The following is a 57,486-nucleotide window of genomic DNA, read 5'->3' on the forward strand; positions in this document are numbered from 1 at the left end:
CGACAAGCAAACACACCAAAACGGAACCGTCGCGGTCAGACCTTCTCATCCTGATCGTCGCAACTTCTCATCCAGTTTGTCGCGCTACAGCTCGATCCTGCATCTGCCGTACCGAAGACCTATCATGTGAAGATCGACCGGATCGCCGACCCCGACTGGCTCGCCGCGTTTGCCGAGCCGGTGATCGACGAAGGGGAGCGGCTGATGGCGGCCGCCGTCCGCTTGCTGCGCGCCGGTCCGCGGTCGAGCTGGATCGAGGTGGTGTTGACCGAAGGGCGCAATCGGCAGGTGCGCCGGATGATGAAGGCACGCGGCGCCCATGTCCTGCGTCTGGTCCGGGTCGCGATCGGCAGCATGACGCTCGGCGATCTCGACAAGGGAGGGACCCGCCGACTCTCGGCGGGGGAAGCCGCCAGCGTCCACAAAATCCCACATGCCGACCGCGGCGAGGTGGAGGCGTTGACATAAACCGGGCCTGGGCTACCCTACCGTCCATGTCTTTCTTCTCATCGCTTGCGTGCGATACGCCGAGGCGTGCTCCAGGCCGATTCTGAGCGAACGTCACCTGCCTGACGTTCGCTTCGCTTCCTTTGTCCCAGTCATTGTCAAGGCGGCGCGTGCTCAACGCAGCCGCGAGGTTTTTTCGGTTTGTCGGCACAGATGCCATCGCCCCCCAACCCGTCCGGTCTGCGAGAACGCGTGCAATATGGCGCGTTGCCATTCCGCCGCGACATGTCGGGCGACCTCGAATATCTGCTGATTTCTTCCCGCGAGACGGGGCGTTGGGTCATTCCGAAGGGCTGGCCCAAGAAAGGCAGGCCCGGATGGCGCACGGCCGAGGAAGAGGCCTATGAAGAGGCCGGGATATTGGGTCGGATCAGCCAGGCGTCGATCGGCCGCTATCGGTACATCAAATGGATGCCGGACCGGCTCGTGCTATGTTCGGTCACGCTGTTCCCGCTGCGCGTCGACACCGAACTCGATAATTGGCCCGAGCAGGGCGAGCGCAACTGCATGTGGGCATCGCGCGGCGCCGCTGCGGTATTGGTCGACGAACCGGACCTGGCGGAGATCATGCGGCAAACGAACCTCTCGCGCGAGGGTTCGCCGCTTTGACTTTCTCCGCACGCTCACCGATGGAAATCCCGTCATGATGTCTTTTTCGATGCCCGTCGGCGTCTTTCAGACGGCCTTTCAGCTCTCACGCTAAATACCCTGGCTGGGGCGCCCTCCGCCTGACGCGGAGCGGTTCCGGCCAGGGATCTCCTATCCGGGATGTCGAGTTGTTCCGTCACCTCGTTTGCGAGCGCCCGCATCCCGATCATTGTTTGGCGCTCGGCCGGATGCTTGGTGGCGTTTCTCCACGAGGCGACCTGCGGCTGGCGCATGCAGAGAGTGAATGTGATGAGCAAGAAACTTCGCAGGGGAAATCGCGAGGCGCGAAAACCGAAGCAGGTCAAACCCGCTGTCTCCGCGACTCCCGATTTCGTGTCGCAGATGAACAAGAAGGGCAGCGACAAAAGGAAATAGCTTCGGATCAACGGGGTCGGCGACCAGCATTACAACGGCCTGCCGACCCCATCCCACGCGATCGCGCACGCGCCCAGTGCGCTCGTCTATCGGCGGACCCAGACGAAGTCCTCGTTCGGACCCTCGACTAAGCGAGCATCGACCGCTCGGATGAAAGCTTTCGGCGCGCTCGGCGACCGATCGGGGCTCAGTGTGTCGAGGAGCTGGTAATTTTCCCAATGATTCCAAGGGAAAATGGTGGACGCACTAGGGCTCGAACCTAGGACCCGCTGATTAAGAGGCCGTTATTTTAGTGCAATAATTCAGGTACTTAGCTGCATTCGTGTGCCGTTTGGATGACAATGAGTAGCAACGATTAACATTAGGAGACAACTAACAACGACACAAATTCCCCTACAGTCCATCCCGGTTCCATTGGCGGCTTTGCGCCCTAAACGGACGCTTCGAACTCTTGACCGAATGTAACGGACATCATCTCTTGGAGCGAACACGTCTGTGTAACTCGATAGATGTCCGCTCTGGATGCTGCTCCGCGAATAGCTGACGATCCGGGCCCGGCCACAATCCAGGACGCGACCGCAGGTTCCAACACATTTAATCCGACAGCAGCGCCTTCAATGGCGTTTCGGTATCGGCGAGCTTTTCGGCGGTCACGCGGAGCCCCGCGGTCACGATCATCCGGCCCTGGACATAGTCCTTCGTCGCGTTGACGCAGTCGATCGCGATCACCCGCGCGTCCTTCAGATAGACGATCGAGAAGCTGCGGCTCGCGATGTCGCCGCGCACGACCGTCTGATCGTGCCCGGTCGACAGGCCAGCGGTCTGGAGCTTCAGATCATACTGGTTCGACCAGAACCACGGGATCGCATGATAGGGCGCCTCGTCCCCGACAATGCCCTTGGCCACGGTATTCGCCTGGTCGTTGGCATTCTGCACCGATTCCAGTCGGATCACGATGCCGTCGGCGAAATGATTCTCGTGCGCCGCACAGTCGCCGATCGCATAGATGTCGGGCAGGCTCGTCTTGCAGAGCGCATCGACGAGTACGCCGTTCTCCCCCTCGGCCCCCGCGGCGATCAGTGGTTCGACCGCGGGAACAATACCGATTCCGACGATGACGAGATCGGCGGGAATCACTTCGCGGTCGGCGAGCCGGACGCCGGTGACATAGCTCTCCCCTTCGATCGCCTCGACCGACACCCCGAGCCGCAAGTCGACGCCATGCTCGCGATGCTCCCGTTCATAGAAGCGCGACAGTTCGGTGCCTGCAACGCGCGCGAGGACACGGTCGAGCGCTTCCAGGAGGACAACCTTCTTGCCCGCCTTGCGCAGCACCGCCGCGGCCTCGAGCCCGATATAGCCGCCGCCGATCACGACGATCTGATCCGCCGTTTCGGACGCCGCCTTCATCGCGTCGGCGTCGGCGCGGGTGCGCACACCCTGCACGCCGGGCAGGTCGCAGCCGGGGACCGGCAGCATGCGCGGAGCGCCGCCCGTCGCCCAGACGAGCTTGCCGTAACCGATCGTCTCGCCACCGTCGGTGGTCACGCTATGCGCCGCCGGATCGACCGCGACGACGCGCTTGCCGAGCAGCATGGTGACTTCACGCTCGTTCCAATATTTGGCGGGACGCAGCTGGATACGTTCGAATTCCTTCTCGCCCGCGAAATATTCCTTCGACAGCGGCGGGCGTTCATAGGGCAGTTCGGGCTCGTCGCCGATGATCGCGATGCTGCCTTCAAACTTCTGCGTCCGCAGCATGATCGCCACCTGCGCCCCGCCATGGCCAGCGCCCACAATCACCACGTCGAACTGCATCGCTTCCAACCTCTCGATTATATGTCCGCATACAGAATGCTGCTCGCTTCGGTCGCTCGCGCAAAACCTTGCTGCCCAATCATGCCCCGGTGAAGTTCGCGTTCCGTTTGGCGAGAAGCGCCGCCGCGCCCTCCCGGAAGTCGGCAGTCTGATGCGCGATGACCTGGGCATTCGCAGCGGCCTCCAGTGCTGCGGAATAGTCGCTGTCGCGTCCCTGCCGCAGGAGCGCCTTGGTGAGACGCAAGGCGTGCGGACCCTGTGCCGATATACGCATCGCGAGAGCTAGCGCCTTCTCCATCAGCTTTTCGGCGGGGGCAACCTCGCTCACCAACCCCCATTTTTCGGCGGTGGGTGCATCGATGACGTCGCCCGTGAAGAAGAGTTCGGCGGCACGGCTCATGCCGATCGCACGCGGCAGGACCCAGGCGCCGCCATCGCCAGGGACCAGACCGAGCTTCAGGAAGGTCACCCCGAATCTGGCGCTCGGAGAGGCCAGCCGAATGTCGGCGAGGCACGCCACATCGCAGCCGAGGCCGATGGCAGGCCCGTTGACCGCGGCGATCAACGGCACGTCAAGGCCGTACAGCGCCCGGAGCATGCGATGGATATTGTCGCGATACTGGCTGCGCGCGCCCATCACCGACCCATTATAGACCGCCTCGGGGTCGGCCATCGCCTTAACATTACCGCCAGCCGAAAAGGCCTTGCCGGCGCCGGTCAGGATCGCGCAGCGGATATCGGGATCGCCGTTGATCGCGGCGCAGGCCGCACTTACGGCGTCTCCGTCACCGGGCTCGCCCAGCGCATTCATCATCTCGGGGCGATCGAGGGTCAGGATCGCGACCGGCCCTTCCTTCCGCAGGCTTATGATGGTCATCGATACTTCTCCTCTTCTTCAGGCTGACGGGCCTTCCCGGCCTAGCGGAGCCCCAGGCCGCGGGCGATGATGCCGCGCAGTATCTCGCGGGTTCCGCCGCGCAGAGACCAGCTTGGCGCGTTCCACATCGTTCGCTGCAAGACGGCGGCGAAATCGCGTGTCGAACTGGCATCGGGAACCGCATCGACCAGCGTCCGGGCGATTTCGGGGATGGACTGTTCGAACAAGGCGCCCAGATCCTTGACGATGGCGGCCTGCAGGCCCGGGTTTTCGCCGGCCTCGAGCAAGGCGGCGACCCCGCGTGAAAGACGCCGGAGGACGATGAGATGCGACGTGAGCCGGCCGACGGCAAGCAGGCTCGCGTCATCGTCGGCATGTTGCAGCGCGCCGATGAGCTCGATCAACAGCTGCATCGACGAGAGGAAACGTTCAGGTCCCGAGCGTTCGAAGGCGAGTTCGCTCATCACCTGGCTCCAGCCCTGGCCCTCGGTTCCGATCAATGCGTTGGCGGGGATGGCGACATCCTCGAAATGGACCTCGTTGAAATGATGCTTGCCGTCGAGATCGATAATGGGTCGAATGGTGATACCGTGGGTCTTCCCGAGATCGACCAGCAGCTGGCTCATGCCTGCCTGTCGATCCGCCGGCGTTCCGCTCGTGCGGCAGAACAGGACCATATAGTCGGCGCGATGTGCGTTGGTCGTCCACAATTTCGTGCCGGTGACGCGCCACATGTCGCCATCGCGCACGGCGCGGGTGCGGGCAGCCGCAAGGTCGGAGCCCGATCCAGGCTCGCTCATGCCGATGCAGACCACGGCTTCGCCGCGCGCGATTCGTGGCAAGACCTCGCACTTTTGGGCTTCGGTGCCATATTTGAGCAGCATCGGCCCGCTCTGCCGGTCGGCAAACCAATGCGCCGCGACCGGAGCGCCCGCGGCGAGGGTTTCCTCGACCACGACATAGCGTTCGAACGCGCTGCGTTCGTGGCCGCCATAGCGTTTGGGCCAGGTCATGCCGAGCCAGCCGCGCTGACCCATGGCCCGGGTGAAGTCGCGGTCGAACCCGTTCCAGCTTTCGGCGCGCTGGAGCGGCGAGCGATCGGCAAGCTGGTCTGCAAGAAAGTTTCGGACTTCGGCGCGGAGTGATCTGGTGGCGTCGGTCTCGACCGGCGCGGGGAAGTCGAGAAGGCTCATGCTGCCGTCACCATCGGCCAAAAAGCGCCTGGTCCGGCCGCGATCGCCGCGGCGCCCACCTTGCGTGCCCAATAGGGGTGCCCGCCATATTCGTCGCGCCATCGCCACAGCGCGGTGGAGTAGCGATGCAGGGCATGTTCTTGAGTGAAGCCGATGGCGCCGTGCATTTGATGTGCGAGGCTTGCGGCGATGCCGACCGCTTCGCCGATCCGCACGCGCGCGGCACCGACCGCGACTTCTGCTTCCTCGGGAGCGCGCGTGAAGGCGGCGGCGGCATGGTCGGCGGCCGCGCCTGCGGCCGCGACTTCGCTGGCGAGCTGCGCGAGGCCATGCTGCACGGCCTGGAACCGCGCTAAGGGTCGGCCGAACTGCTCGCGCGTGTTGACATGGTCGATCGTCATATCGAGCACGCGCGCCAGCGCGCCGGCGCATTGCAGCGATCGCACGATAGCTCCGCCGAGCAGAGGCACATCACTCGCATTCGCGGGACCGTCTAGCAACGCGTCGCCCGCCGCCGCCCGCGCCGCATTGGCCACCATCGTTTCCCCTATCGGGAGGGGCACCAAAGCCTCGCCTGCCAACCGAACGATGGCCAACGCATCGACAGGATCGATACCGAATCCGCCACGGTCCTCACTGACGAGCGCCAGCGGCAAGCCCATGGCTTCGACTGCTGGCCAGTCGCAGTTCGCAGCAAAAAGCCGCATCGCGGCGTCGCGGAGCATTGTGGCTTCGTCCATCTCTCTCTCCTGCCGTTCTGGTCCCGGCGCGTGCCGGCTTTTTCGCCTGAAGCCCATTCTATACATTGTATACACGTGTCAAGTTAGCTACCGAGAAATTTCATGATGCAATGGGAATCGGGTAATGACGATCAGTCATATCAACTTTACACGAGTATATATTTCTGGGGCCTCCAGCTGGGAATCCCTTGCATGACGATCGGGATTCTTGCCTGTGGCGCCTATATTCCCCGCCGCCGTCTCCAGCGCGCGGCGATCCATGCCGCGAACGGCTGGTTTGCGGGCGGGCTCAAGGGGCTGGCCCGCGGCGAGCGCGCGATCGCGGGCTGGGACGAGGACAGCATCACGATGGCGGTCGAGGCCGCGCGGGCGTCGCTGCGCGATTTCGACCGCGCCGCGATCGGTTCGGTCGCGCTGGCATCGACGACTTTGCCTTTCGCGGATCGCAGCAATGCAGGTGTCGTGAAGGAGGCCTTGAACCTGGCCGATGCGACCGGCGCCTTCGATCTCGCGGGCAGCCGGCGCGCGGCGACGACTGGTTTGAACCAGGCGTTGGCGGCCGCCGCCGGCGGCGCGAGCGCGCAACTGCTTGTTGCCGCCGACATGCGCAAGTCGCGTCCCGGTTCGGAAGCGGAAATGACCTCCGGCGATGCCGCTGCCGCACTCATCGTGGGCGACGGCGAAGCGATCGCGACGCTGGTCGGCGCGCATAGCGTGACCATCGATTTTGTCGATCATGTGCGCGAGAGCGGCGCCGATTTCGATTATGGCTGGGAGGGGCGCTGGATCCGTGACGAGGGCTATGGCGCCATGGTCGCTACGGCTCTCGCGGACGGGTTGGCGAAGATCGGCGTCGACGCCGCGGCGATTGATCGCTTCATCGTGCCGATTACGGCGAAGGGTGTTGCGGAAGGGCTCGCCCGGCGGCTGGGCATTTCCGCCGAAGCGGTCGCCGACCGGCTTGCGGATAGCGTCGGCGATAGCGGCGCTGCGCACCCCATCCTGCTGCTGGCGTCCGCACTCGAGGCGGCCGGGCCGGGCGAGCGCATCCTGCTCGTCGGTTTCGGCCAAGGCGTCGATATCCTGATTTTCGAAACCACCGATGCGATTGCCGATGGCCAGCGTCGCCGCAGCGTCGCCGCGACGCTGGCCGACCGGGTCGAGGATATGAATTATCTGCGCTGGCTCTTTCATCGCGGCCTGTACGACCTTGAGCGCGGGATGCGCGCCGAGCTCGACCAGAAGCAGCCCGGTACGACCCTGTGGCGCAATCGGAAGGCCGTGCTTGGGCTCGTTGGCGGGCGCTGCACGCAGACCGGTACGGTCCAGTTCCCCAAGAGCGAGATCTCGGTCAATCCCAATAATCCTGCGGCACACACGCAGGAGGATTATCCGCTGGCCGACCGGCGCGCGCGCGTGGTCACCTATACGGCCGACGCCCTCGCTTATTCGCCCGATCCGCCCGGCTATTACGGCGTGATCGACTTTGACGGCGGAGGACGGATGACCGTCGAGTTCGCCGACGTGGTCGCCGACGATGTCGAAGTCGGGCGCGAAATGCGGATGGTGTTCCGTATCAAGGCGTTCGACGCGCAGCGTGGGTTCGTCAAATATTTCTGGAAAGCGGTCCCCGTGCGGACCGGGGAGGCGGGCTGATGGCGCGTGGTATCAAGGATAAGGTCGCCATATTGGGCATGGGATGCGCACGCTTTGGCGAACGCTGGGCCGACGATGCCGAGACGCTGATGGTCGAGGCTTATGAAGAGGCGATCGCCGATGCGGGAATCGAGACGAGCGAGATCGACGCGGCGTGGCTGTCGGTCGCGTTCGACGCGATCAATATCGGGCCGTCGGGAATTCCGCTGGCGACCGCGTTGCGGCTACGCAACATCGGAGTGACGAAGGTTGAAAACTATTGCGCGAGCGGAACCGAGGCCTTTCGCGGCGCAGTCTACGCCGTCGCGTCGGGCGCCGCCGATATCGCGCTGGCCCTCGGCGTCGAGAAGCTGAAAGACACAGGCTATGGCGGCTTGCCGGTACGCTCGCGCGGCACGACGTTCGACATGGTCGGCGTGACCGGTTCGGCACCGGGCAATTTTGCCCAGCTCGCCAGCGCCTATCGCGCGGCGCACGGGGTCGGGAAGGCCGATCTCAAGCGCGCCATGGCGCATGTGTCGGTCAAGAGCCACGCCAATGGCGCGAAGAACCCCAAGGCGCATCTGCGCAAGCCCATCGATATGGATACGGTGCTGAACGCGCCGATGATCGCCGAACCCTTGGGCCTGTACGACTGCTGCGGCGTGTCCGACGGGGCCGCCTGCGCGATTGTCACGACCCCGGAGATCGCGCGGGCTTTCGGGAAGCGCGATCCGGTGACCGTCAAGGCGCTGCAGATCTCGGCCTCGAACGGATGGGAGGCCCAGCAAGGCGGTGGCTGGAACGGGAGCTATTTCCATACGACCCGAATTGCCGCCGCGAAGGCCTATGAAGAAGCCGGGATCACGCGGCCGCGCGAGCAGATCAGCCTGATGGAAGTGCACGACTGCTTTTCGGTGACCGAACTGGTTACGATGGAAGATCTTCATATCTCGAGGGAAGGGCAAGGGTGGAAGGACGTGCTTGACGGCCTCTTCGACGCCGATGGGGCGATACCGTGCCAGATCGATGGCGGGCTTAAATGCTTCGGTCATCCCATCGGCGCGTCAGGCCTGCGCATGATCTACGAAAATTACCTGCAGCTGCTCGGGAGAGCGGGGCCTCGCCAGCGGACATCGCTGCCGAGCCTCGCGCTGAGTCATAATCTGGGAGGCATGCCGAGCCAGAATGTTTCGGCGGTTGCGATCATCGGGACGCACGATGCCTGAGGCGCCGCACGGAGCTGGCGACGGCGTGGACGCCAGCGCCCATCGTGCGACGCTGGCGACGCTACGCGAATTCGCAGGCCAGGCGCGGGCCGCGGCGCGGGCGCGTCTCGACGCTGGCGGTCATGACGACGAGCAGCGCATGCTGCACGGACTTGCCTGGATCGAAACGACCATCCAGGCGCTCGCGGCGCTGCTCGACTGGGCCGATCGACTCGAAAATCCGGGTGAGCCCGAACGCCTTCTCCTCGATATCGCCTTTGGCGAATATGCCGCCCAGATTGCGGGCGGCTTGCCGATGAGCGGAAACGAGTTTGTGCGGCCGAGCGATTTCGGTCTCCTTCCCGGGGTGGTGTTTCGCCGGCCGGAGATCGCCAGTGCCATGGCCGCCAACAGCGCCGCGGCGCGCCGCGATCTCGCGCTTCATATCGCATCGGGCGGTCAGATCGAGGAAAGTCTGGGCGATGCCGAGCTTGACGCGATCCGCCGCGAGTTTCGCCGCTTCACCGCAGAACGCGTAACCCCTCATGCCCATCGCTGGCATCTCGACAACGCGCTGGTCCCCGATGGCCTGATCGCCGAACTCGGGGCGATGGGCGCCTTCGGCATTTGTGTCGCGCCCGAATATGGCGGTATCGGCCTCGGCAAGCTGGCGATGTGCGTGGTGACCGAAGAGCTGTCGCGCGGATGGATCGGCATCGGCTCGCTCGGCACGCGCAGCGAAATCGCGGGCGAACTGATCGGGTTGGCCGGTACACCCGAGCAGCGGGCACGCTGGCTGCCCGCGATCGCCGATGGATCGGTGCTGCCGACTGCGGTGTTTACCGAGCCCGGCGCCGGCTCGGATCTCGCCGGACTCGCCACCCAGGCGAAGCAAAAGGGCCGGCATTGGTCGATTTCCGGCGCGAAAACCTGGATCACGCACGCGTCACGCAGCGACCTGATGACCTTGCTTGCGCGCACCGGTGGTCCCGGCAACGCGGGCCTCAGCATGTTCCTTGCCGAGAAGCCGCGCGGGACCGATGCGGAGCCGTTTCCCGCTGACGGCATGTCGGGCAGCGAGATTGCGGTCCTCGGCTATCGGGGGATGCGCGAGTATGAACTGGCATTCGACGATTTTTCCGTTTCATCCGACGCGTTGCTCGGCGACGTGGAAGGGCAGGGTTTTCGCCAGCTGATGAAAACTTTCGAGGGCGCGCGCATTCAGACCGCGGCGCGCGCTATCGGTGTCGCCTGGCGCGCGTATGAGCTCGGACTTGGATATGCGCTCGAACGACGCCAGTTCGGCAAGCGGCTTATCGACTTCGCCCGCATTTCCGACAAGCTGGTGATGATGCTGGTCGAGATCGTGGCGGCGCGTGAGCTCGCGCACCATGCCGCGCGCGAGAAGGACAAGGGGCTGCGCTGCGATGTCGAGGCCGGAATGGCCAAGCTGCTCGCCGCGCGTGTCGCGTGGACCGCAGCCGACAATTCGCTGCAGATCCATGGTGGCAACGGTTATGCGATCGAGAGCGAAATCAGCCGGATCCTGTGCGACGCCCGTATCCTGAATATCTTCGAAGGCGCTGCGGAAATACAGGCGATGATCATCGCCCGTCACCTTGTCGCCGCATAAGACTGACGCCTAGCGGCCCGTCTTGTCCGAGCCCGCCGCATCGTCCTTCGGCAATGTGTTCGGGCTGGTGAGCGCCGCCACCGCAACGGCACTCAATGTCTCGATATAATGATCGGTCGACCAGCCGCCGACCTGGGTCAGATCGTCCCAATTGCGTAGCGCGAACAGCGTGACGAGGAAGGTCGCCGCATCGCGCATGATCCAGCTCGGATGTAACAGGCCTTCGGTATGCAGCTGCCTGACGATCACCCGTTCGACCCAGGCGATATTCCACCAATGGCGGCGGAACCAAGCAGAACTTGCGGCCTGATTACGGAACCGGCCGCTTTCGACGGAACGCACCAGGGTCACGAGACCGACGCTGCGCTGGCAGCGAGTTACCGCGAGCATCCGGAGCATCGCAATGCCGCTGTCGAGCGCCTCGATCTGCTCCATCCAGTCGCCGATGCCGAGTTTCTCGTCGATATAATCCGACAGCGCAGACAGCAGTTGCGACCGGTCGGAGAAATGGAGATAGACGGCCTGCCGCGAAACGCCGGCGCCCTTGGCGACAGCTTTCATCGTCGCCGCTGCTTCGCCTTTCTCATCGACGATACTCCGTGCGACCGCCAGAATGCGATCGCGCGTGTTCAACTGAGCCAGATCCTCTGATTTTGCCGCTTCGGTCTTTCGCCCCGTCATGTATCCCAAACCTCTATCCTGCAGGACGCTCCTAACAGGCGGGCGGTCAGCCGCCAAGCGCGGAGAGCGAGGATCCCGCCCGCTCACCGGCCGGCGCACGGTACACCGGCGGCGGGCAGAGGTGTTTTGCCCGCATAGGCGGGCTCGAGGCTCAGCTCGAACGCCGATGCCATGTGGCTGACGCAGACATAGAAGGATATGGTGAGGGCAAGGTGGATCATCTGTGCCGGCGCGAAATGCGCCGACAACGCCGCATAAATATCGGGCGGCACCTCGCCGCCTTCGATGAGCGCATCGGCGAAGGCGAGGGCATGCCGTTCGGTTTCGTCGAAGAGATGGGATCCGCGCCACGCTGCCAGGGCATGAAGCTTTTGCTCGTCGACGCCGGCAGCGACGGCGAGCCCCCAATGATGCGCCCATTCATATTCGGCGCGCGTCAATATGGCGACGCGCATGATCAGCAGTTCGCGGAGCCCTCGTTCGGTGTGCTCTGCGCTCCGAAGCGGCCAAGCGAGGCGGGTCCAGGCCTCGAACAAGTCGGGTGCGTGGGCGAGCAGGCGGTACAGGTCCGGAATCTTGGCGCCGCGGCCTGTCATCTCATCGAAAATCGCGCGCGCGGCCGGTGCCGCCTCCTCGTCAGTCAGCAGGGCAATGCGGGTCATGGGCGGGTTTCCCTTCGTTCGGACTGGTGCAAGATCCAGGCCTCGAACTTGGCTGCAAAACCGGCGAGCACCTGGTCCGTGCCGGGCGATTCCAGCGCGGCGAGATTGTCGGGCGTGTAGTGGATATAAAGTTCGGGCTGGCCAAGGAGCCGGCATTCCAGCGAAACCAACATGCTGCGCAAATGCGCCTGCGCGATGGCGGCGCCGCGCAGACCGATCGAACCGCCGACGATCGCAGCGGGTTTTCCGGCCCAGCAGCTTTGCCCGCGTGGCCGCGATCCCCAGTCGATCGTGTTTTTGAGTGCCGCGGGGATCGAACGATTATGTTCGGGGGTCACGAACAGGATGGCGTCGGCGGCGCTGACGCACGCCTTCATCGCCGCGACGCTCTCTGGCGGGGCGTCGCGGAATTCGTCGTCGTCGTAGAGCGGCAACCGCAGGTCGGGCATGCGAAAGGTAAGCCGCGGGCCCGAAACCCGGGCGATCGCATCGGCAAGCCGCCGGCTGAACGAGTTTTGGCGCAGGCTGCCGATCAGGACGGCGACATCAGGCAACCGGTGCGCCTTCTTTCGCGGTGCGGCGGAGCGCCGCGACTTCCGGCCGGTTCGCAAAATCGGCGTACCAGTCGAGGACGCCGGGATCGGCCATCGCGTCGCGGCTCGCCACTTTGCTTGCGGGTTGGCCCATCAGCAGCTTGCGCACCGGAACCTCCATCTTCTTGCCGGTGAGGGTGAAGGGGATCGACGGCGCGGCGACGATTTCGTCGGGGACGTGCCGCGGGCTCGCCTGTTCGCGCAACTGGCGGTTGATCCGCTTGACCAGGTCGGCGTCGAGGCTGTGCCCAGGCGCGAGCTTGACGAACAGCGGCATGTAAAAGCCGCCGTCCGGCATTTCGCAACATACGATCAGGCTGTCGGAAACTTCCGCCACGCCTTCGAGCACGCGATAGATTTCGGCGGTGCCGATGCGGACGCCGAAGCGGTTGAGCGTCGAATCCGAGCGGCCATAGATATAGCAGCCGCCGTCGTCGGTGAATTTGATCAGGTCGCCGTGACGCCACACATCGGGGAAGGTCTCGAAATAGCTTGCGTGGTAGCGTTTCTGCCCTTCGTCGCCCCAGAAATAGATGGGCTGCGAGGGGAAGGGGCTGGTGACGACGAGTTCGCCGATCTCGCCGGTCAGCTCGTCGCCGTCGTCGCTCCAGCTATGGACGTCCATCCCCAGTTGCCGCCCCTGGATTTCGCCCGCGCGCACTGGCTTGCCCGGCACACCGCCGACCAGCGCGCTGCACAATTCGGTGCCGCCGGACGATGAGACGACCCACGCATCGTCGCGGACATTCTCGTAGAACCAGGCGAAGATATCGGGCGTTGCGGGCGCGCCGCCGACGAAGATCGTGTCAATCGACGACACGTCGAACCGCTCGGAGGGCTTGACCCCGGCGGCGCGCATGCTTTGCACCAGCGTCGGGCTGGCGCCGAAAACCGTCGCGCGCGCGTCGCACGCGATACGCCACAGAGCGTCGATCCCGCCGAACACCGGGCTGCCGTCGTAAAGAACAGCCGAACTGCCTGCGAGCATCGACGAGAGGACCGAATTCCACATCATCCAGCCGGTCGTCGTGTAGAAGAAATTCCGCTTGGCGGGGCTGAGGTTCATGTGAAGATTCTTGACCTTCAGATGCTCGGCGACGATCCCGACGTGGCTATGCGTGATCGCCTTGGGAAGGCCGGTGGTTCCCGACGAGAAAAGGATCCACAGGGGGTGATCATGCGGGACGCGTTCGTAGCGAAAATCTTCGCGCGGAATCGGCGGCCCCGCCAGCAGGTCGGCAAAGCTGTGCGACGCGATAGGGGAGGGCGGCGCCGCGTCGAAGCCTGCATAATCGAGCCAGACGATCGTCTCGAGGCTGGGCAGGGCGTCGGTAATCGCCGCGATTTCGCTGCGCCGGTCGAACGCCTTACCGCCAAAGCTGTAGCCATCGGCAAAGAAGGCCAGTTTGGGCTCGATCTGGCCGAAGCGTTCGATGACGGTAGGCGCGCCGAATTCGGGCGCCGCCGCCGACCAGACAGCGCCGATCGCGGTCGTCGCCAGCATCGCGATCGCGGTTTCGGGGATATTGGGCATGTAGCTGACGATGCGGTCGCCCGGGGCGATGCCCATGGCGCGCAGGCGCGTCGCCATGCGCCGCACCGCACCGCCGAGTTCGCCCCAGCTCATCTGCGCAAGCGGACGGATCTCGCTTGAATGGCAAAAGACGACGCTGTCGGGGTCGACGCTTTCGTGCCGCAGCGCATGTTCGGCAAAATTGACGCGGGATCCGACGAACCATTGGGTGTCGAGCATTCCGGTGCCGGTGCGAACCCGGTCGTAGGGTGTGTCCGAAAGAATGTCGAAATAGCGCCAGATGCCACCCCAGAACGTGTCGGGATGGGCCGTCGACCAGCGCCACAATTCCTCATAATCGCCGAACAACAGGCCCTGCTCGGCATGCAGCCACATGCGGTAGCGCTCGAGATTGGACTGGGCAAAGCGCTCGGGCGGTGGTGTCCAGAGCAAAGTCCCTTCCTTCATGGCTGTCTCCCAATTTCGCCGCCGGCCGCGCCGCCGTACGATCTTTACATGTGTAAAGTCTGGCTAGCGAATGCTGGCCACCCCTGTCAAGCGCGCGGCGCGAACACGGTGCCGTTCCATATCCGATCGCCGAAGGACGGCCCGGCTCCGCAACGCCTCCGCGGCATGCAATTGACACGTGACAAGTGTCGCTATAGATTGACCGGCAAAATTGGACAGGAGAGATGTTTATGCCCCGGCCGGCCCGCTTCGCCCATGTGGTGCTCCAGACCTTTGACCTGAAGCGTCTCGTCGACTGGTACACCTATGTCTTCGATCTCGAGGTCTATGCCGAGAGCCCGCGCGCGGTGATCGGTTCGTACGATGAGGAACACCACCGCTTCGCCTTCACCCAGTTTCCGGGCGAGAAGGTCGAATCCTTTTTCAACCCGCTCAAACATGTCGCCTATGCCTATGACACGCTCGGCGACCTGATGGCACAGTACAAGCATATGAAGGCACGCGGGTATCACCCCGTCGAAAGTGTCAACCACGGCCCGACGCTGTCGCTCTATTATGCCGATCCCGACGGCAATGGGGTCGAATTTTTCGTCGACCGCTTCGCGACGATGGAGGAATCGAAAGCCTTCATGGCGTCGCCGGCGTTCCAGAAGAACCTCTTCGGCTATTATTTCGATCCCGAAAAAGCGCTAGCGGATTTCGAGCAGGGCGTGCCCGCAGAAAAAGTGTGGGAATATGATCAGGAGGCGGCTGACCGGCATCTCGAAGCGCAAAAGGCCAAGGCGGCCGCTGCCGCACCCACTTCTTGACGGCCCTCGACATGGACATGATCCAGCCTGAAGCGCCGCCGGACGGCGCTGCGCCCTCGCATGCGTCTCGCCGCCGGCTCGGGGCGACCGACGTGCAGACCATACCGTTCGTGCTCGGCGGCAATGTGTTCGGATGGACCGCAGACAGGTCGGCGAGCTTTGCGATTTTGGACGCCTTTGCAGCCAATGGCGGTACCCTCATCGATACTGCTGATTCCTATTCGCGCTGGGCGCCGGGTCATCACGGAGGCGAGTCTGAAGAGATGCTCGGCGCATGGCTCGCCGCATCGGGCGCGCGCGCGAAGATTCAGATCGCAACCAAGGTCGGGGCGATGCCGGGTGAAGGAGGAAAGGGTCTTGCGCCATCGCGGATCGCCGCGGGATGCGACGCGTCGTTGCGCCGCTTGGGCATCGATTGCATTGACCTTTATTACGCGCATTGCGACGATCTCGACACACCGCAGGAAGCCGTACTTGAAGCTTTTGGAAAGCTCATCGACGCAGGCAAGGTCCGCGCGATTGGTGCGTCGAACTTTTCGGTAGCACGCCTGGAGTCAGCTCGCGCGCTGGCAGCGGACGGAGCGGGCCCGCGGTTCGATGTCGTGCAGCCTGGCTATAATCTGATCCGTCGTGACGAATATGAAGGCGCTCTCCAGGATTTCTGTGTCGCCAACCATATCGGCGTCGTTCCGCATTCGGGGCTCGCGTCGGGATTCCTGACCGGCAAATATCAGTCGCTGGCCGATACCGAAGCCCGGGCGCGGGGCGCCCGGCTGGGGTCGCTCTTCGACGCACGCGGGTTGGCTGTCCTCGCCGCGCTGAAGCGCATATCGAACGAGACGGGCGCTTCGCCCGCGCAGATTTCGCTTGCCTGGCTCACCGCGAAGCCGGCCGTCGTGGGCCCGATCGCCAGCGCGACAAGTGTTGCGCAGCTCGAGGAGCTCATGCAGTCGGTCGAGCTTGTGCTCGACGGCGAGCATATCGCGCTGCTCGACGCGGCGGGCCGCGATCCCGCCTGACGGTCAACGCGCCGGCGCGGCTGCTTCGACCAGCGGCGACGTGCCCGCCGGGTCGCTGTCCAATATCGCCTCGTCGGCCTGCGATGCGCCGAAGAGCGACTCGTTGGTGGCGACGAACGGCGCGAAGGCGCGCCACGAGCAGAAAAGAAAGAGCAGCCCCGACGGCATCGAAACGCAGAGAATAGCATAACGCAAAGCCGCATCGTCCCGAAAGACATAGTCGGTGATGAACGCCGTCGCGCTGGGCCCGAGCGTCCAGCCGATCAAGCCGCTGGCGAGCAGCGACAGGGTGACCACCCGGCCGCGCATGCGGTTCGGCGTCACCGCCTGGTACATTGAAGGCGTTGCAGCAAGCGTGACGCTGGTGCCGAGGAACAGCAGGCCGATCGCGGCGTAGCTTAGCGTGAGGCTAGGGATGAGCGGGAAGACGATCAGCGCCGGAATCTGGATTGCCGCAGCGACGAACATCGGCCGCAGTCGCGCGCCTTTGGCGCCCGTGTTTGCCCAATGGTCGCTGAGCCAGCCGCCGATGAGCAGCCCCACCGTGCCAGCGCCGATCATCAACGATCCGAGGACCAGCCCCGCACTATGCGGCTCGACGCCATGCGAACGTTCGAAAAAGCTCGGCATCCATGGGAAGATCGAATTGTTGATGAGGCCGAGCGCAACCTGGCCGGCGATAAGGAAGCCGAAGGTCGCGCGATTGGCAGAGAGGTAGCGGCGGAATTCCTCCGGGTCCGCAACCGCGGCTGAATGCCCCTGTTCCTGACGCGGTACCTCGCGGACGAAGAGGAGGAGCAGGGCGGCGATCGGACCGGGAAGCGCGACGGTGAGAAAAACGATGCGCCAAGGCTCCATCCCGCCGAACAGCGCCGACGCGCCGCTCAGCGCTTCGATCAGCGCCCCGCCCAGGATCAGCGATGCGCCGCCGCCGGCCATGATCGCGATGACATAGATGGCGAGAGCGCGGCCGCGCCTTCTGGGTTCGACATAGTCGGCGATCAGCGAATAGCAGGCAGGGGCAAGCACCGCCTCGCCGATGCCGACCCCGGCGCGGCAAATCAGGATCTGCCAATAGCTGGTGGTGAAGGCGGTCAGGCCGGTCATCAGCGACCAGCCGAGCACCCCGCCGATCAGGAGCATCGGCCGGTGCTTGCGGTCGACAAGCCCGCCGAACACCGGTCCGAGAAGGGCATAGAAGAGCGAAAAAGACGCGCCGCCGAACAGGCTGAACTGCGTGTCGGTGATATCGAACGCCTCGCGCATCGGCGCCACGAGCAGCGAGGGCAGGTTGCGGTCGAGCTGCCCGAGCATCGTGACCACCATCAGGATTGCGATGACCAGGACGGCGTAACGAAACGGCGGATAGGGCGACGCTATCGGCTGGAGGCTATCTTGCGCATCCTGCATGTCCAATCTCCCGGAATATCGCTGCGGTCCTATTGAACCTTGGTCGTCACGCTAGTTGGATATTGACATGTGTCAAGCGCGAGGGCAGGCCGCTTGATAATGAGAGGGAGAGGCTGATGACGCTGTTGGATATCGATCCCAGCACCACCGCACTGGTTGTTGTCGATCTGCAAAACGGCATCGTAGCGATGGACACGAAGCCGCATCCGTCGGGTGCGATCGTCGACAACAGCGTCCGGATCGCGCGAGCGCTGCGGCGGGCGGGCGGCACCGTGATCCTTGTCCGTGCGACGATCAGCGCCGACGGCGGCGATATGCTCGCGCCGCCGTGCGATCAACCTAGGCCGCCGATGCCGGCTTCGATCCCCGCGGACTATTTCGATCTTGTCCCGGCCCTGGCGCCGGAGGCCGGCGACCTTGTCGTCACAAAACGTCAATGGGGTGCCTTCTACGGCACCGATCTCGAACTGCAACTGCGCCGCCGCGGTCTCAAGACGCTGATCCTGACCGGCATCGCGACCAACTTCGGTGTGGAATCGACCGCGCGCTTCGCTTTCGAACTGGGGTTCGAGCAGATTTTTGTCAGCGACGCGATATCGGCCGCGAGCGAGGCGGCGCATGATGCCTCGCTGGCGGTCTTTGCGCGGATGGGCCACGTCCGGCCGGCCGATGTGGTCGTCCAATCGATCGAGACCGCACGCACATAGGTCTATCGCGGCCGGCGTTGCTATTGTTCCCACTTCCGCGCGATCGCTTCCGCACCCCATTGCTGCAGCACGGGATCCTCGGCCGCCTGTTCGGGGGTGATGGCGCCTGAATTGAGCGCCGCCATCAGTTTCGCAAGTGCGATCGTCGTCGGATTCTCGTCGCTGTTTTCCGGCGTCATCGCCGACTGCTTCGAGAAAATCTCGATCGAGAAGGACCCGCCCTTGCCGATGAGGAACGGACCATATTCCTCGCCGGGGAGCGAGGTGGAGACATCGCCTGGGCCGAGAATGGTGCCATCTTCGCGGATATGCGTTCCCTCAAGCACCATTTCCAGGCGATGGCAGGGATGGCTGTGGCGCGGTGCGACGAAGCCTTCCGGCATGCGCAGGACGAGCGCCAGCGGCGCGTCGAGATTGTCTTCCTCGCCGAGGACGAACAGCGCCGCCCGATGGTGCTGGGCTTTGGCGAGCGTCGTTGCGTAGCGCAACCGGCGTGGGGCTATGGCCCAGAAATCGGCGTCGTCCTGGAAATGATATGGCATGTCTATGTCCTCGATCTCGATCTCGATCGCATCATTCGGCGGGCAGCACGGCGCCGATGCGTTCGAGCTCGCCCTTCCAGTCGCGCGCCAGCTCTTCCTTCCCCCAGCGCGCGAGCTCAGGGCTGCTACGAAATTCGTCGGCGGTCATCGTGCCATCGTTGACCGCTTCGACCAGCTTGGCGACGGCCGCGGCGGCCTCGCTTTTTTCCGCATTGGTATGGACCATTGCGGCGCCGCGCGAAAACAGCTCGAGCGAATAGGAACCGCCTTTGCCGACAACGAACGGTCCATATTCCTCGCCGGGCTTGTTGGTCGAAATGTCCCCGGGCTTGAGCACCGTCCCATCGGCGCGCGTGTGCGTGCCCTCGATCATCAACTCCATGCGGTAACAGTCGTGGCTATGGCGCTGCGATACATAACCCTCGGGCATGCGCACGAAGAGCGCGAGCGGGGCGTCCAGATCGTCGGGCTCGCCGAGCACGAACATCGCCGCCTTCATGTCGCGGATCTCGGCCAGTCCGCGGGCGTGCTTCAGGCTGGGCGGCGCGACATGCCAGAACTCGGGATCGTCGTGAAAGAAATAAGGCATCGCTCTACTCCTCGTTGTTCGACGCGGGACGCCGGTCGACCCGCGGCCCGAACCGGTTTATCTTAACATATGACAAGCTCATAATTTGAAGTCGAGGGACACGCCGAAGGTGACCGGCCGCGCGTAGGATCCGTTGATTCCGCTCGCGCTCGGCGACGCGTGCATCAGATAGACCTCGTTGAGCAGATTTTCGCCCCACAGCGAGATGCTGTAGCGATCGTCGTCGGGGCGCCAGGTGATGCGGCCGTTGACGAGCGTATGCGCCGGCTGCCGGATCCGTTCGCCCGGGTCCCAGTAAAAGCCACCATTGTGCGAGACGAGCGGCGAAATCTCGATCGCGCCCCCTCCGACCGGGATCGTCAGTGTGCCGCCAAGGTTGAAGGTAAAGTCGGGCGACCGGATCAGATGGTTGCCGCTGGCGTCCTCGGCGACCTGCACATTGCCGCGCGGCTCGCCGTTGATGATGATGGGATTGAACACCGATGCGTCGGTGAAATCGACATAACGGGCGTGGTTGTAGGCGAGGCCGCCGAACAGCGTCAGATTGTCGTTGACCTGATATGACGTATCGAAGTCGAAGCCGTAGATTTCGGCCGATGCGGCGTTCTGCAGCACGGTGACGGCGACATTGCCGACCTGGTTCGCAATCTGCACCTGGATGTTTTTATAGTCGTAATAATAGGCGCCGATGTTGAAGGTGAAGCCGCCGCCGCTCCGCTTGAGGCCGACTTCATAGGCGGTCACTTCTTCGGGATCGACGGGGACCGGGGTCAGCGACGGCAGGTTGAAGTTGCCGGTCTTGAACCCGCGGCTGAACGACGCATAGATGTTGGTGCTATTCGACAGATCGTAGCGAAGCGAAACGCGCGGCGTGAACGCATCCCATTTTTCGGTCGTGTCGACCAGCGGCGGCCCGCCGGTTCCCCCCACTGCATGCTTGCGTTCGTCGCTGTAGCGCAGCCCGGCGATCAGATGGACGCGATCGGTGAAGTCGACATTGGCTTCGCCATAAACCGCGACCGCGCGCGTCTTGACATAACCCGAGACGACGACCGGGCCGCTCTTGAGGAACAGCTCCGATTTATCGTCATAGAAGAAAGCCCCCATCGTCCAGTTGAACGGGCCGTCGAGATCGCTCGTGTAGTTCAGATCCTCGGCAAAGGTCTTGTTGTTGATGTTGTAATCGCGTCCAGGCGGACCCGCGGGCGAGCCATCGGTGTCCGAATAGACGCTCGGCTGGGCCTTTTGGATGCTGGTGATCGAGCTGATCGTGCCGCCGCCCACATCCCAGCTGATGCGCAGATTGGCGTCTTTGACGGTGGCGCCCGACACAGGATCATCGTTGAGAACGACCTCATAGCGGCTGGCCGGCACCACGAAGTTCGGACCGATGAAGGCGTTGTTGCCGCCAAGCGGACGATAGCTGTAACCGGTGTTGTCGCGGGTGTAGGCATAGTTGGCGCCGAGCACGATCTCGAGATTGTCGGTCGGCTGCCATAGGATTTTCCCCCGGACAGCGCGGGTACTCACCGTGCTCAGCTTATGCCCGTTGAACAGGTTGGTCACGAAGCCGTCGTCGTGGCGATAGAGTCCCGAGACATTCACCGCGAGCGTGTCCGACAGCGGTAGGCTGGCATAGACGGTCGCCTTGACCGCGTTGAACCGGCCATAGCTCAGCCCGCCCTTCAGGCTGGCATCGACCAGATCGGGATCGGACGTGATGATACGGATCGCGCCGCCGGTCGAATTGCGGCCGAACAACGTGCCCTGCGGACCCTTAAGTACCTCGATGCGCTCGACATTGTTGAATTCGAGCGCGTTGCCCACCTGGTTGGGCTGGTAGACGCCGTCGATGTAAAGCGAGACGTTGGCGTCGGCGCCCGGCGTGGTCACCAGGGTGCCGATACCGCGGATCGTCGGCTGCGCGTAGATGCCCTGGACCGAATAGTTGAGGCCGGGCGTGACCAGCGACAGGTCGCGCGCCGAATCGATATTATTGGTTTCGAGCGCTTCGCTGGACAGGGCCGTGATCGAAATCGGAACGTCGCGCAGGCGTTCCTCGCGGCGCTGTGCCGTAACTACGATATCACCGCTATCGCTGGCCGTCTGCGGCGCGGGTGACGGCCTTCCCGGCGTTTCCTGCGCCGACGCCGATACGGGTGCCAGGGCGATGACCGCCGCACCCAATAATAGATAAGACTTGCCCATGTTTTTCCTCCCACCTGGTCAATCTAAGTCGACTTTGGATGGGAGCTTATATTGAAGTTGACACCTGTCAAGTTTTTTGTTGGAGATCTGGCCTTTCCTATCCGGCTGCGTCGGGGTGGTCCGCACCGCTGACGGGTGTGCCGACATCGAACCGGTACGCTCGACGCCGCGCTTGAAGCATGTCGGCGCCCGCCCCGCCCCAGCGCCACCCGGCTATCGCGTCGAGTCTTTGGGAGCCGATTGCAGAAGGCCGATCCACTCGTCCGCCGCCCAGGCCCGCAGGTCGACGATGGTAATGCCCAGCTCGCCGATCATATCCGAAAATGCCTTCTGGCGTGGACTTTTCCCATTTGCTAGAAATGCTTCGGGCGTATCCCAACGTTCGGTCAGATGAAGACGATGCGGGTCGGTGCAATCGACCGCTATGCTGCAATGCGCGCAACCGGGCTGTGCGGCGACGCTCGCCATATGCTCTGCGGCGACGGCCCCGGCGGCGTCGAGGTTGCAGTGACGAAGGTCGAGGATGCCGATGACAATGATCATGGGATTTTCAGATTGTCTGGAAGTTGACATATGTCAATGAAAACTCCAATATTTTGGCGTTGGAATAGGGAAAGGCGGAACGACAAGTGACGGAACTTTGGTTGATAACCGGCGTCAGCTCGGGCCTTGGCCGATCGATGGCGATCGCGGCGCTGGAAGCGGGATTTGCCGTCGTGGGAACCGTGCGCAACGAGGTGGACGCTCGGTCGTTCGAGAATCTGCCGGGGTGCGCGCACGCGCGCATATTGGATGTCGGCGATCATGGCGCGATCCCGGATGCGATCGAGGAAATCGAGCGCACACTTGGGCCGGTTTCGGTCCTCGTCAACAATGCCGGCTATGGGCGGGAAGGGCCGCTCGAGGCGATCGCCGTTTCCGATTTGCAGCGCCTGTACGACGTCAACCTGTTTGGCGCCTTGAGGCTGTGCCAGGCGGTCATCCCGTCGATGCGGGCGCGCGGAGCCGGCCGGATCATCAATATTTCGTCGGCCACCACCCTCGGCGCGGCACCCGCCATCGGCGCCTATTCGAGCAGCAAGGCGGCGCTCAACTGTCTCTCGGAAGTTCTCGCAAAAGAAGTGGGCGCGTTCGGCATCAAGGTGACCGCGGTGCTACCGGCATCGTTCCGGACCGATTGGGCAGGCCGCTCGCTGACCCGGACCGAGGAGGGCGACAGCCATTACGGCCATCTTGCGGAAACCCGCGCTGCGCGTGCGGCGCGGGACGGACGGCAGGCAGGGGATCCTGCCCGGTTCGCAGCCGCCATCCTGGCCCTTGCCGCCGATGAAAACCCGCCGCTCAACCTGCTCCTTGGCGCGAGTGCGCTACGCGGAGCGCGGGCCCGGATCGCGCAAATGGAAGCCGAGGTCATCACCAGTGAACCCGCCGCGCTCGCCACCGACTTCGATTCTCCGGTCGACTTGTCCGCCGCCTGAGCCGGCGCGCGGCGTCCTTCAGATCCGCCGCGGCGAGAGGTCCTCATCGGGCGGTAGCAACGCGCCGTCGTCCGCGGGCAGCGGTGCGCCGCGTTCAGCCAGGATTCTGAGATTATTCTCGTGCCGCTCACGTGTGATCGGGAAGAAGGAGACCACGACGATCGATCCGCCGATAAAGAGGGTGATCGAACCCATCCACATCAGAACGAGATGATTGAGGACGTCACCGTCGACTTGGCCAGGATGGGCGCGGACCGGAAAGGCGACGAAGGTCAGAATTAGCCCGGCGATGAAGACGCCGAAGCTTGAAACGAACTTGCGCGCCATATTGTCGGCGGAAAAGACAAGCCCTTCAGACCGGCGGCCGGTCCTCACCTCGCTCTCCTCGACGACATCGGCCACCATCGAGGGCACCGTCGCGACACCGATCACGAACATCACCTGCGAGATGACAGCTTCGGTCGCAAGATAGGCGAAGAGCGCTGATCCCTCTGGAAGCAGGCCTAGGAGTTGCAGCGTTGGTGAGGCCAGCGTCGTGGTCAGGGCGAGCGCGGGAAATAATATCGCGGTGAATTTCTTGCCGTAGCGGCGAACGAGCACAGGGGCGAGCGCGACGCCAAGCAGGCTGGCGGGTATCTGGATCGTGGCCAGGAGTGCAACCTGGCCTTGGCTGAGCCCCCAGAAATAGAGGTTGAGATATACTTGCAGCGACTGGGTGACCCCGACTCCGGTCGCATAGATCGCTCCCGCAGCCGCGATGATGATGAACGCCTTGTTGTCGAGCGTCTGCTTCATTTCGCGGAGGAAGTCCCGGAAAGCCAGTTTGCGCTGCGGCGGGCTGCTCAGAAACGGGATGAAGCGATGGGTCGAATAGGTCGATACAAGAATCGTGGAGAAGATCATCAGCCCGCCGACGAGCCCCAGCATATGGTAGCCCTCTGGGCTCGAAACGCCGCCGCCGCCGTTCGCGGTCTCGCGCATGAACCATTCATAGCCGGCGAGCACCATCAGATAGCCACCCCCCATTTCGAAGGCGCGGCGAACCGCGATGAGACCCGTACGGCCGGCATAATCCGACGTCAGCTCCGGGGCGAGCGAAACGGCGGGGAGCTCGAACAGCGTATCGCAGAATCTTAGGACGAGCAGGCAGCCGAGCAGATAGAGCGGCAGTGCGGACGGTGACAGGAAATCCGGCGGCGACCAGATCAGGAAATAGGCGAGCGCGGTCGGCAGCGCCGCGGCATACATCAGCGGATGGCGACGGCCCCAACGCGTTCGCAAATTGTCTGATACTTGTCCGACGAACGGATCGACGAGCGCATCGAAGATTGCAGCGATCATCATCACAGTGGCGACTGCGGCAGCGGGGACTCCTATGGCCTGGCTATAGAAGATCATCAGAAAAGCGTTCGATGTCCGCAAATTGATGCCGGTTCCCGTCGAGCCCAGCCCATAGAGAATCTTCGTTTTGGCCGTAAGCGCCGGCCTTGGCTTGTCATCCACCATCAGGTGAGGCCGTTCGCAAGCCGTACTGGCGCGGGAAGGCTTTTTTCGTTCCCGCGCATTCCTTCGGTGATTCTAGTGATTGTCGCTCTCCCTTTTCGCCACACAGTTTGCAGCTGCGTACTCATTGAAAATTCATTGACACATGTAAATTTAGAAAGACATATCGACTGGAGCATTTGCATGCAACAGCAGAAACACAGCGAAAATTATGTTCCGAGCATCCATAAAAATAAGTAGACAGATGTAAATTTCTGGATCGCGGAGCGAGAGGGGCGATGTGAACGAAAGCCAAAGTCACCGCACGTGGGCACCGCTACGCTTCGGCAGTTTCCGAGCCATCTGGCTCGCGAGCCTTGTTTCCAACTTCGGGTCGGTCATCCAGACCGTTGGCGCGTCATGGTTGATGACAACCCTCGATCCGAGGGCCACCATGGTCGCGCTCGTCCTGTCAGCGACAACGCTGCCGATCCTCATGCTCGCCGTTATGGCCGGCGCGATCGCCGACATCGGCGACCGGCGCATTATCATGCTGACGGCGCAATATGCCATGCTAGGGGCCGCGATTGCCTTGGCGACACTGACTCTGCTCGGCTTTATCACACCATGGTCGTTGCTGGTGCTGACCTTCGTCATCGGCTGCGGCACGGCAATATATGCTCCCTCTTGGCAGGCCTCCGTCGGCGACCATGTTCCCAGACCTTACATCGCCGGGGCGGTCGCGCTCAACAGCATGAATACGAACCTCGCGCGGACAGCCGCGCCAGCTATTGGTGGTATGATCGTTGCTCTGGTCGGCTCTCAAGGCGCGTTTGTTCTCAACGCATTCACCTATGTCGGTCTGATTATCGTGTTGACCCGATGGCGTTCTCCTCCCCGCGAAGCGCAATTCCCCCCCGAACCTCTCGGAACCGCGGTCGCTGCGGGGCTGCGCTATGTTCGCGAAACGCCTTCGCTGATGGCAGCGATGCTCCGCGGCCTCCTGCTCGGCGCCGGAGGCAGCGCGATCTGGGGTTTGATGCCCCTCATCGCGCGCGATTTGATCGGAGGTGATGCCACCGTCTACGGTTTCGTTCTGGGCGCCTTCGGTTCCGGCGCGGTCGTTGGAGCGTTGGCCGGCACGCGCATCCGCCGATCGCTGTCGCACGAGCATACAGTCGGCAGTGCGATGATGGTTTATGCTTTGGCATCGGCGATGATCGCATTTGGCTGGCCGTTGCTTCCGTCGCTGACGATACTGGCGTTCGCCGGTTTCGGCTGGGTGGTCGCGGTGTCGACGATGATGATAGGCGTGCAAATGGCATCCCCTCGCTGGGTCGTAGGCCGGACGATGTCGCTTTTTCAGATGGCATTGTTGGGCGGCGTGGCTGCGGGCGCGTGGGGATGGGGGCAGGTGGCACAAGCGATCGACTTGCAATCGGCTTTTCTCGCTTCCGCCGCAGTGATGATTCTCGCTGCATTCACGGGCTTCATACTGCCGCTGCCTCAGCCGCTGATGCCCGAACTCTCGCCGCTGCGTATATTCGATCTCGCATCGGAAGCAGGGGCGCCGCTGCCATTTCGCGGACCCGTGATCATCAGCGTCTCCTACCGGATCCCGTCTACAAGCGCGCACGCCTTTGCGGCTGCGATGGCCGAGCGCGGACGCATAAGGCGCCGCGATGGGGCTCAGCGATGGGCGTTGTTTCGCGATCCCGCCGATCCCGAATCCTGGGTTGAGCGGTTCGAATTTCGTACCTGGGGCGACTACATGCGGCAACGCCATCGATTGACCGTCGCCGATCGTGAAACGCTGGAGGCTGTACGCGGTTTTCACGATTTCGGGCAGGGCGATCCCCTTGTCCGACGTCTTGTGGCGTGGACTGCCGTGTCAGACAGCAAAGCGGAAGCGGTCGCCCCGACCGACCCCTATCTCGACGATGGCAATATAGTTTCTGATGGTCTGGATGGGCGATAAACCATCCGGTCATCCGTCCGCGGGCGCCGAGAGGAGGATGCGCATGCCGTCTGGGTCGGTGCAATAGACATATACCATGCCGTTGGCGGCAACTCGCGCCTCGTCCCGCACCTCGCCACCGCAGGCCTGAATCAGCGCTTCGACCCGGGGAAGCGAGTCCACACATAATCGGATGTGCGTGAGGCCCAGTTGAGCTGCGAAGCTTCCGCTGGGCGGGGCAGGCGAGGCCGACCCGGTTTCGACCAATTCGAGCGCGACGCCGTCGCGCTTTACATAGACCGCGCGTGCCATGCTGCCGTCGTGCATTCCCAATATCGGCCGATAGGCGGGCAAAATATCGAACGGCGTTCCGACCGCAAAACCGAGCGCGCGATAGAAGCCGATCGACCGGTCGAGGTCGGATACCGAGGTCGACAGGCCGCCAACGACGATGCCGTCGACGGCAAGTTCGCGGTTCGGGCCGATCCGGACCGGGGCAGGCTCGCTCATGCCGAGGTCGCGATCGCTGCGCGCTTGCGGGCCCGGCCGACGACGTGCCGCGCGCGCGCGATCGCCATGTTGAAGCGGGTGGCTTGCCGCGCTGCGGGGTCGCCTTCGCTCGCGGCCGGCGCGTGTCGCAGCAAATGCATGGATGCGTCGACGTAGATCGCGTCCCACACCGGAAAGCTGCGATCGAGAATATCGTGATCGCTGGATTCCAGGATCAGGTTGCCCTCGCCGACGGCCAGCAGGCCGACTGCGATCAGCGCGCAGCGATCATCCGGTGAGGGCATGACACCCTGCATGACATAGGCGACGCCGGCGGCGACGATCTTCTCCATCTCACGCAGCGCGGGGTCTGAAACCCCATATTTGCGCAGCAGCTTGCTGAATGTCGTTCCGTCGGCATCATGGCGTCCGATATCGCCGCCCGCGAGGCTGAAGGTGGTCGCCCCTTCCGGAAATTTGTCGGCTGGATCGATGAATTCGAAGCGGGCTTCGGGATCGATAAAGCGGCTGATCAGCCAGGCCGACGCGACACGATCGAAGTGAACCAACCGGCTCGTCACCCAGAACATATGCCTAATCTCCCGAATTCGCGGCCATCGGCTCGGCCGTTTTGGTCGCCGCGCGCGAGCCGCTCAATATTTGCTCGAAAGCATTGCGCAATGTGCCGGCGGGATCGTCGACGCGGCCCAGCGCGCGAAAGGCGACATGCGCATCGGGTCGCACCAGGATCGCGCCATCGTCCCCGATTTCACGCTCGGAGAGCCACTGACCTGACGGATCGGCGACATCTCCGCCCGGTCCAACGCTCCACGCATGAATCGTGATGCCCGATTCCGCCGCAATCTGGGCCGCGGCGTCGTGCCAGCGGCCTCCATTCGCGCCGCTGATCAGCGCAAAGCCACCCATGGGTATAAGGTCGTGCGTGGATAGCCGCCGGTCGCCCTGCGTGAGCCATGCGTGTGGCAATCGCGAACCGGGCCTCGTAGTGGGATAATAGATGTGGCCCATCGGATCGCGTTTGGCCGGCGGCGAGCCATCGTCGACCACCGCGCCGTCTGGGTACACGAAACCGAGTTCGCGGTCGTGCGCGGCATATTCGACGCGCTGGATATTGAGAATCTCGTTGAGCTGGGCGCGCCGTGTTTCGCCCTCGAAACTGTCCTCGACAAGCACCTTGAAGCGCTCGCAGGTTTTCTCCGGACTTTCGCCGGGAACAACGCCGATGCCCGACATGATGAGATAGGCGTTGGTCGACGCGTTGATCGACCAGCGCACATTGCTCGCGGTAACCGGGCGGCGCTCGAGCTCATAGGCGTCGATCAGGCTCGCGGGGGCTAGTCCCTTGGTCACGAGCGCCAGTTTCCACGCAATATTGTGCGCATCCTGAAACCCGGAATTGAGGCCGAGACCGGCGGCGGGCGGATGCTTGTGCGCCGCATCGCCGATGATCACGATCCGGCCGACCTGCATCTTGTCGGCGATCACCGTTTCTAGCGACCAGCGGCTCACTCGCCGTACCGTGAGGGGAACGTCGACTTTCAGAAAGCCGCGAACATCTTCGATCAGTTCTTCGTCGGTTACGGTCTCGCGTTCACCCGGTACGCTCGCAAAGCGTGGCCCGCGCGTGAAGTTCGAAGCCCATTCCTCGCTCCGCCCGTCCCAATGATCGGGACCAAAAGTCAGCAGCGAATTGACGCGATAGGGCTTTTCGGGGTGGAAGATGCGGCGCATGACCGCGTCGTCATCCTTGATATAGCCGCTGAGATCGGCGGCGAACCAGACAGTATAAAAGTCACCCAAATCCTTGTCGCCTATCATTTCGATCCCGAGTGCCGGATTGATCGTCTTGCCGCCGTCGGCTGCGATCATATAGGCGCAGCGGACCGTCATCCGTTCGCCCGACTGGCGATCGAGAACGATCGCGGTGACGCCATTCGCATCCTGCGCAAAGCTCTCGAGTTCGTGATTGAAGAGAATGCGTCCTGGATACCGCGCTTCGCATTGCTCGAGCAGGATTGGCTCGAGCCGAATCTGCGGAATATTGGTCGGATGCGTCGTGCCCTTCTGGTCGTACATTGCCGCATGGTCGCCGCCGCCGAGAATCGAAGGCGCGGCGAATTGCAATCCATCGAGCGGGCCGTCGCCGCCGAGCGATGTCATCCACCGGATGCGGCCGAGGTTTTCGCGTGGAGCCGAGCGTGCATAGATCGCGTCGGCGACACCGTGCTGGCGAAATATCTCCATCGACCTTTGGTTGATATAATGAGCCTTGGGCAGGTGAGATGTCCCCGGGTGACGCTCGATCGTCAGCGCATCGACGCCGAGATCACCGAGGAAGATCGATAGCGCGAGACCGGCTCCGCCGGCACCCACGACCAGAACCTGAGTGTTGAGCTCACGCATTTGCGGTCACCACGCGCGACGCGCCGCGCACCGTGTTGCGCAGCAATCCGATCCGCTCGATCTCACACTCGACGACATCGCCGTCGACCAGGAATCGCCCGTCTTCGAGCGCCACACCGGCGGGCGTCCCGGTGAAGACAAGGTCACCCGGTTCGAGCCGGGTACGCGCATTGATATAAGTCAGCACTTCGTCGACATTCCATTCCATCGTATTGGTGCGGTCGTGCTGGCGCACCTCGCCATTGACGCGCAATTCCATGAGCAGGTCGGGCTCCTTTCCGATCTCGTCGATCGTAACGACCCAAGGCCCGATACCGGTGCAGTCGTCCTGCGATTTCGCCGAATAGAGATCGGCGCCGCGGGGGCCCTTGGCCAGGTCGCGCGCCGATGCGTCGTTGCCGATCGTATAGCCGATGGCGGCATCCATCGGGCGCATGCCCTCGGTCAGCGGCCGGCCGATCATGATCACCAACTCGATTTCATAATCGAGCTTCTGTGTGAGCGGCGGGTAGCGCATCGGATCATCATGTCCGATGATCGCCGTGGGCGCCTTGATGAAGGCCACCGGAACGTCGGGCATCGGATTGCCAAAGGCTTCGACATGCTTCCGGTAGTTGAGGCCCATGCAGATCGTTTTCGAGCAACGATCGACAGGAGCGAGAAGCCGTGTCGATGAAAGGGGCTGTGCAGCCGCAGGATCGGTCAGCGAATTCAGATCGATACCGTCGAACCAGGCAGCCGTCCATTCGGCGAGAGAAATAGTAAAGGGCCGGATAGCGTCGTGCTCGACATCGACGATCCCCCAACAACTATCTTCTCCCATCTCAAAGCGCGCTAGTTTCACTTTTCCCTCTCCATGCCTGCGAATTATGTCAGGACTTGTCACGTGTCAATCAAACTTCTGTCCGCTGGCTATCCCTCGGCGCGTCCCAGAATGGCGCGGGCGGCCTGATAGGCTTCGCCCTTGGGGGCGACGGGCAAGCCGAGCTGCCGAGCCAGCATCCTTGCGCTGGGGCTCTCGGTCATCTGTTGGCTCGGCGTCCGGCCCATCCCTCCGGCGCGGCGGTCGCCCGCGCGGACGCTGACGACCATCATCCGGAATGCGGACAGGATCGAATAATAATCCATATCGACGGTTTTGCGGCCGCTGGCGGCCTCGTAGACCGCGATCGTTTCATCGCGATCGGGCAGGCCGGGCAGGCGATCGACCTCGATGGCCTCCGACATGAGCTCGTCGAAGAAGAGCCACCAGGCGAGATCGGCTTCGCCGGGACCAAGGCGAGCGGTCTCCCAGTCGAGCAGCGCGCTCACGGTCAGATCGTCGTTGAACAACAGGTTGTGCGGTGCTGCATCCCCCCACAAGACATCGATGCGCGGCGACTGCGGCCGGTTCGCCTTGAGATAGTCGAGGGCCGCATTGCCGAGCGGCAACGAACGTCCGGCCAGCGCCCAGTCGTACCAGCGCTCGAGCCAGTCGAGATATTGGCCGAGACCTGTCTCGCCCCGCGCCGGATCGTCGAGAAATTCGAAACCTTCGGACCAAGGCAGCCTGTGGACCTCGGCAATCGCCGCAATTCCGTTGCGCCATAATTTGCCCCGCTCGGCAGGCGCCAGCGCGTGGATCCAGCCGCCGAGATTATAATTGGGAACCTGAGGGGCAATTCGGCCGGCGCACCGTTTCATGACCAGGAACGGCGTGGTCAGCACCGAACGGTCCATCTCGAGACCGATGCATTCGGGAACCGGGATGTTAGAGCGTTCGCCGATCGCAACCATCATGCGGTAGGGCAGGGTGATGTCGGCATCGAGAAAAATATCGTCATCGAACGCGCGCCGGATAACCAACTGCTCCGAACAGCGCCGCCCGCCCTGGTCATAGCTGATGTCGATGAACGAGCTTTCGGCCGAGCGGCCGCCCGCGGTTGGAAAATGAACCGGCGCGACGATCAGATTCGCTGCCTGGGGCATCTGCCGGGAAAGCCACGAAGCGATCCCTTGCCTGATTGTTTCTGGGTCTAGCCGTTGCACTTTTTTTCCTCTCCGCCGCCTCCCCTAAGCGAAGTACTTGTCATGTGTAAAGTGAAACGTTAGGCAGGGGTATAGCAATAAAGGAGAGGAACGCGATGAACCCCAATATCCTGAGTGCCTATGCGCTTCCGGGCCGCGATGCCGATTCGCGGCAGGCGATCCGGCACGCCATCGAGGCGGAGCGCATCGGGCTGGGATCGATCTGGGCGTCGGAGCGCTGGGAAGGCAAGGAAACGGGCGCAATCTGCGGCGCCATATCCTATGCCACAGAACGCGTCGGGATCGTCGCGGGGTTGACTCATTTCACCGGGCGGCACCCGATGGTCACAGCCGGTTTGGGCGCTACGATACAGCGATTGAGCGGGAATCGCTTTACCATGGGAGTAGGTACCTCGTCGCCCGAACGCTTGGCGCGCCAGGGATTTCCTGTGTTCAAAATGGCGCACATGCGTGATTACGCGGACCTGCTGCGCCGACTATGGCGCGGCGAGAAAGTCTCCTACGACGGCATTCTCGGCCGCTTCGACGAGATGGAGTTGCTACAACCGCCCGAGGTGGCGCCGCCAGTCATTCTCGGCGCCACCGGGCCGAAGGCGCTGGCACTCGGCGGCGAAGCCTTCGACGGGGTCGTCCTTCATCCTTTCCTGACCGTCGAGGGCGCGCGGCGCTCGATTGCTATCGTCCGCGGCGCTGCCGAGAAAGCGGGGCGCGATCCCGCCTCGGTAAAGATCACCGCCTGCGTCGTAACCGCACCCGACACGATATCGGATGCCGAAAAGCGCCGCATCGTCGATGCACGCGCGATGACCTATTTTCGGGGACCTCGGCTGGCAACGGCGCTGGTCAATGCCAATGGCTGGGATCCTGCGCCGCTCGAAGCGCTATTGGGTGCGGGCTTGCACGGATCCGAACCGACGGGTGTCGATGCCGAAGCGGTCAAGCGTTTTGCCGAGGCCGCACAAATGATCCCGGCTGAATGGCTGACCGAAGGCGCCGCAGTCGGCAGTGCCGAATATATCGCCGAGCGCTATGCCGCCTACCTTGGGGCGGGCGCAGACGAACTCCTCATTCACGGCAGCACCCCTGACGGCCTCGAAGCCGTCGTCAAGGCCTATGCAGCGCATGGCTAAGCATTTAATCCAAAGGAGAATTCCATGACGGAAGCGGTGGCCGCCGAAAAGATCGATGCATCGACGCTCGATCAATCGAAAATCGTCGATATCGATCTCGGAAGCCCCGAGACGAAGAAAAAAATGCGCGAATTGTCAGCTGCATGGGCGACGGGCGACCCCTTTTATGTTCTGCGGGACGGCTTCGTCTTCGTGCTCTGCTGCCGCCATCGCGATGCGCTCGAAGTCTATCAGGATCCCGAGCGCTTCTCGACCGCGGTACCGCGGCGTCCTGGTTTTGAAATGTTCGACAAGTTCATGGGCGTCCGGGTGCTTACCCAGATGGAGGGCGAGGCGCACGCCCGCGTTCGCCGGTTGATGAACAATGCTCTGGCACCGCGCTCGGTCGCACGCATTGAGCAGGCGATGATCGCGCGGTTCGATGCCTTGATCGACCGCATCGAGGAGCGCGGGCCCGGTGGGCGCTTCGACGCCATGGGCGACTATGGCGAACATCTGGTCAGCGAGGCGTTGCTCACCGTCATGCTGCGCCTGTCGCCGACGCAGAAAGAGATATTCCTCGACATGCACCGCGTGATCCCGCTCATCACCTATACTGGTTCGGGGCATAGCTATCCACAGCAATGTATCGATGCTTTCGCGGCCGCGCGCGTCGCCATCAATGAACTGATCGAGGAACGGCGCGCCAATCCGGGCGACGATTTGATCAGCGACCTTATCGCGGCGCGCGACAACGACGACCGGCTCAATGACGAGGAATTGTTCGACCAGATTTTCACGCTTACCGCTGGAGCCTTGTCGGGCACGACGTTGGGTGCCGGCAATGTCATGTATGCACTTTACAGGCATCAAGATGCGATCGCGGAAATACAAGCGCAACCGGAGCTGTTGCCTGCGGCGATTTCGGAATGTCAGCGCTGGCACAGCGGCGGCTATATGACCTTTCCGCGCTTCGCGACGCGCGACACAGAAGTGGGCGGAACGAAGATTCTGAAAGGCATGGTCGTTCGCGTCTCGCCGCAGGCGGCGCATTATGACCCGGTCGCTTTCCCCGATCCGCTGCGCTTCGACATCCACCGTCGGCCGCGCGATATCGCCTTTGGTTACGGGCCGCACGCCTGTCTCGGGCATTTCCTGGCCAAGTCGATATTGCGCAACGCGGTGTCGCGCCTGTTGACCCGCTTGCCCGGCGCCCGGCTCGAAAATCCGGATATCGCGCTCGATTATGGCGGGTCGGTCGGCGAACTCAAGATCAAGTCGCTGCCTATGCTTGCGAGTTGACTCGTCGCCGGTCGTGGCTTACGTGACTTTACACATGTAAAGACGAATATGGGAGAAGACAGAGTGGTACTCACGAGCGAAGCGCCGCCGATTGACGTCGACGCGCTGGATCAATCGAAAGTCGTGCGCATCGATTTGGGCAGCCAGGAAACGAAACAGCGCATGCGTGAATTGTCGGCGGACTGGGCGAAGCGCGAGCCGATCTACATCCCGCGCGATGGTTTCGTATTCGTTCTGTGTACGCGCCAGGCAGATGCGCTTGAAGTCTATAAAGATGTCGAGCGATTCCCGACTGCGGTACCCAAGAAGCCTGGTTACGAGATGTTCGACAAGTTCATGGGCATCAAGATTCTGGCGCAGATGGACGGTGAGCCGCACAGCCGTGTTCGTCGGCTGATGAACAATGCGCTCGCGCCCAAGGCGGTCACACGGTTGGAAGACCGCATGCGGGCGGCCATCGACCGATTGCTCGACCGGATCGAGGAAAAGGGCGGAAAGTTCGACGCGATGGCCGATTATGGCAACCATCTGATCGTCGAAGGGCTGCTGACGGTGATGTTGAAGCTCAACCCCGAACAAAAGAAGATCTTTACCGAAATGCACCGGGTGATCCCGCTGGTGACCTATACCGAGGCGGGTCACAATTATCCCGACGAATGCGTCAAGGCGTTCGCCGACGCGCGCGAGGCGATCCAGAAACTGATCGACGAACGCCGGGCAGATCCCGGCGACGATCTGATCAGCGACCTGATCGCGGCGCGCGACAATGACGACAAGCTGTCGGACGAGGAGATGTTCGACCAGATTTTCACGCTGACCGCGGGCGCGCTTGGCGGAACCACCAATGCCATCGGCGGAGTCTTCTATTCGCTCTATCAGCATCCCGACGCCATCCGCGTGCTGCAGAAGGAGCCCGAGCTGATTACCGGCGCGGTCGCCGAAGCGCAGCGCTGGCATTCGGGCAGCTACATGACCTTTCCCCGGTTCGCGCAGCGCGACACTGAAGTCGGCGGCACCAAGATCCTGAAGGGCATGGTCGTGCGCATTTCGTCGCAAGCGGCGCACTATGACCCGACGGTCTATGACAATCCGCTGGAATTCGACGTGCGGCGCAACCCGCGCATCGTCGCTTTCGGATCGGGGCCACATGCCTGTCTCGGTTTCTTTCTCGCCCGCTCGCTGATGCGAATTGCGGTCGAGCAGCTGATCACCCGCTTTCCCGACGCGCGGCTCGAAAACCCCGACATGCCGGTGACCTACAGCGGATCGGTCGGCGAGCTCCGGGTCAAATCGCTGCCCATGCTGACGCAATAAAGCGCAGCCCAAGCGACCAACTTCAAGAGAAAGGTACCGGAGATCGTGGCTACCGAACAAGCGCCGACACTCGACGCCGATGTCATCATTTTAGGCGGCGGTCCCGTCGGCCTCGCCGTCGCCGTCGACCTCGCCTGGCGTGGACAGCGCCCGATATTGATCGAGCGGGGGGATGGCGAAGTCGTTCATCCGCGCGCCGGGGGCTTCACCGCGCGCACCATGGAACATTTGCGCCGCTGGGGCATCGCCGACGAGGTGCGCAAATATTTCAACCCTGACTTCCCGCTCAACCAGCGCTTTTGTCTCAGCGTGTCGGGGCATGAGCTGGCGACGGCCCGGCTTGGGACGCTGCGCGAGACTCCGACGCCGCCCGAAACGCCGGAGAAGCACCAGCGGTGCCGGCAGATGTATTATGACCCGATCATCCGCAAGCGCGCGATCGAGCTGGGCGCAGACCTTCGCATGCGGCATTCGGTCGAAGCGTTCGCCGACAAGGGTGATCACGTCGAATTGCAGGTGCGCAACCTTGAAACCGACGAGGTTCTGACCTTGCGCACGGCGTGGCTGGTCGCCTGCGACGGCGGTCGTAGCTGGGTGCGCGACGAACTCGGCATCGGCGTGCAGGGCAATCGCCTGAACCATTCGCTCAGCGTCCTGCTCGAAGGAGACATCGTCGGTCACGGCGGCGAAGAGGCGGCCGAGCGCTATATCATTCTCGGACCCAAGGGACCGTGGGCCAACATCACGACCATGGAGGGCGAAAACCGCCAGTGGCGCATGAACTTGCGGTTCGACGAAGAGCCCGATCTGGCGACTTTCGATCCGCAGGAGGCTATTCGCCGCGCGGTATCGCCCGATGCCGATCTGAAAGTGCTTTCGATCCTTCCCTGGCGCAGGTCGAATATCATCGCCGACCATTTTCAGTCTGGGCGGATCCTGCTTGCGGGCGACGCCGTCCATGTGATGACACCGACTGGCGGCTTCGGGGCCAACACCGGTATCGGCGATGCCGTCGATCTTGGGTGGAAGCTGCAGGCGGTTATCGAGGGCTGGGGCGGCGACGCGCTGATCGACAGCTATGAGGTCGAGCGGCGGCCGATCGCCTTTCGCAACGTCTTCGAAGCCGAGCGCAACCACAAGGCGTGGAGTCCCGCCGAGGATATCTCGCGCATCGCCGAGGAGTCGCCGGAGGGCGAACGCATCCGGCGGCGCATCGGCGAGGGACTGGTCGAGGCTAGCTATCCCGAGTGGAATTCGATCGGGGTGGCGCTCGGCTATGCCTATCTGAACTCGCCCTTGTGCGTTCCTGACGGAACACCGCCGCCTGCCGACGAGCCGTCGGTCTATCGACCGACCGCGCGTCCGGGACACCGCGCGCCGCACGCATGGCTGTCCGATGGCCGTTCGATGCTTGATCTGTTCGGCAACGGCTTTGTGCTTCTGAGCTTTGCGGACAAGGAAGCGGAGGGTGTCGATGCGCTTCTCGCCGCGGCAGCGGAGCGAAAGGTTCCAATCCGCGTCGAGTGCATCGCGGACGGCAATATTGCGGCGCTGTACGAACAACCGCTCGTGCTCGTCCGTCCCGACGGTCACGTCGCCTGGCGCGGTTCGCAGCTGCCCGATGCCGGCGGTCTCATCGACATCGTTCGGGGTAAGACCGTCACACCGCAAGTGCGGACGCAGGTCGAACGGCAGACCTATTATGCCCAGGCGCGCCGCGAACCTGCCAGCGAACTTGCTGCCTAAAGATATCGGATCGCGGCGCTCCGCGGCGCTCCGCGGCGTGCGCGCGATGCGCCGACTGGCGCCGTAGCGGTGCCTGGCTCGTTCCCTGGGGTGGCGATGCCTGCAAATGCGTCGCCCCCGGGGGCGTTTCCCCAACGGGTTGCGCCGCCAGGACCGGGACATGCAAGCGGCGGTAAAAAGCCGTACTTTTGGGATGAGGAGCCGACAGGATGAAATGGGCACGATTTCAGCATAATGGCCAGCCAACCTATGGGCTCGTCGAAGGCGACGCGGTAAAGATCGTCAGCGGCGATCCGTTCGGCGGCTATGCACTGAGCGGCGAAGAGTTGCGCTGGGACGATCTGGAATTGCTGGTTCCGGTCGTTCCGGGCACCTTCTATGCCGCCGGGGCGAATTACACCGATCATATCGTCGGCATGCGAAAGCAGACCGGCGCCGATCCAACGCCGCCCTCGCGGGCGCATATCGGCTATCGCGCGAACAGCGCGCTCATCCCGCACGGCGCCGCCATCGTCAAACCCGCCGACGCCGGCGAGCAGTTCCAGTATGAAGGGGAACTGGTCGCGGTGATCGGCAAGCGTGCGCGCCATGTCTCGAAGGCGGATGCGCTGGGCCATGTGCTCGGCTGGACGATCGGCAACGACATCAGCGAGCGGACATGGCAGCGTGCCGACAGCACATTGTGGCGCGCCAAGAACAGCGATACCTTCAAGCCCATGGGTCCCTATATCGACACCGATCCGGACTTTACCGACATGCAGACGATCGTCCGGATCGATGGGCAGGAGGTCGATCGCTTCGCGACGCTCAACATGCTCTTCGACGCCGCGACCTTCATTTCCGACATGTCGCAATATATCACGCTGCATCCCGGCGACGTCATCTGGCTCGGAACCGACGGCGTGCCGAGCAACATGCGTCCGGGCAATCGGGTCGAGGTCGAAATCACGGGACTGGGCGTGCTGAGCAATCCGGTTGTCGCCGAGGATCGCGCTTCGTCATGAAGCTCGTCCGCTATGGGGCCAAGGGCAAGGAGCGTCCCGGCGCACTGGATGCCGACGGGACCATACGCGATCTGAGCGGCATGATCGACGACATCGGTCCTGCAGCTCTGTCGCCCGAATCGCTTGCACGGCTGCGCGAAACCGATCTTCAGTCGCTGCCATCCGTGGCGCCCCAGCGGCTCGGCACACCGGTGGCGCGTTCGCGTAAGTTTCTTGCGATCGGGACGAACTACCGACGTCACGCCGACGAGGCCGGGATGCCGCATCCCGCCGAGCCCATCCTGTTCACCAAGGCGATTTCCTGCCTCTCGGGCCCCGATGACGATATCTTGCTCCCCCCGGGCGCAACCCAACTCGACTGGGAGGTGGAACTTGGCGTGATTATCGGATCGGTGGCGCGGCACGTCGCTCGGGCCGATGCGCTCGCCCATGTTGCTGGCTATTGCGTCGTGAACGACGTATCCGAACGCGCGTATCAGCTGGCGCGCGGCGGCAGCTGGGACAAGGGGAAGGGGTATGACAGCTTCGGCCCCGTCGGGCCGTGGCTCGTTACCGCCGACGAAATTCCCGATCCGCAGGCGCTGGAACTGTTCCTCGAAGTCAACGGAACGATGATGCAAGGCGGCAGCACGGCCGATATGATCTTCGGTGTCGCGGACATCATCTCCTATGTGAGCGGTTTCATCACATTGGAGCCAGGCGATATTATTGCGACCGGGACGCCCCATGGCGTCGGCATGGGCATGACACCGCCCCGCTTCCTCGCGGCAGGCGACAAGCTGCGGCTCGGGATCGGTGGACTTGGCGAACAAAATCAGACCGTCGTTCCCGACGCGCGATAATTGGACAGGAAATGATGGACATCGGCACGGCTAAAATCGCTATTCTCGGGGGCACCGGCAAGGAAGGCGGCGGCCTCGCGCTGCGCTGGGCCAGCAAGGGACATCGCGTCATCATTGGCAGCCGCTCGATCGAACGCGCCCAAGCGGCGGCAGCGGCGATCAATGAAAGGCTCGGCGTTTCGCTGGCGACCGGAAACGGTCTCGCCGCCGCCACTGCGGAAGCCGAGATCGTCACGCTCGCGGTTCCCTATGCCGCGCAGCAGGAAACGGCGAAGGAGGTCGCATCGGTCCTTGCCGGCAAGATATTGATCGATGTGACCGTTCCGCTTGTGCCGCCGCAGGTCAGCCGTGTCCAGCTTCCCGCGGGCCGCTCTGCCGTCGAAGCGCTGCAGGAACGACTCGGTCCTGAGGTCAGGGTGGTGTCGGCCTTCCAGAATATCTCGGCGCATCATCTCGATGATCTCGACGCGGAAGTCGAATGCGACGTACTGGTGTGCGCCGACGACAATTCTGCGGCAGAGGCCGTGATTGCGCTTTCGACGCAAATCGGGTTGCGCGCCTGGTATGCGGGGCCACTATGCAATTCCGTCGTCAGCGAAGGGTTGACGTCGGTTCTCATCGCCCTCAACCGGCGGTACAAGGTACCGGGCTCGGGGATTCGGATTACCGGGATCGACGGTTTGGAGATTGCGTGACACCTATTGCCCCTCGGCTGTCGATCATGGCTCTGCCGGGACTGCCCTCTATTGCAAGCGGCGATAATTTGGCGATCCTGATCGCGGCGGCCTGCGAACGGGCGGCATTGCCTCTCGCCGACGGCGATATCGTCGTCGTCGCGCAGAAAATCGTCTCCAAAGCCGAAGGCCGCGCGATACCCCTCGGCGAGGTGACGCCGTCGCAGGCGGCGCAGGACCTCGCGATCCGCGTCGAAAAGGACCCGCGTCTCGTCGAGCTCATTCTCTCGGAATCGACAGCGGTGATCCGCGCCGTTCCCGGGGTTCTCATCGTCGAGCACCGGCTGGGCTTCATCCTTGCCAACGCCGGAATCGACGCTTCCAATATCGACCATGGAAAGGATGAAATGGCGCTTCTCCTTCCCGTCGATCCCGATGCATCGGCGCGGCTGCTGCGCGCCGATCTGTCAGCGCAAGTCGGGGCGGCCGTCGCCGTGCTGATCATCGACAGTATCGGCCGCGCATGGCGTCTGGGGACGGTGGGAACCGCAATCGGCGCGAGCGGGCTGCCCACGCTGCTCGATCTGCGCGGCAAGCCCGACATGTTCGGTCGCCCGCTCCAGACATCCGAGCTCGGTTTTGCGGATGAAATTGCCGCTGCCGCTTCGCTGGCGATGGGGCAGGCCGACGAGGCAACGCCCGTGACCATCGTTCGCGGCCTGGCCTATGGCGGTGACGATCCAGCCGCGGCGCTGCTACGCGACCGCGACCGGGATTTGTTTCGGTGATCGTCGCATTGGCCGGCGGCGTCGGCGGCGCGAAACTGGCGGCGGGCCTGGCTGCCATCCTGCCTCCCGGCAATCTTACTGTTGTCGTCAACACAGGCGACGACTTTGTCCATCTGGGTCTGGCGATCTCGCCCGATATCGACACGGTCACCTATACGCTCGCAGGCCTCAACGATCGCACCCAAGGCTGGGGCTTGGCCGACGAAAGCTGGCATTTCATGAGCGCGCTCGAGCGGCTCGGCGGTGCGCAATGGTTCAGGCTGGGCGACAATGATCTCGCGACGCATGTCGAGCGCACCCGCCGCCTGCGGCGCGAAACCCTCTCTGCGATCACTGCCGATTTTGCGAAGCGGCTGGGCATCCGCCAGCATATCATCCCGATGTCCGACGACCGCGTCAGCACGATGGTCGACACCGATGAGGGCGAGCTTGCCTTTCAGGATTATTTCGTCCGCCGTCGCTGCGAACCGCGCTTTCGCGGGATTCGATTCGACGGGTTGGGAGACGCGCTTCCATCGACGGGCCTGATTGCCGCGCTGGAAGATCCGGCGCTGGAGGCAATCGTCATTTGCCCGTCGAATCCGCTCCTCAGTATTGAACCGATCCTGGCGCTCGCCGGGGTCGACAAGGCGCTGCGCCATCGTTCGGTACCCCTCATCGCCGTTTCGCCTTTCATCGGCGGTGAAGCGGTGAAGGGGCCGGCAGCAAAGATCATGCGCGAACTGGGTCTGGTTCCTACACCGGCGGCCGTCGCGGCACGCTATGACGGGTTGCTCGATGGTTTGGTCATCGACCATGCCGATGCCGCTGCATCGGCACCCGAAGGCCTCCGGCTGCTGGTCACCGACAGCCTGATGCGCGACGCGCCGGATCAGGCACGCCTGGCGCAAGAGGTGATCCAGTTCGCGCGCCGTTGCGGTTGAGCGATGGCGGCCGAGACGACCATCATTCTGCCCGTGCGGGGATTTGAGAGTGGCAAGAGCCGGCTTGCCAAGATCCTGTCGGTGCAGGAGCGAACGGCGCTCAATGCGCGAATGTTTGCGCATGTGTTCGCGGTGGCGCGCGAGGTGGTCGGCAGCGACGCCTGCCTGATTGTCAGTCCCTCGCAAGAAATATGCGATCTCGCGGAGAGCGTGGGCGCGCAAGGTCTGATCGAAGGGGGATATGGCTTGAACGCAGCGCTCGAAGAGGCGCGCCGCGCCGTAAGGGCGCGTGGAAGCGATGGAATTCTTGCGCTCAGCTGCGATCTCCCGCTGCTCGTTCCTGCCGATATCGAGGCGCTGCTTGGAGCGGCGCACGACGTCGTCCTTGCGCCCGATGTCGAAGGGGGTGGCACCAACGCTTTGCTGGCGCGCGGCTCGGCGCAAATTGCCTATCGGTTCGGACCCGGCAGCTACAGGGCCCATGTGCACGAAGCCGAATCGCTCGGAGCAGGGGTGGCTGTCGTGAACCGTCCGGGACTGGCAAATGATCTCGACCTGCCCGGGCAACTATCGCTACTCAACAACCTTGGGGGCGGCTGGCAGCCCGCGGCTTAGCTGGGATTTCATGACATTACATGTGTCAAGGCAAGGTGTAATTCTCACCGAAAAATCGTGTGAAAAGTCTACTTTACACTAGTCAAGTTATACCTTAGCTTCCTCTCCATCGCGGCACCCAGCGATACGCCGAGCCATCAGCAAAAAGCTGCGCGGCGGGAGGAGAGGGAGAAAATCATGACCAGATTACGTCGCCGCATGGCGCCCGTTTTTATAGCAGGCACGGCCATGGGGTTGGTGGCGGGAACCCCCGCATGGGCACAGACGCCGCCCGCGGCCGAGCCCGTTGCCGTTGATCCTGCGGCGCCCGCATCGGCTGCCGCCCCGACCGATGCGATCGATCCGAACGCCATTGTCGTGACCGCACGCCGCCGCGCCGAAAACCTGCTTTCGGTGCCGGTCGCGATCTCCGCGGTCAACGCCGATGGTCTGGAGCGTGCGAACATCCTGACGCCGCAGGATCTTGCGCGCGTCGTGCCAGGGCTCACCACCGGCTCGGGAAGTACGCGCGGTTTCAGCCAACTGATCTTTACCATCCGCGGTCAGCGGAACGGCGAACCGGCGATCGCCGCCGATCAGTCGATCGGCGTCTATTTTGCCGAAGTGCCGCAGAACGCGTCGCAGGGCCTCAATTCGGGCTTCTTCGATATCGAATCGGTGCAGGTGCTCAAGGGGCCGCAGGGAACGCTTTTCGGCCGCAACGCGACAGGCGGCGCGGTTCTGATCCAGCCGAACATGCCCACCGCCGACTTTGGTGGCTATGTGAAGGGCACCGCCGGAAGTTATGAGCTTCGCGACATCGAAGGCGCGATCAACCTGCCGATCACCGACACGCTGGGCCTGCGCGTAGCCGGCAAATACACGCATCGCGACGGGTATCTGACGAACATTCTGAACGGGCGAAAGTTCAACAATATCGAACGCGGCGGTGCCCGTGCCATCCTGCAATGGGAACCGAGCGACGGGTTCAGAACGACGACGATCGGCACCTATAGTCGCGGCCGGTCGCGCGGCGAGGGCTGGAAACTCAACAAGCTTGGGCCCCCCGCGGGCCAGGCCATTATCGATGCCTTCGAGGAAATTCAGTCGCTCGGCAAATATGAGATCATCAACAACGCGGAGACGCCTGGTTTTCCCGTTCAGGATCACAATGGCCTGACCCGGACCTGGAGTATCCAGAACACGACCGAGATCGGGCTTGGCGGGGATATGACGCTCAAGAACATTATCGGGTATCGCGGCGTTTTCGATCGGGCGATCTCGCTCGCCAGCGGCAGCCGGATTCCGCTCCAGGATTCGATCATCGAGGATGATCTCAACGAGTTCAGCGAAGAGCTGCAGATTCTCGGGGAGACTGGTCCGCTCAAATATGTCGCCGGCCTCTATTATTTCCAGACGCGCGGCTCGGAAGCGATCGGCGCCTACAACAACGGTCTCAACCGGCTTCGTCAAAGCGATTATGATGCGCGCAACACGAGCTATTCGGCCTTTGCGCATATCGACTATGAGCTGAATGGCATTGTCGAGGGACTCTCGCTGTCCCTCGGAGGTCGCATCACGCACGACAAGCGGATTCTGATCCGCCGTGGACGCGACCAGATCGCGGTGGGCAGCCCGACCTTTGTGTGCCAGTTGGAGCCGACCGTCACCGGGCCCAACGATCGCGACATGTGCAACCTGCGCTTCGATGTCAGCTTCACCCGGCCGACCTGGGAATCGAGCCTTAATTGGCAGATCGATGCTGATAATCTGATCTATGCCTCCTATCGCCGAGGCTATCGTACCGGCGGCTTCTCGTCGTCCGCTACCAACCTGACGATTGCATCCAGCCCCTATGGTCCGGAGTCGGTCGACGCGTTCGAGCTGGGTTCGAAACACGGGTTCCATAGCGACAATGTCGATGCGTCCCTGACACTTGCGGGCTTCATCAACAAATACCGCGATATCCAGCGCCGGACGAACGTTCTTTCGGGGAGCAACCAGACCTTCAACTACACCACCAACGCCGCTTCGGCGCAGATCTATGGTGGAGAGGCCGAATTGCATATTGGCCTGTTCGATGCCTTCTATATCGACGCATCCTACGCCTATCTGAAACCGAAATATGATCGCTGGATCGACCCCGTGAATGTCGGGGGCATCATCTATAATAATGACATTTCGGGCAGCCGATTCAACGACGTGTCGCGGCACCAGATCACGCTTGCCGCGCGCTACGAAGTACCGGTCGGCGAGAATTTGGGCAAGGTGGCGATCGGCGCCAACTATTCCTATCGGTCATCCTTCACCACCCAAAATGAAATCAACACCCCGAAATGTACGGTCGACGGGGCTCCGGCCAACGTCATCTATACGAACTGCTACAACGCGGCGGGGGTCGTCCCGGGATATGGCATCGTGAATGCGCGGGTCAGCTGGGAAAATGTCGCAAACCAGGGTTTCGATCTCTCGCTGTTCGTCAACAATGTCACCGACAAATATTATTCGCGCGCAGCGATTACCGCCCTGTCGACCCTGGGCATCTTCGCGACCGCCATCGGTGAGCCCCGGATGTGGGGGGTGGAACTGCGCGTACCGTTCGGCGGCGAACGTTGACAGCGTTCTCGCACCAATAACTCAAACGGGAAAGGGCATGAACACCGCAAGGCGCTCATGCCCTTTGCTATTCGGTCGAGAGTCGCTTGCCGTTCGCGGGGCACGCGGGCTGCTCTTCAGGAAATGGTAGGCGCGCGGCTTAACCGGTGGGATCGATTGCCCGAACATAGGAGTCGTGGTCGCCGATGCCCTTCGCAGGATCGGAACCTGGCCTGTCCGATGGTACGGGGAATTTCAGGGCCAGCACGACGGCACCGTCGCCGCCGGCGGTGATCGTCGCCTTGTCATCGCCTTCGTCGGGCAGGAGCACCGACAGTTCAGGCAGATGCGCTCCGTCATGCTGGAGACTGCCGCTACAGATCATCAAATGGAGGTCTCCTGCCGCCCCGACCGGAATGGCGGCAGTTGCATCGGGGGGCAATCGGAACAGCTCGATCGCGAGACCATCCGCCGCTGGACCCCAGAGATGTTCCTTGCAGATGCCGCCCTCTTGGGGAGGCGTCTGCCAGTCATTGACATTGACGAAAAACCGGCGCCCCATGGGCCTGGGGATCAGGCGTGCATTCCCGGGCATCTTCCAGCCGCCTGTGGCGGCCCGGCGGCGAAAGACGAAAAAGCCAAGCCCGTCTTGTGCGGCAACGATCGGTCCATATGGCGCAAAAGCGTCGGCATATTGGATCGTGATCGGCTGGACCGGCACGCGCCCGAAACGGCCGCTGCCGAGAACGATAACCTGAAACTGGTCGACGTCATGGAAATGGGCGTAGATCGTCGACCCTTCGTCGAGTTGCTGGCCAAGATAGACTTGCGGCCCCGCGTCGAGCTGGTGCCCGCGGCCGAAGAAGTCGTGCACGAGAGCGCGGCCGATGGCATCGCCATTGTCGCGCTCGACTGTCGGCGCCGCCTGAAGCGTGTTTGCGCGCATCATCCTCTCCTATGAACTTTACTCATGTAAAGCAAGATCCGCGTTCGGGTCGGGAGCAGCGGTCCGCAGCTTTCGTGGCGGAGTCTGGATGGGAGCGGTCAGCGGAATAGCAGTGCGTCCGCGAGCCTGTACATCGGATGCGACATCTCCATAGGTCGTCGATCGCTGGCGTGGAATGCGCCCGATATCGTGGATCAGCCTATCCATCGCCGCCGGCGACATCTCCTGGCCGTGCTGCGTTCCCGCAGCGCGCGAGATGCTCTCGTTCATCAGCGTGCCCCCCAGATCATTGACCCCCGCAGCGAGGCATGCGGCGACGCCGCCCGATCCCAGCTTGACCCAGCTCGCCTGGATCGAGGTCAGGTGGGGGTGAAGGGCGAGGCGGGCGATCGCATGCATCAGCAGAACCTCGCGAAACGTCGGCCCCAGCCGCGCGCGGCCGCGCATCGCGATCGGCGCCTCCATATGGACGAAGGGCAGAGGGACAAATTCGGTGAAGCCGCCCGAACGTTGCTGCTGGTCGCGAATGCGGAGCAGGTGACGGGCCCAGTGCCGCGGGTTGTCGACATGGCCGAACATGATCGTTGCGGTGCTTTGGAGGCCGATGCGGTGCGCTGCCGCCATCACCTCAAGCCATTGCGCGCTGTCGAGCTTGTCCGGACAGATGATCCGGCGCACCTCATCGTCGAGGATTTCGGCCGCAGTGCCGGGAAGCGTGTTCAGGCCCGCGTCGCGCAGCCGCGCAAGATAGTCGTCCAGCGATAGCCCGAGCGTATTCGCGCCGTGCATGATTTCGAGTGGCGAGAAAGCGTGGATGTGAATGTCCGGTACGGCTTCGCGCACGGTGTGAAGCAGCGCCAGGTAAGTCTCGCCGGTGTAGGAGGGATGGATTCCGCCCTGGAGACAAACCTCGGTCGCGCCGCGCTCCCACGCCTCGCGCGCGCGCCGCGCGACTTCGGACAGATCGAGATCATAGGGTCGATCGTTGGCGGCCGCTCGCGCCCCTTTGGAAAAGGCGCAGAAGCCGCATTTGTAAGTACAGATATTGGTATAGTTGATATTGCGGTTGACCACATAGGTCACCGTTTCGCCCTGGATCCGCGTCCGCAGCGCATCGGCTGCGGCGCAGACCCGGTCGATCTCGGCGCCGCGGGCGGCGAAGAGCCGGACGATCTCTTCTTCGTCGGGCGACGTACCGGCCAGCGCGCGCTCGACGATCATCGCTATGTCGTGCGAAATCGGCGCCCCCTGGGTGCGGATGGCGGGCGGTGCGATCATTGTCCCCGGTGCCCAGCGATCGTCGCGTGCATAGCCTTCGCCGTCCATCGCGCGAAGCGTCGCGGATATCATCGCCGGATCGAGCCAACGATCCATATTCTGAGCGAACGCGGGATAGATGGGCAGTCGGCGTACGAGTGTCAGGCCCGCGGCTTCGGTCGCGCGCGTCAGAACGGGCAGCTCCGGCCATGCACGTTCGGGATTGACGTGGTCGGGCGTTACCGGCGAAATTCCACCCCAATCATTGATCCCGGCATCGAGCAGCCGGCCGAAATCGTCCGACGAAAGATTCGGCGGTGCCTGGATATTCGCTTTCGGACCCAAAATCCGCCGGGCGGTCGCGATGGTCCACAGCAGATCGTCGAGATCGGGTTCGGGCGCTCCGGCCATCGGCGTGCGCGGTTTGGCGCGGAAGTTCTGGACGATGACTTCCTGGATGTGCCCATAGCGCGTGTGCAATTCGTTGATCGCGTCGAGCGTATCGATGCGTTCCTGCCGCGTCTCGCCGATGCCGATCAATATTCCCGTCGTGAACGGGATCGACAGTTCGCCCGCCCAGCGCAGCGTCTCGAGTCGCCGGGCTGGAAGCTTGTCGGGCGAGCGATAGTGCGGACCGCCCTTCGCGCACAGGCGCTCAGACACCGACTCCAGCATCAGCCCCATCGATGCGGCGACGGGGCGCAGCGTGGCGAGTTCATCGCTCGACATGACCCCGGCGTTGATGTGCGGCAGCAATCCCGTCTCGTCGCGCACCGCCGCGCACATGTCGCGGAGATAGGACAGGGTCGATGGATGTCCGAGCGCCTCGAGTTCGGCGCGCGCCGATGGAAAGCGATCCTCGGGCCTGTCGCCCAGCGTAAAGAGGGCTTCGGTGCAGCCCGCGTCGCGTCCGGCGATGGCGATGGCGATGACCTCGGCCCGGGTCAGATAGGCGGCCTGCCCTTTGCGCGGATGCTGGGCAAAAGTGCAATAATGGCAGCGATCGCGGCAAAGCTGCGTGAGCGGAATGAAGACCTTCGGCGACCAGGTCTGGATCGATCCGTGACCGCTGGTGCGGAGCTGCCTGGCATGCTGCAGCAGAGTTTCAACTGAATTCGTCATCATTCCCTATCCGTTTGGGTGCCGCAGACTATCACCGATTTGTTTACATGCGTAAAGTCATGATGCTGCACGGGTCGTCCATTATCGCAGATGGATCTATTTTTCAGCCAAAATCCATACCTTCAAGGAAGCGCGAGTCGGTATGTGATGTCAAAGCCACTCGCGATTGTGGCGGCCTTTTGCTTGACACATGACAATTGAATGGTCACATCGGCAAGCGGGACGAAACGGCATCTGGGAGAAGTTGTCAAAATGGGTGCCAGGGCAAAAGTTGCGATATTGGGTTCGGGCAATATCGGTACCGACCTGATGGTCAAGATCATGCGCTTGTCCGAGCGTCTGGAGATGGCCGCCATGGTCGGCGTCGATCCGGCTTCCGAGGGGCTGGCGCGCGCCGAACGGCTGGGGATTTTTACCACATCGAAGGGCCTGGACGGGCTTTTGGCGTCCGACCTGTTTTCAGCGATCGATATCGTGTTCGACGCGACGACCGCGTCGGCGCACGCGGCCCACGACCGCGTTTTGCAACAGCATGGGAAGCGGGTCATCGATCTGACGCCCGCCGCGCTTGGCCCCTTCAACGTCCCGTCGGTGAATGGCGCGGCCAGTCTCGATCGGCCCAACGTCAACATGGTCACATGCGGTGGGCAGGCGACCATTCCGATCGTGGTGGCCGTAAACCGCATATCTCCGGTTCTATATGGCGAAATCGTTGCGTCGATCGCGTCCCGATCGGCCGGCCCCGGAACACGTGCGAACATCGACGAGTTCACCGAAACGACTGCGCGTGGGATAATCGAAATCGGCGGAGCGAAGCACGCGAAGGCGATCATCATCCTGAATCCCGCCGAACCGCCGCTTGTCATGCGGGATACGGTCTATTGTCTTTGCGCAGAGGCCGACGAGCGGGCCATTGAAGCGTCGGTCCATGCAATGGTCGATGAGGTGCAGAGCTTCGTGCCAGGATACAGGCTCAAACAGGCGGTGCAGTTCGAGCGGATCGGGCACAACAGCCCGATCAGGATACCGGATCTGGACGCCGAGTTTTCCGGGCTGAAGGTTACCGTGTTCCTCGAGGTCGAGGGCGCGGCTCATTACCTTCCGGCCTATGCGGGCAATCTCGACATCATGACGTCGGCGGCATTGAGGACGGCGGAGCTGATCGCCAACCGGATGAAGGAAGCCGCGTCATGAATGCCGTAACCTCCAAGCTCTATATTCAGGACGTCACCCTCCGCGATGGCATGCACGCCATTCGGCACCGTTACAGCCTCGATCAAGTCCAGGCGATTGCGAAAGCGCTGGACACGGCGAAGGTCGACGCGATCGAGATTGCACATGGCGATGGGCTTGGAGGATCGTCGCTGAATTACGGCTTCGGTGCTCACACGGACTGGGACTGGATCGCGGCGGTCGCCGATGTCCTCGACCATAGTATTTTGACGACATTGCTCCTCCCGGGCATTGGTACGGTCGAGGACCTCAAACACGCCTTCGACCTTGGCGTAGGTTCGGTTCGCGTCGCCACGCATTGCACCGAAGCCGATGTCTCCAAACAGCATATCGAGGCTGCGCGCAAACTCGGGATGGATGTGTCGGGCTTTTTGATGATGAGCCACATGTCGCCGCCGGACAAGCTGGCCGAGCAAGCCAAGCTAATGGAAGCCTATGGTGCGCACTGCGTCTATGTGACCGACAGCGGTGGTGCGCTGACCACTGACATGGTGGCCGAACGCTTCGCCGCGTACGACCGGGCGCTGAAACCGGAAACCCAGCGCGGCATCCACGCCCATCACAACCTCAGCCTGGGCGTCGCCAATTCGGTGGTCGCGGTGCAGAATGGTGCGATCCGTGTGGATGCATCGCTTGCCGGCATGGGGGCGGGAGCGGGCAATGCGCCGCTCGAAGTCTTCATAGCCGTCGCAGACATATATGGATGGTCGCATGGCACCGATCTTTTTACATTGATGGATGCCGCCGACGAATTGGTCCGGCCGCTTCAGGATCGACCCGTACGCGTCGATCGCGAAACCTTGAGTCTCGGCTATGCGGGGGTTTATTCGAGCTTCCTGCGCCACGCCGAGACGGCTGCCGTGGCCCATGACCTCGACGTCAGGGAAATTCTGATTGAACTGGGACGCCGGCGCATGGTCGGCGGCCAGGAGGATATGATATTCGACGTGGCGCTCGACCTGGTCCAGCAACGCGAGCGATCGGCCTGACGAGTTCTTGGGGCTAGGGGACTGTAACCGAACCAACAAATCCGTTCGCATCAAGCGAAGTCGAGATGCCCATCGTCAGCGCGCGCCTTCGGAATGTCTCGGCTTCGCTCGACACGAACGGGTTGGATTGATCAATCCGCGAACAGCAAAACCGGCGTTTCGATCAGCTTCTTGAGCGCCTGCACATAGCTCGCCGCGTCCCAGCCATCGACCACACGGTGGTCGCAGCTGATCGACAGGTTCATGAACTTCGCGCGGCGGATCTCGTCGCCCCCCTGAGGATTTTTGGCGAAGACGGGGCGCTCGACGATCTTGTTCGGGCCGATGATCGCCACTTCGGGCCGGTTGATCACCGGGGTGGTCGCGATCCCGCCGAGTGGGCCGAGCGAGGTGATGGTCAGCGTACCGCCGGTCAGCTCCTCGACCTTCGCCTTGCCGGTGCGCGCGGCTTCGGCAAGGCGCGTGATCTCGCTCGCGAGCTGCCACACATTCTTGTCCTGCGCGTCGCGGATGACCGGAACCATCAGGCCCGCGTCGGTCTGCGTCGCCATGCCCAGATGCACCGCACCGTACCGCGTCACGACGCCACCTTCGTCGTCGTAACGCGCGTTGATCATCGGAAACTGCGGAATGGTACGGCAGATCGCGACGATCAGGAAGGGCAGCATCGTCAGCTTCGGCCGCCCGCCGCGGTTGGCGTTGAGGTCGGCGCGCATCTCTTCGAGCGCGGTGACGTCCATTTCCTCGACATAGGTGAAGTGCGGGATCGCACGCTTCGACGCCGCCATATTCTCGGCGATCTTGCGGCGCATGCCGATGACCTTGACCGGTTCGTCGGCGCGCGCGCGGCTGGCGCCGGGCGCATGATAGCCCTGCCCACCGCCGTAGCGCAGGAAGGCATCGAGATCGGCGTGGCGGATGCGGTCGCCTTCGGCCTGAACCTGCGAAAGGTCGACACCGAGGTCCTTGGCGCGGGCGCGGACGGCCGGCGATGCGAGCACGGCGCGGCTGTGCTCGGCGGCGGCGGGCACCGGGGCCGGTGCCGGAGCGGGCGCCGGCGCCGGCGCCGGCGCGGGAGCGGCCACCGTGGCAGCGACCTCGGCCACCGAAATCTCCTCAGCACCCGGCGTTTCCGCAACGACCTCCTGTTCCGCCCGCGTATCAGCCGGCGGCGCTTCGGCATCGCCGTCGGTCTCGATCACGGCGAGCGTCGAACCAATCGGGATCAGGTCGCCGACCTCGCCCGCCAGTTCGACGACGATCCCCGAAACCGGCGATTCCATTTCGACGGTCGCCTTGTCGGTCATCATGTCGGCAAGCTGCGCATCTTCCTCGACGCGCTCGCCTACACGCACGTGCCAGGCGACGATCTCGGCTTCGGCAATGCCTTCGCCGATATCGGGCAGACGGAATGAATAACGGGCCATTTCAGTCATTCCTCATGACGCGGCGAAGGGCTTTGATGAGCCGGTCAGGACCCGGAAAATAATCCCATTCGAATGCATGGGGGTAAGGTGTGTCCCATCCGCAGACGCGCTCGATCGGGGCTTCGAGATGATAAAAGCAGCGTTCCTGGACGAGCGCCGACAACTCACCGCCGAAACCGCCGAAACGCGATGCCTCGTGCAGGATGACGCAGCGTCCGGTCTTCTTCACCGATGCGACGATCGTATCGATATCGAGCGGGACGATCGAGCGCAGGTCGATGAGTTCGGCATCGATGCCGCTTTCCTCAATAGCCGCGCGTGCGACATGCACCATCGTGCCATAGGCGAGGACGGTTGCGGCCTCGCCTTCGCGAACGCGCGCCGCCGTGCCTAGCGGGATTCGATACAATCCTTCCGGGACCTCGGCCGCCGGGTTGCCCTGCCAGGTCGGAACGGGACGGTCGTGGCGCCCGTCGAAGGGACCATTGTAGAGCCGCTTGGGCTCCAGGAAGATCACGGGATCGTCGTCCTCGATCGCCGAAATCAGCAGCCCCTTCGCATCAAAGGGCGTCGAGGGGATCACCGTCTTTAGGCCGGTAATATGGGCGAAGATCGCTTCGGGTGACTGGCTGTGCGTCTGCCCCCCAAATATGCCGCCGCCGTAGGGAGACCGTACCGTGAGCGGCGCCCAGAACTCTCCAGCCGAGCGGTAGCGCAGGCGAGCCGCCTCGGAAACGAGCTGGTCGAAGGCGGGAAGTATGTAATCGGCAAACTGAATTTCGGGAACGGGTCGCAATCCATATGCGGCCATTCCGATCGCCGCGGCGACAATGCCGCCTTCCGAAATGGGAGCGTCGAAGCAGCGTTCGAGACCGAAGCGCGACTGGAGTCCGTCGGTTACCCGAAACACGCCGCCGAAATAGCCGACATCCTGGCCGAAAATGAGGACATCGGGATCGTTGGCGAGCTTCTCGGCGAGCGCGCTGTTCAGCGCCTGTAACATTGTCATCGTCGGCATGGTTAGATCCCAAGCTCGCGCCGCTGTTCGATCACACGCCAGTCGGGCTCCTTGAAAACGCCCTCGAACATCTCCGAAACGGGGGGCTTCGATACGCCGAGCGTCCCGACCGCTTCGCCTGTCTTGATTGCGGCGCGCACCTCGACCTCGATCGCATCGGACAGTGCGTCGTGTTTTTCGGCATCCCAGGCGCCCGTGGCATAGAGATGCTGCGTCAATCGATCCACCGGGTCGCCGAGTGGCCAGAGGGAAGCTTCCTCGACGGGCCGGTAGCGTGTCGGATCGTCGCTCGTCGAATGCCCGTCGGCCCGATAGGTGAAAAGCTCGATCAGCGTCGGCCCGCAATTGTGGCGCGCGCGTTCGGCGGCCCACGCCGTCGCCGCCCAGACGGCGAGAAAGTCATTGCCATCGACCCGCAGTCCCGGAATGCCGTAGGCCAGTGCCTTGGCGGCGAAGGTCGTCGTTTCAGCGCCCGCTATCCCCGAAAAGCTGGAAATCGCCCACTGATTGTTGGTGACGCAAAGGATGACAGGGGCGCGATAGACCGCCGCAAAGGTCAACGCTTCATGGAAGTCGCCCTCGGCGGTCGTTCCTTCGCCGATCATCCCGAGCGCGATCGCTTTTCCGCGGCGATAGGCCGAGGCCATGGCCCAGCCAACGGCATGGCCGAAGCGGCTTCCGACATTCCCTGACAGCGAGTAGAATCCATAGTCGCGCGCCGAATAAAGGATCGGCAGCTGACGGCCCCGCAACGGATCGGCCGCATTCGAGAATATCTGGTTGATCAGCTTATCCAATGGATAGCCTCGCGCCATCAGCCAGCCGAGCATGCGATAGGTGGGAAAGCACATGTCGTCGGCGCCGAGCACCATGCTTTGGGCGACGGCGATGGCCTCCTCGCCGGTGCATTTCATATAGAAGCTCGTCTTGCCTTGGCGGTGCGCACGAAACAGGCGATCGTCGAAGGCGCGCGTCCGCATCATTGCCGTCAGTCCGGCGATGAGCGCTTCGCTGTCCAGATACGGATTCCACGGCCCCACGGCCGCATTCTGGTCGTCCAGGATGCGAATAAGGCCATAGGGGAGGTGGCGAAGGCCGGACTCGTCGGCGTCGATGGACGGCTTCGCAATCTCACCCGCATCGCTGAACCGCAAGTGCGAAAAGCTGGGAATCTCGCCAGGGCGCGCAACAGGGTTCGGGATGTGGAGGCGCAGGGCCTCGCTGTTTGATAAGATCGACACGCGATGTGATATATATTGCGCAGAGTGCAATCGCTTTGCAAGATTGCCTCGATATGGGCGAAGTATTAAAATTTCATCCTAATAATTATTCCATTTCGAGTTTATAGTTCCAACAGATGCAAGGGGCGGCGATGACGGCAAAAATTGACGCGTTCGATCGAAAGATCCTGAAGTGCCTGCAGACCGAACCCCAACTGTCGATGGTCGACCTCGCCGAACGGGTCGGCCTTTCGCACACTCCTTGCTGGCGGCGATTGCGGCGTATGGAGAATGCCGGCCTGATCATGGGGCGGCCGGTAATCCTTAATCCCGTCGCGCTCGGTTATCCGGTCAATGTTTTTGCGAACATCAAGATACGCAATCATGATGAGGCGATCCTCGAACAGTTCGAGGATGTGGTCCGTGGCCACGCCGAAATCGTTGAATGTTTCTCGATGAGCGGCGACAGCGACTATGTTCTCCGCATCGTCGCGCGAAGCATTGAAGATTACGAGCGCTTCCTGAAAAAGGTCCTTCTGCACCTCCCCGGCGTGGGCTCGATCAACTCGAGCTTTTCGCTGAAGCAGGTGAAGATGACGACGGCGATCCCGATCTGATTCCCGCAGGGTCAAGCTCGGGGTGGAGCAGGGGCGATCGGATTGCCTGCCGGCTGCGCGTGCAGGCGTTGCTGTGCAGCGATATAGGAATCGCGCCCCCACCAGGCAACGGCAATCGCCAGCAGCGCGACCGGCACCGTCGTGCAGATGATCGAATATGGCAGCGCGTTGTCGTCGTGGAACACATAATCGGTAAACAGCGCGACCGCCGTGGGCCCGACCGCCCAGCCGAGAAGGGTGGTGACGAGCAGGATCATCGTCACCGCTTGCCCGCGCATGCGGTTGGGAACGACGTCCTGCGTCACCAGCGGCAGCGTGCCGATCGCGGTGACATGGGCGATCATCTGCAGGCCGAGGAAGAAGAACGCCAAGTAGACGTTCGTCATCAGCGGCCAAAGAATGACGCAGGGGATGAATAGCGCCTCGCCAACGAATAGTGGCGCGAGCCGCGCGTCAGGGCGTCCTTGCTTGTGCCAGCGGTCCCCCAGATAACCGCACAGGAGAAAGCCGATCGTCGATGCAACAATCAATTGTATTCCGACGATCAGCCCGATGGTCTCCATCGGCAAGCCGTGCATGCGCTGGAACACCGAGGGAATCCAGGGAACGAGAGCATTGCCAACAAAGGCGATCGCGACTTGAGAGATCAGCACGCAGGTGAAGGCGCGTCGTTCCGATAGGATATGCTTCCAGAAGTCGGCGGACGTGCGCTTGGAATCAACGGCAGCGGAAACGTCGGGCTGGTCGTCGCGGCGGACCGGTTCACTCACGCCGAACATCAAAAGCGCGGTGATCAATCCCGGCGCACCGACGAATATAAATGCCGCCTGCCACGGAACGAAACTGCCCAGTAAGGGTAGGACGACGCTGGATTGCCCGCTCATCGATCCGACGACCGCTCCGCCGATCATCAGCGACAGGCCTGTTCCAAGCGCATGCGACGTCATGTAAATGGCGATCGCCCGGCCGCGGATTGCGGGTTCGACATAATCGGCAATCATCGAATAGGCAGCTGGCGCGAGGATGGCTTCGCCGACTCCGACGCCCATCCGCGCGATCACCAACTGGGCATAGGTGGTCGTATAGCCCGACCAGATCGTCATGACCGACCAGAAGAGGATCCCGACGATGATCAGATTTCGGCGATTGCTGCGGTCCACCAGCCGCCCGAACAGCGGGCCGGCAATCGCATAGATCACGGCAAAAGCAGCCCCTTGAAACAGGCTGACCTGAGTATCGCTGATCTGGAACGCGTCGCGGATCGGCTTGACCAGCAGGGCAGGGAACTGCTGGTCGAGGCGCGAATGGAGCGTCACGATCATCAGGATGGCGATGACCACCATCGCGTGCGACCGTCGGGGATAGGATTGCTCGGAAAGCGTCTCGGTCGTCATTCAGGGCTGCTCCCACTCATTGCTGACGACCCGGTTCGCGCTATCACGCTGCGGCCTCTTTCTCGGTGCCATCGACGTTGCATTGCGAGTTCAACTTGACATATGTCAAGTGAATAGCGGCGATGGTTGGGCCTGCGCGCGAGATTGCGGCTCGTGACGAGATTTCAAAAGTTGCGGCAAGGCATAGTTGCACCTTCGCCGAATTCCTGCGGTCGCTCGACGAGGCAAGCCGGTCCCGGCCGCCCAAGGGGCCGGCCGATATAGAGCAGACATACCGGGTTGCCGCCAAGCGTCTCCGGAACGCCGGAGCCAACATAACCGTTCGCGAAATGCGGCGGCTGGTTCAGCATCTTCGGGACTTTATGTCCGAGGAGCTTCCGGATCTCCTCAAGGCGGAAGGTGCGGCTCCTCCGGACTGACCCGACATCCACTGGCGCTGATGGTCGGAACCGCGTATCGCCGAGGGATGGGACGATTTGCGGGCCGGTCGGCGGAAAAGAGGTTCAGCACGCTCTGTTCGGATCAGGGGGTTACCTGCAACGAACCGGGCGAAGACGATCATGGGTGGGACCATATCGTCGAATTCCCCCCACCGGCCGGTCGCGGGCATCTCGGCGGACATGCAGCGGCCGCTCCCGGCGATCTTCGTACAGACCAAGAGTCACAAGGTGGAGGGGCTGCGCGTCACCATGAAATTGAGCAATGCGCTCAAGCTCGCGCGCTCGCCTTCGCCTTGCTTCGCATTGCTCCTGACGAAAGGGAGCGATGGCTGCGACGCCTGGTACGGGGTCCATTTCTGGGATGAGCTCATGGCGCGCGTGCTCAAGCGTGCTCGCGAGGCAACGCGCAACGGGACGCCCGAGGGGCGTTTCAACAAGCTCAGCTTCAGCTTCACGATGTCCGAAGCGGACCGTCATGACGCGGATGGATTGCTGGACTGGATGGCGGACCAGGTCAGGTCGGCCGGCCCCCACTATGCGACCGCGAAACAGGAGCTGCACGGTGGCCCGGATATCGTCGGAACCCTGAGCATCGGCCCCTCGGTGTCGATCGAGCAATTGATCGACCACCAGCTCGGATTGACCCCCTCGATACCGCTCGCCTCGATCAGGCTCAGCTTGCGTCGTTTCGGTATCGATCTCCCGTTCCCGTTTCCTGTCCCTGAAGGTCCCGCGAATTTCGCCAGCATGCAGGCCCTGCCTTCGGCGGTGTGCGACATCAGGTTGCGCGGTCCCGATGGCATCTGGATCGACCTGGCTGGCGAGGTCATCGCCCCGGGCCTTCCGAATATTCCCGAGGACAAGCAGAAGATCCGCATTCGCGCACCCTTCTTCGACATCATCTGGCCGCTGAGCGGCGAGCCGCAGTTCAAGGCGCATTTCGATACTGCGGCGCGCCATTCGCCGATCGACCTCGAGAGGATGCTGCGCTTCCTGAGCTGGACCGGGCAGGGCGAGATCGATCTCAGGGTTTCGATCGGCGATCGGCCGATCCTCGGCGCGATTTCCCATCTCGATGCGCTTGAAGGCCAGCCAATGTATGCCGCACTAGCGGAACATGCGACGGCACTCGCGACCTTGTCGGCGCATCACAAGACCAATGTGCCCCGGATATCCATGGAAGATGTGATGGACAGCGAGGAGGCCGACCAGCTCCTGGCGTTTCTGTCCATGTCCGAC

The 57,486-nt window shown here is 62.8% G+C and carries 51 protein-coding genes (1 of these 51 only partly in view); 25 read left to right on the plus strand and 26 right to left on the minus strand.

Annotated features, from left to right (window positions below; all coding sequences use genetic code 11):
- The first annotated feature begins 126 nt into the window (after positions 1-126).
- The gene (locus tag FHR21_RS17255; RefSeq protein WP_184100586.1) at positions 127-468 is read left to right on the plus strand and encodes a pseudouridine synthase domain-containing protein; all 342 of its coding nucleotides are present in this window, start codon (positions 127-129) and stop codon (positions 466-468) included.
- Positions 469-732: 264 nt separating this feature from the next.
- Entirely contained in the window at positions 733-1,116 is a 384-nt protein-coding gene (locus FHR21_RS17260) for an NUDIX hydrolase (protein ID WP_221235237.1), read from the plus strand.
- A gap of 1,008 nt (positions 1,117-2,124) precedes the next feature.
- Here the strand turns inward: FHR21_RS17260 and FHR21_RS17265 are convergent.
- The 4 genes from FHR21_RS17265 to FHR21_RS17280 all read right to left on the minus strand — a co-directional run bounded on the left by FHR21_RS17265 (position 2,125) and on the right by FHR21_RS17280 (position 6,158).
- On the minus strand, positions 2,125-3,348 hold the full coding sequence (locus FHR21_RS17265) for an NAD(P)/FAD-dependent oxidoreductase (RefSeq protein WP_184100591.1): 1,224 nt from the start codon (positions 3,346-3,348) through the stop codon (positions 2,125-2,127).
- Positions 3,349-3,427: 79 nt separating this feature from the next.
- A complete protein-coding gene (locus tag FHR21_RS17270) occupies positions 3,428-4,225 on the minus strand; it encodes a crotonase/enoyl-CoA hydratase family protein (protein ID WP_184100593.1) in 798 nt (265 codons plus the stop codon).
- Between the two features lie 41 nt (positions 4,226-4,266).
- On the minus strand, positions 4,267-5,418 hold the full coding sequence (locus FHR21_RS17275) for an acyl-CoA dehydrogenase family protein (protein WP_184100595.1): 1,152 nt from the start codon (positions 5,416-5,418) through the stop codon (positions 4,267-4,269).
- Positions 5,415-6,158, minus strand: a complete 744-nt coding sequence (locus FHR21_RS17280; protein ID WP_184100597.1) for an acyl-CoA dehydrogenase family protein — start codon at positions 6,156-6,158, stop codon at positions 5,415-5,417. The genes FHR21_RS17275 and FHR21_RS17280 overlap by 4 nt, the downstream gene beginning before the upstream one ends.
- Before the next feature lie 192 nt (positions 6,159-6,350).
- Between FHR21_RS17280 and FHR21_RS17285 the strand changes: the two genes are divergently transcribed.
- Together FHR21_RS17285 and FHR21_RS17290 are read left to right on the plus strand one after the other, a co-directional pair.
- Positions 6,351-7,814, plus strand: coding sequence for an OB-fold domain-containing protein (locus FHR21_RS17285; RefSeq protein ID WP_184100599.1), 1,464 nt, complete (start codon positions 6,351-6,353; stop codon positions 7,812-7,814).
- On the plus strand, positions 7,814-9,022 hold the full coding sequence (locus FHR21_RS17290) for an acetyl-CoA acetyltransferase (RefSeq protein WP_184100601.1): 1,209 nt from the start codon (positions 7,814-7,816) through the stop codon (positions 9,020-9,022). Before FHR21_RS17285 ends, FHR21_RS17290 begins: the two co-directional genes overlap by 1 nt.
- 61 nt (positions 9,023-9,083) lie before the next feature.
- Here FHR21_RS17290 and FHR21_RS21225 read toward each other — a convergent pair whose 3' ends face one another.
- Complete coding sequence (locus tag FHR21_RS21225; protein ID WP_338113200.1) at positions 9,084-9,446, minus strand: hypothetical protein; 363 nt, start codon at positions 9,444-9,446, stop codon at positions 9,084-9,086.
- On the opposite strand from FHR21_RS21225, the gene FHR21_RS17295 reads away from it, so the two are divergent.
- Positions 9,369-10,634: an acyl-CoA dehydrogenase family protein gene (locus FHR21_RS17295; RefSeq protein ID WP_338113201.1), complete on the plus strand. Its 1,266-nt coding sequence runs from the start codon at positions 9,369-9,371 to the stop codon at positions 10,632-10,634. The genes FHR21_RS21225 and FHR21_RS17295 overlap by 78 nt on opposite strands.
- Before the next feature lie 9 nt (positions 10,635-10,643).
- On the opposite strand, the gene FHR21_RS17300 is transcribed toward FHR21_RS17295, so the two are convergent.
- The 4 genes from FHR21_RS17300 to FHR21_RS17315 all read right to left on the minus strand — a co-directional run bounded on the left by FHR21_RS17300 (position 10,644) and on the right by FHR21_RS17315 (position 14,551).
- Positions 10,644-11,315 (minus strand): TetR/AcrR family transcriptional regulator, encoded by a 672-nt coding sequence (locus tag FHR21_RS17300; RefSeq protein ID WP_184100605.1) that lies wholly within the window; start codon positions 11,313-11,315, stop codon positions 10,644-10,646.
- 83 nt (positions 11,316-11,398) lie between these two features.
- Positions 11,399-11,977: a carboxymuconolactone decarboxylase family protein gene (locus tag FHR21_RS17305; protein ID WP_184100607.1), complete on the minus strand. Its 579-nt coding sequence runs from the start codon at positions 11,975-11,977 to the stop codon at positions 11,399-11,401.
- Positions 11,974-12,588, minus strand: a complete 615-nt coding sequence (locus FHR21_RS17310; protein WP_338113202.1) for an NADPH-dependent FMN reductase — start codon at positions 12,586-12,588, stop codon at positions 11,974-11,976. The genes FHR21_RS17305 and FHR21_RS17310 overlap by 4 nt, the downstream gene beginning before the upstream one ends.
- Positions 12,524-14,551 carry an acetoacetate--CoA ligase gene (locus FHR21_RS17315; protein WP_184100610.1) on the minus strand — a complete coding sequence of 676 codons (2,028 nt, stop codon included), beginning with the start codon at positions 14,549-14,551 and terminating at the stop codon, positions 12,524-12,526. The genes FHR21_RS17310 and FHR21_RS17315 overlap by 65 nt, the downstream gene beginning before the upstream one ends.
- Positions 14,552-14,781: 230 nt before the next feature.
- Between FHR21_RS17315 and FHR21_RS17320 the strand changes: the two genes are divergently transcribed.
- Positions 14,782-15,360, plus strand: a complete 579-nt coding sequence (locus FHR21_RS17320; RefSeq protein WP_184100612.1) for a VOC family protein — start codon at positions 14,782-14,784, stop codon at positions 15,358-15,360.
- An 11-nt stretch (positions 15,361-15,371) separates the two neighbouring features.
- Entirely contained in the window at positions 15,372-16,379 is a 1,008-nt protein-coding gene (locus tag FHR21_RS17325; protein ID WP_246427302.1) for an aldo/keto reductase, read from the plus strand.
- A gap of 3 nt (positions 16,380-16,382) precedes the next feature.
- On the opposite strand, the gene FHR21_RS17330 is transcribed toward FHR21_RS17325, so the two are convergent.
- Entirely contained in the window at positions 16,383-17,789 is a 1,407-nt protein-coding gene (locus FHR21_RS17330) for an MFS transporter (RefSeq protein WP_184100614.1), read from the minus strand.
- A gap of 116 nt (positions 17,790-17,905) precedes the next feature.
- On the opposite strand from FHR21_RS17330, the gene FHR21_RS17335 reads away from it, so the two are divergent.
- On the plus strand, positions 17,906-18,496 hold the full coding sequence (locus tag FHR21_RS17335; RefSeq protein ID WP_221235238.1) for an isochorismatase family protein: 591 nt from the start codon (positions 17,906-17,908) through the stop codon (positions 18,494-18,496).
- 20 nt (positions 18,497-18,516) lie between these two features.
- Here the strand turns inward: FHR21_RS17335 and FHR21_RS17340 are convergent, their stop codons facing one another.
- From FHR21_RS17340 to FHR21_RS17355, 4 genes are all read right to left on the minus strand, one after another.
- Positions 18,517-19,038 (minus strand): cupin domain-containing protein, encoded by a 522-nt coding sequence (locus tag FHR21_RS17340; protein WP_184100616.1) that lies wholly within the window; start codon positions 19,036-19,038, stop codon positions 18,517-18,519.
- Between the two features lie 31 nt (positions 19,039-19,069).
- Positions 19,070-19,627 carry a hypothetical protein gene (locus FHR21_RS17345; protein ID WP_184100618.1) on the minus strand — a complete coding sequence of 186 codons (558 nt, stop codon included), beginning with the start codon at positions 19,625-19,627 and terminating at the stop codon, positions 19,070-19,072.
- A gap of 78 nt (positions 19,628-19,705) precedes the next feature.
- Entirely contained in the window at positions 19,706-21,835 is a 2,130-nt protein-coding gene (locus FHR21_RS17350; protein WP_184100620.1) for a TonB-dependent receptor, read from the minus strand.
- A gap of 213 nt (positions 21,836-22,048) precedes the next feature.
- On the minus strand, positions 22,049-22,378 hold the full coding sequence (locus FHR21_RS17355; RefSeq protein WP_184100622.1) for a putative quinol monooxygenase: 330 nt from the start codon (positions 22,376-22,378) through the stop codon (positions 22,049-22,051).
- Positions 22,379-22,464: 86 nt separating this feature from the next.
- On the opposite strand from FHR21_RS17355, the gene FHR21_RS17360 reads away from it, so the two are divergent.
- Positions 22,465-23,313: an oxidoreductase gene (locus FHR21_RS17360; RefSeq protein ID WP_184100624.1), complete on the plus strand. Its 849-nt coding sequence runs from the start codon at positions 22,465-22,467 to the stop codon at positions 23,311-23,313.
- Between the two features lie 18 nt (positions 23,314-23,331).
- On the opposite strand, the gene FHR21_RS17365 is transcribed toward FHR21_RS17360, so the two are convergent.
- Positions 23,332-24,819 carry an MFS transporter gene (locus FHR21_RS17365; RefSeq protein ID WP_184100626.1) on the minus strand — a complete coding sequence of 496 codons (1,488 nt, stop codon included), beginning with the start codon at positions 24,817-24,819 and terminating at the stop codon, positions 23,332-23,334.
- A gap of 277 nt (positions 24,820-25,096) precedes the next feature.
- Between FHR21_RS17365 and FHR21_RS17370 the strand changes: the two genes are divergently transcribed.
- Positions 25,097-26,773: an MFS transporter gene (locus FHR21_RS17370; RefSeq protein ID WP_184100628.1), complete on the plus strand. Its 1,677-nt coding sequence runs from the start codon at positions 25,097-25,099 to the stop codon at positions 26,771-26,773.
- A 9-nt stretch (positions 26,774-26,782) separates the two neighbouring features.
- Here the strand turns inward: FHR21_RS17370 and FHR21_RS17375 are convergent, their stop codons facing one another.
- Genes FHR21_RS17375 through FHR21_RS17395 form a run of 5 tightly spaced genes read right to left on the minus strand, consistent with a single transcriptional unit; the run spans position 26,783 to position 31,633 of the window.
- Positions 26,783-27,262 (minus strand): VOC family protein, encoded by a 480-nt coding sequence (locus tag FHR21_RS17375; protein ID WP_184100630.1) that lies wholly within the window; start codon positions 27,260-27,262, stop codon positions 26,783-26,785.
- A complete protein-coding gene (locus tag FHR21_RS17380) occupies positions 27,259-27,831 on the minus strand; it encodes a chromate resistance protein ChrB domain-containing protein (protein WP_184100633.1) in 573 nt (190 codons plus the stop codon). The genes FHR21_RS17375 and FHR21_RS17380 overlap by 4 nt, the downstream gene beginning before the upstream one ends.
- 4 nt (positions 27,832-27,835) lie before the next feature.
- Entirely contained in the window at positions 27,836-29,665 is a 1,830-nt protein-coding gene (locus FHR21_RS17385; protein WP_184100635.1) for an FAD-dependent monooxygenase, read from the minus strand.
- The gene (locus FHR21_RS17390; protein WP_184100637.1) at positions 29,658-30,551 is read right to left on the minus strand and encodes a fumarylacetoacetate hydrolase family protein; all 894 of its coding nucleotides are present in this window, start codon (positions 30,549-30,551) and stop codon (positions 29,658-29,660) included. The genes FHR21_RS17385 and FHR21_RS17390 overlap by 8 nt, the downstream gene beginning before the upstream one ends.
- 26 nt (positions 30,552-30,577) lie before the next feature.
- Complete coding sequence (locus tag FHR21_RS17395) at positions 30,578-31,633, minus strand: phosphotransferase family protein (RefSeq protein ID WP_184100639.1); 1,056 nt, start codon at positions 31,631-31,633, stop codon at positions 30,578-30,580.
- A gap of 155 nt (positions 31,634-31,788) precedes the next feature.
- Between FHR21_RS17395 and FHR21_RS17400 the strand changes: the two genes are divergently transcribed.
- The 11 genes from FHR21_RS17400 (at position 31,789) to FHR21_RS17450 (ending at position 44,605) form a co-directional block, all read left to right on the plus strand.
- Complete coding sequence (locus FHR21_RS17400; protein WP_184100641.1) at positions 31,789-32,823, plus strand: TIGR03857 family LLM class F420-dependent oxidoreductase; 1,035 nt, start codon at positions 31,789-31,791, stop codon at positions 32,821-32,823.
- A 24-nt stretch (positions 32,824-32,847) separates the two neighbouring features.
- Positions 32,848-34,104 (plus strand): cytochrome P450, encoded by a 1,257-nt coding sequence (locus FHR21_RS17405; protein ID WP_184100643.1) that lies wholly within the window; start codon positions 32,848-32,850, stop codon positions 34,102-34,104.
- Between the two features lie 162 nt (positions 34,105-34,266).
- Positions 34,267-35,418: a cytochrome P450 gene (locus tag FHR21_RS17410; protein ID WP_184100645.1), complete on the plus strand. Its 1,152-nt coding sequence runs from the start codon at positions 34,267-34,269 to the stop codon at positions 35,416-35,418.
- Positions 35,419-35,463: 45 nt separating this feature from the next.
- On the plus strand, positions 35,464-37,164 hold the full coding sequence (locus FHR21_RS17415; RefSeq protein WP_184100647.1) for an FAD-dependent monooxygenase: 1,701 nt from the start codon (positions 35,464-35,466) through the stop codon (positions 37,162-37,164).
- 209 nt (positions 37,165-37,373) lie between these two features.
- Positions 37,374-38,168 carry a fumarylacetoacetate hydrolase family protein gene (locus FHR21_RS17420; RefSeq protein ID WP_184100649.1) on the plus strand — a complete coding sequence of 265 codons (795 nt, stop codon included), beginning with the start codon at positions 37,374-37,376 and terminating at the stop codon, positions 38,166-38,168.
- Entirely contained in the window at positions 38,165-39,010 is an 846-nt protein-coding gene (locus FHR21_RS17425; protein ID WP_184100651.1) for a fumarylacetoacetate hydrolase family protein, read from the plus strand. The genes FHR21_RS17420 and FHR21_RS17425 overlap by 4 nt, the downstream gene beginning before the upstream one ends.
- Positions 39,011-39,024: 14 nt before the next feature.
- Positions 39,025-39,705: an NADPH-dependent F420 reductase gene (gene npdG, locus FHR21_RS17430; protein ID WP_184100654.1), complete on the plus strand. Its 681-nt coding sequence runs from the start codon at positions 39,025-39,027 to the stop codon at positions 39,703-39,705.
- The gene (cofE, locus tag FHR21_RS17435) at positions 39,588-40,472 is read left to right on the plus strand and encodes a coenzyme F420-0:L-glutamate ligase (RefSeq protein ID WP_338113203.1); all 885 of its coding nucleotides are present in this window, start codon (positions 39,588-39,590) and stop codon (positions 40,470-40,472) included. Before npdG ends, cofE begins: the two co-directional genes overlap by 118 nt.
- Positions 40,469-41,395, plus strand: coding sequence for a 2-phospho-L-lactate transferase (cofD, locus tag FHR21_RS17440; RefSeq protein ID WP_184100656.1), 927 nt, complete (start codon positions 40,469-40,471; stop codon positions 41,393-41,395). The genes cofE and cofD overlap by 4 nt, the downstream gene beginning before the upstream one ends.
- Before the next feature lie 3 nt (positions 41,396-41,398).
- Positions 41,399-42,010 (plus strand): 2-phospho-L-lactate guanylyltransferase, encoded by a 612-nt coding sequence (gene cofC / locus FHR21_RS17445; RefSeq protein WP_184100658.1) that lies wholly within the window; start codon positions 41,399-41,401, stop codon positions 42,008-42,010.
- Positions 42,011-42,187: 177 nt separating this feature from the next.
- Positions 42,188-44,605 (plus strand): TonB-dependent receptor, encoded by a 2,418-nt coding sequence (locus FHR21_RS17450; protein WP_184100660.1) that lies wholly within the window; start codon positions 42,188-42,190, stop codon positions 44,603-44,605.
- Between the two features lie 139 nt (positions 44,606-44,744).
- Here FHR21_RS17450 and FHR21_RS17455 read toward each other — a convergent pair whose 3' ends face one another.
- Together FHR21_RS17455 and cofH are read right to left on the minus strand one after the other, a co-directional pair.
- Complete coding sequence (locus tag FHR21_RS17455; protein ID WP_184100662.1) at positions 44,745-45,530, minus strand: hypothetical protein; 786 nt, start codon at positions 45,528-45,530, stop codon at positions 44,745-44,747.
- An 18-nt stretch (positions 45,531-45,548) separates the two neighbouring features.
- Entirely contained in the window at positions 45,549-47,912 is a 2,364-nt protein-coding gene (gene cofH / locus FHR21_RS17460) for a 5-amino-6-(D-ribitylamino)uracil--L-tyrosine 4-hydroxyphenyl transferase CofH (RefSeq protein ID WP_184100664.1), read from the minus strand.
- A gap of 249 nt (positions 47,913-48,161) precedes the next feature.
- Here cofH and FHR21_RS17465 point away from each other — a divergent pair, with 249 nt between their 5' ends.
- The gene (locus FHR21_RS17465) at positions 48,162-49,103 is read left to right on the plus strand and encodes an acetaldehyde dehydrogenase (acetylating) (RefSeq protein WP_184100764.1); all 942 of its coding nucleotides are present in this window, start codon (positions 48,162-48,164) and stop codon (positions 49,101-49,103) included.
- Positions 49,100-50,131: a 4-hydroxy-2-oxovalerate aldolase gene (gene dmpG / locus FHR21_RS17470; protein ID WP_184100666.1), complete on the plus strand. Its 1,032-nt coding sequence runs from the start codon at positions 49,100-49,102 to the stop codon at positions 50,129-50,131. The genes FHR21_RS17465 and dmpG overlap by 4 nt, the downstream gene beginning before the upstream one ends.
- A 131-nt stretch (positions 50,132-50,262) precedes the next feature.
- Here dmpG and FHR21_RS17475 read toward each other — a convergent pair whose 3' ends face one another.
- The 3 genes from FHR21_RS17475 to FHR21_RS17485 are packed head-to-tail and all read right to left on the minus strand — an operon-like array spanning position 50,263 to position 53,817.
- Complete coding sequence (locus FHR21_RS17475) at positions 50,263-51,558, minus strand: dihydrolipoamide acetyltransferase family protein (RefSeq protein WP_184100668.1); 1,296 nt, start codon at positions 51,556-51,558, stop codon at positions 50,263-50,265.
- Position 51,559: 1 nt separating this feature from the next.
- Positions 51,560-52,567, minus strand: a complete 1,008-nt coding sequence (locus tag FHR21_RS17480) for an alpha-ketoacid dehydrogenase subunit beta (RefSeq protein WP_276569296.1) — start codon at positions 52,565-52,567, stop codon at positions 51,560-51,562.
- An 11-nt stretch (positions 52,568-52,578) separates the two neighbouring features.
- Positions 52,579-53,817, minus strand: coding sequence for a thiamine pyrophosphate-dependent enzyme (locus FHR21_RS17485; protein ID WP_295325764.1), 1,239 nt, complete (start codon positions 53,815-53,817; stop codon positions 52,579-52,581).
- Between the two features lie 116 nt (positions 53,818-53,933).
- On the opposite strand from FHR21_RS17485, the gene FHR21_RS17490 reads away from it, so the two are divergent.
- On the plus strand, positions 53,934-54,413 hold the full coding sequence (locus FHR21_RS17490; RefSeq protein WP_246427305.1) for an Lrp/AsnC family transcriptional regulator: 480 nt from the start codon (positions 53,934-53,936) through the stop codon (positions 54,411-54,413).
- An 11-nt stretch (positions 54,414-54,424) separates the two neighbouring features.
- Here FHR21_RS17490 and FHR21_RS17495 read toward each other — a convergent pair whose 3' ends face one another.
- The gene (locus tag FHR21_RS17495) at positions 54,425-55,807 is read right to left on the minus strand and encodes a spinster family MFS transporter (protein WP_184100672.1); all 1,383 of its coding nucleotides are present in this window, start codon (positions 55,805-55,807) and stop codon (positions 54,425-54,427) included.
- A gap of 620 nt (positions 55,808-56,427) precedes the next feature.
- Here FHR21_RS17495 and FHR21_RS17500 point away from each other — a divergent pair.
- On the plus strand, positions 56,428-57,486 hold the 5' portion of the coding sequence (locus tag FHR21_RS17500; protein ID WP_184100674.1) for a hypothetical protein. The gene runs 309 nt beyond the window's last position; only the first 1,059 of its 1,368 coding nucleotides appear in the window; it begins with the start codon at positions 56,428-56,430; the stop codon falls past the right edge of the window.

Origin of the sequence: Sphingopyxis panaciterrulae (assembly GCF_014199295.1) — a bacterium.
GTDB classification, from domain to species: domain Bacteria; phylum Pseudomonadota; class Alphaproteobacteria; order Sphingomonadales; family Sphingomonadaceae; genus Sphingopyxis; species Sphingopyxis panaciterrulae.

Excerpts from the sequence above, each read along its gene's own strand:
- FHR21_RS17260 (WP_221235237.1), top strand. The coding sequence starts at position 733 with ATGTCGGGCGACCTCGAATATCTGCTGATTTCTTCCCGCGAGACGGGG.
- FHR21_RS17265 (WP_184100591.1), bottom strand. The coding sequence starts at position 3,348 with ATGCAGTTCGACGTGGTGATTGTGGGCGCTGGCCATGGCGGGGCGCAG.
- FHR21_RS17270 (WP_184100593.1), bottom strand. The coding sequence starts at position 4,225 with ATGACCATCATAAGCCTGCGGAAGGAAGGGCCGGTCGCGATCCTGACC.
- FHR21_RS17275 (WP_184100595.1), bottom strand. The coding sequence starts at position 5,418 with ATGAGCCTTCTCGACTTCCCCGCGCCGGTCGAGACCGACGCCACCAGA.
- FHR21_RS17280 (WP_184100597.1), bottom strand. The coding sequence starts at position 6,158 with ATGGACGAAGCCACAATGCTCCGCGACGCCGCGATGCGGCTTTTTGCT.
- FHR21_RS17285 (WP_184100599.1), top strand. The coding sequence starts at position 6,351 with ATGACGATCGGGATTCTTGCCTGTGGCGCCTATATTCCCCGCCGCCGT.
- FHR21_RS17290 (WP_184100601.1), top strand. The coding sequence starts at position 7,814 with ATGGCGCGTGGTATCAAGGATAAGGTCGCCATATTGGGCATGGGATGC.
- FHR21_RS21225 (WP_338113200.1), bottom strand. The coding sequence starts at position 9,446 with ATGAAGCGCGAGATCGCGGCGCGCCGCGGCGCTGTTGGCGGCCATGGC.
- FHR21_RS17300 (WP_184100605.1), bottom strand. The coding sequence starts at position 11,315 with ATGACGGGGCGAAAGACCGAAGCGGCAAAATCAGAGGATCTGGCTCAG.
- FHR21_RS17305 (WP_184100607.1), bottom strand. The coding sequence starts at position 11,977 with ATGACCCGCATTGCCCTGCTGACTGACGAGGAGGCGGCACCGGCCGCG.
- FHR21_RS17315 (WP_184100610.1), bottom strand. The coding sequence starts at position 14,551 with ATGAAGGAAGGGACTTTGCTCTGGACACCACCGCCCGAGCGCTTTGCC.
- FHR21_RS17320 (WP_184100612.1), top strand. The coding sequence starts at position 14,782 with ATGCCCCGGCCGGCCCGCTTCGCCCATGTGGTGCTCCAGACCTTTGAC.
- FHR21_RS17325 (WP_246427302.1), top strand. The coding sequence starts at position 15,372 with ATGGACATGATCCAGCCTGAAGCGCCGCCGGACGGCGCTGCGCCCTCG.
- FHR21_RS17330 (WP_184100614.1), bottom strand. The coding sequence starts at position 17,789 with ATGCAGGATGCGCAAGATAGCCTCCAGCCGATAGCGTCGCCCTATCCG.
- FHR21_RS17335 (WP_221235238.1), top strand. The coding sequence starts at position 17,906 with ATGACGCTGTTGGATATCGATCCCAGCACCACCGCACTGGTTGTTGTC.
- FHR21_RS17340 (WP_184100616.1), bottom strand. The coding sequence starts at position 19,038 with ATGCCATATCATTTCCAGGACGACGCCGATTTCTGGGCCATAGCCCCA.
- FHR21_RS17345 (WP_184100618.1), bottom strand. The coding sequence starts at position 19,627 with ATGCCTTATTTCTTTCACGACGATCCCGAGTTCTGGCATGTCGCGCCG.
- FHR21_RS17350 (WP_184100620.1), bottom strand. The coding sequence starts at position 21,835 with ATGGGCAAGTCTTATCTATTATTGGGTGCGGCGGTCATCGCCCTGGCA.
- FHR21_RS17355 (WP_184100622.1), bottom strand. The coding sequence starts at position 22,378 with ATGATCATTGTCATCGGCATCCTCGACCTTCGTCACTGCAACCTCGAC.
- FHR21_RS17365 (WP_184100626.1), bottom strand. The coding sequence starts at position 24,819 with ATGGTGGATGACAAGCCAAGGCCGGCGCTTACGGCCAAAACGAAGATT.
- FHR21_RS17375 (WP_184100630.1), bottom strand. The coding sequence starts at position 27,262 with ATGAGCGAGCCTGCCCCGGTCCGGATCGGCCCGAACCGCGAACTTGCC.
- FHR21_RS17380 (WP_184100633.1), bottom strand. The coding sequence starts at position 27,831 with ATGTTCTGGGTGACGAGCCGGTTGGTTCACTTCGATCGTGTCGCGTCG.
- FHR21_RS17385 (WP_184100635.1), bottom strand. The coding sequence starts at position 29,665 with ATGCGTGAGCTCAACACTCAGGTTCTGGTCGTGGGTGCCGGCGGAGCC.
- FHR21_RS17395 (WP_184100639.1), bottom strand. The coding sequence starts at position 31,633 with ATGCCCCAGGCAGCGAATCTGATCGTCGCGCCGGTTCATTTTCCAACC.
- FHR21_RS17400 (WP_184100641.1), top strand. The coding sequence starts at position 31,789 with ATGAACCCCAATATCCTGAGTGCCTATGCGCTTCCGGGCCGCGATGCC.
- FHR21_RS17405 (WP_184100643.1), top strand. The coding sequence starts at position 32,848 with ATGACGGAAGCGGTGGCCGCCGAAAAGATCGATGCATCGACGCTCGAT.
- FHR21_RS17410 (WP_184100645.1), top strand. The coding sequence starts at position 34,267 with ATGCGTGAATTGTCGGCGGACTGGGCGAAGCGCGAGCCGATCTACATC.
- FHR21_RS17420 (WP_184100649.1), top strand. The coding sequence starts at position 37,374 with ATGAAATGGGCACGATTTCAGCATAATGGCCAGCCAACCTATGGGCTC.
- FHR21_RS17425 (WP_184100651.1), top strand. The coding sequence starts at position 38,165 with ATGAAGCTCGTCCGCTATGGGGCCAAGGGCAAGGAGCGTCCCGGCGCA.
- npdG (WP_184100654.1), top strand. The coding sequence starts at position 39,025 with ATGGACATCGGCACGGCTAAAATCGCTATTCTCGGGGGCACCGGCAAG.
- cofE (WP_338113203.1), top strand. The coding sequence starts at position 39,588 with ATGCAATTCCGTCGTCAGCGAAGGGTTGACGTCGGTTCTCATCGCCCT.
- cofC (WP_184100658.1), top strand. The coding sequence starts at position 41,399 with ATGGCGGCCGAGACGACCATCATTCTGCCCGTGCGGGGATTTGAGAGT.
- FHR21_RS17450 (WP_184100660.1), top strand. The coding sequence starts at position 42,188 with ATGACCAGATTACGTCGCCGCATGGCGCCCGTTTTTATAGCAGGCACG.
- FHR21_RS17455 (WP_184100662.1), bottom strand. The coding sequence starts at position 45,530 with ATGCGCGCAAACACGCTTCAGGCGGCGCCGACAGTCGAGCGCGACAAT.
- cofH (WP_184100664.1), bottom strand. The coding sequence starts at position 47,912 with ATGATGACGAATTCAGTTGAAACTCTGCTGCAGCATGCCAGGCAGCTC.
- FHR21_RS17465 (WP_184100764.1), top strand. The coding sequence starts at position 48,162 with ATGGGTGCCAGGGCAAAAGTTGCGATATTGGGTTCGGGCAATATCGGT.
- dmpG (WP_184100666.1), top strand. The coding sequence starts at position 49,100 with ATGAATGCCGTAACCTCCAAGCTCTATATTCAGGACGTCACCCTCCGC.
- FHR21_RS17475 (WP_184100668.1), bottom strand. The coding sequence starts at position 51,558 with ATGGCCCGTTATTCATTCCGTCTGCCCGATATCGGCGAAGGCATTGCC.
- FHR21_RS17480 (WP_276569296.1), bottom strand. The coding sequence starts at position 52,567 with ATGACAATGTTACAGGCGCTGAACAGCGCGCTCGCCGAGAAGCTCGCC.
- FHR21_RS17490 (WP_246427305.1), top strand. The coding sequence starts at position 53,934 with ATGCAAGGGGCGGCGATGACGGCAAAAATTGACGCGTTCGATCGAAAG.
- FHR21_RS17495 (WP_184100672.1), bottom strand. The coding sequence starts at position 55,807 with ATGACGACCGAGACGCTTTCCGAGCAATCCTATCCCCGACGGTCGCAC.